Consider the following 49806-nt stretch of genomic DNA (forward strand, 5'->3'; position numbering starts at 1 on the left):
CCACCGCACCAGGCCCCCGCCGCACCACGCTCCCCCGTACCCGGCCCCCACCCTCTCCGCTTCGGACGCGCAAGCGGCACCGCCGTGCCTGCCTCCGAACAGACGCGGGCCCGGGACCTCGACGAAGAGGTGAAGAAGCATGTCCCAAGGAACGCCTTCCGGCCCGAGCCACAGCCGCAGACGCGGACGCGGGCGCGGACCAGGGCGCACTGCCGCCGTCCTGCTCCTGACCCTGCTGGCAGGTGTCGCCGCGCTCCTGATACCCGCCTCGGCCGCCCAGGCCGCCACCACCGTGACCTTCACGACCGGCGCGGCACGGACCGACACCAGCGGCAACGCCCTGCAGCTCCACGGCATGGGCATCATCAAGGTCGGTGACACCTGGTACGGCTTCGGCGAGAACAAGACGGGCGTGACCTCGTCCAACACGTCCTTCCAGGCCATCGCCTGCTACAGCTCGACCGACCTGGCGAACTGGACGTACCGGGGCGACGCGCTGTCCCTGCAGAGCAGCGGCGACCTCGGCCCGTCCCGGGTGGTCGAGCGGCCGAAGGTGATCTACAACGCCGCCACCCAGAAGTACGTGATGTACGTGCACATCGACAGCCTCACCTACTCCGAGGCCAAGGTCGGTGTCGCCACCAGCAGCACGCCCTGCGGCCCCTACGACTATCGGGGCAGCTCCCGCCCGCTGGGCCAACTGAGCCGTGACATCGGCCTGTTCCAGGACACCGACGGCACCGCCTACCTGATGTCGGAGGACCGCAACAACGGCCTGCGCATCGACCTGCTCTCCAGCGACTACCTCACCCCGGTGAGCACGGTCGCCATCCTGGGCAGCGGCGGCGGCGCCAACAGCTTCGAGTCACCCGCGATGATCAAGGCCAACGGGATCTACTACCTGCTGGCCTCGCACCTGACCGGCTGGAGCCTGAACGACAACGTCTACTCCACCGCCACCTCCATCAGCGGCACCTGGTCCGCGATGAGGAACTTCGCCGCCCCGGGCACCAAGACGTACGGCAGCCAGACCGCCAACATCATCACGGTGGCCGGCACCTCCGGTACGACGTACATCTACGCCGGTGACCGCTGGAACGCCTCCGACCTCGGCGCGTCCCAGCTCATCTGGCTGCCACTGACCATCAGCGGTACGACGGTGAACCTCGGCCAGTACCCGACCTGGTCACTGGATGTCCAGGCAGGCACCTGGACGCCGAACAGCGGCGTGCCGAGTGCGACGGCCCACACCCTGACGAACTCGGGCAGCTCCATGCTGCTCGACGTCACCGGCGCCTCCACCGCCACCAACGCAGGCGTCATCCAGGCGACCGGCACGGGCGGGGCGGACCAGCGGTGGACTCTCACCAAGGTCTCGGCCAACATCTACACGCTGAAGAACGTCAACAGCGGGCTGTGCCTGGACGTCCCCAGCAAGTCGACCGCAGAGAACCGCCAGCTCATCCAGTGGACCTGCAACGGCGGCACCAACCAGCAGTTCTTCTTCGACCTGGTCGGCAGTTACACCGGCAGCGTCTACATGCTGGTGGCCGTGCACAGCGGGCTGAACATCGGAGTGCTGAACAGCGCGACGACGACCGGAGCGGCCGTCGTCCAGCTGACGGGCACGGGTGCGACGAGCCAGAAGTGGACCGTCGGCTGACGGCCTCGCGGTGAGCCCGTGAGTGCCGGCCCGGGGCAGCGGGCCGGCACCATGGGCCCGGCCGTTTTCTCGCCGGCCCGGCCCGGGCACTGTGAGCGGCGCGGAGCCGGGTATTCCCGGAATGCCTGAACGACGGTCCGACCGGCCGACGGCCGTCAGGGGCATTCGTACGTGAGGTGGGTGGTGACCGTGCGGTGGCCAGGGGAGAGGATCCGTAGTTCGGCCCGTGCCGTGTAGTGGCCCTTGCCCTGGAAGGTCCACAGCAGGTGCAGACGTGCCTGTCTCTGGCCCCGGACCACCACTTCGCGCAGGACGCCCGAGGCGGTGCCGTCGCTTCGGGTCCAGCGGTAGGAGAGCGTGCCCGGTCGGCCGTTCGTGTCGACGAGGGCGACTATGTCCGCTGTGCCGTCGCATCCCAGAACCGTCGGCCGGGCCGTGACCGCCGCCGTACGCACCGCGACGGAAGGCCCGAGGCGCTGCCAGGCGAGGAAGGCGATGACGGCGATCAGCACGAGCGCGGGCAGAGCGTGTCTTCGCAGACGTCGGCGCGGGGGCACGCGAGGCGGCGGCACCGCGGGCAGCGTCCTGTGAGTACGGTCCGCGACGGCGGCTGTCACCCCCGGGCCGAAACGCAGCACGGTGCCTTCGGAACGGTCGGGCAGCGTCGGCGGCGTCGGCAGGATCTCCGTGGAGGGCTGCCCGACGAGGGTGGTGTCCTCCCGCTCGGGCCTCTGGATCCAGTGGCTGGCCAGCACCGTGGCGCTGTACTCGGCGTCGGCGGAGCGGGGTTCGTCGCTCGGGGCGTGTTCGTCGGTGGGGCCGAGGTGGAGGGTGGAGGTGTGGTCGTCGGCGGGGCCGAGCACCCGGGTTTCGTCGGCCGGGTCGAGCACCCGGGTTTCGTCGGCGGGGCCGAGCACCCGGGTGGGTTCCCAGTCCTCGGCAGACGCGGGAGTGCGGTCGTTGTGAGCGCTCATCCGATGACACACCGCCTGGTCAGAAGCTGCTGCGAGGCGCCGCCGTCGGCGGAGGCCGGAGTGGTCGTGGCCTGCACCGCCCAGTAGCAGCCGGTGCCCTGGAAGGTGTGGTCGACGGTGAGCGTGTACTGGGTCGCGCCGCTGCGCTCGAACGTCTGGGACGCACCGTCCGGGGTGCCGAGCTGTCCCCCGGTGTTACCCGTGAACCACGAGACGGTGATGGAGAGCGGCCCGGTGCCGTCCGTGGTGATGTCGATCGTTGCCGTGCCGGTTGTCGGACCCGTCTGCTGGAAGCCCGACACCGCGACGTCCTTGACGGCGGGAGCGGCCGGCGGGGTGGGGGAAGCGGTCGTCGGCGTCGCCTCGGTGGTCGCCCCGCCGGGCGTACTCGTCTCCGGGGCCGGAGCCGTGGTGGCGGACGCCGAGGGCTCGTCGGTGCCGGCGGTCGCCGGGTCCGATGGCGACAGGCTGGGTGACACGGTGGACGTCGGGGTCGGCGGGGACGAGCTCGCCGACGCGGTCGGACCGGTGGGCCCTCCCGGCTCCACACCGGGCTGGGCACTGGTGGTGGCCAGGGCCTGCGCCGCCTGTTGCGGATCCGCTCCCGGGGTGTGCTGGATGCCGTAGGACAGGACGACGGCCAGAAGCACGGCCGCACCGGCCACCAGCATCCCCGGCCGGCCGGGACGCCACGACTGCGCCCCGCCGAGGCCCGGTTCGCGGCTCAGGACCGTGCGTGCGGTGTCCGTGGTGGTTCGCGGGGCGCTGCGGGCCGAGGGCAGCAGCAGCGGCAGCAGGGCCACCAGCGCGGCGAGCCGGCCGCGGCCGCGTTCCTCCCAGTCGGGCCCGTAGGCGGCGCCGGCCACCGCCTCGAGTTCGGTGACGAACTCCTCGGCGTGTGTGGGCCGTTCCCGCGGGTCCTTGGCCAGACCGCGCCGGACCAGCTCCCGCACCGCCTCGGGGGCCTCCTCTGCGGGTACGGGCGCGTCGACGTGCTGCAGCGCGAGTTCGGCGAGATTGTCACCCGCGTACGGCTTGTGGCCCGTCAGGCACTCGAAGAAGGTGGCCGTGGCCGCGTACACGTCGGCGGCGGGAGAGGCGGGCGCGCCGGTCCACTGCTCCGGGGCCATGTAGGAGGGGGTTCCCGCCACTCCGACGCTGGTGCCGGCGTCCACCGCGATCCCGAAGTCGACGAGCTTGGACGATCCGTCCGGCAGGACCAGGACGTTCGCCGGCTTGTAGTCGCGGTGGACGACGCCGACGCGGTGGGCGTCGGCCAGGCCGAGCAACGACCCCTTGAGGACCACGAGTGCGGCCTCGGGATCGAGCGGGCCCTCCCTGGTCAGCAGGGCCCGCAACGAGACACCGTCCACCAGCTCCATCACGATGGCGGCGCCGTCCGGGCTCTCGACGTACTCGTACAACCCGGTGACGTACGGGCTCTCCAGGCCGCCGAGCAGCCGCGCCTCCGCCCTGAACTCGCGTACGAAGCCCGGCCGGGTGCGCAGTGATTCGCTGAGGTACTTCACCGCGACCGGAACGCCGGTCTCCTCGTGCACGGCCAGGACGACCCGCCCGCTTGCCCCCGATCCGAGCTCCAGTGACTCGGTGTATCCGGGCACTGCCCATGTGTTCATTCCAGCCCCCCAAGGCCGCGCGTGCTGCCGGAAACCCACCCGCCTCGGAGCTTCGGCCACGCGCCCAAAGACACATTTCCAGCCACTGCGGTTGCGGTGCGGCATCCGGTATCCCCGTTCCGGACGTCGGCAGCCGGCATATCGGAGGGAGCACCACTGGATAGTGCCTCAGAACCTGTACAGATCGGCCCGGAACGCCGGTAACAGTCCGGCGTACGGTCCGGGACCCACGCGGGTGCGCGACCGACCCGGCCCGTTTCCTTCCCCTTTCGCCGCCGCTGCGACGTGGATCAGGGGTGGCTGAAAGAGATCGGATGAATCAAGCGGGACGCGCCACCGGTGACCGGGACTTCGGGTGCAACGGTGGAGCGGGTGGGGGGGCTTCTAGCGCGGGGGGACCGGGCGGTCGTAGATGTTGCCGGGGGTGACGATCTCAGTGATCGCTCGGGCGACCAGCGAGGACGGTTCCTGGCCGTCATGTGTGTCGTCGGTGTTGAGCAGCAGCACCAAGGTCGCCTTCCGCGAGGGGAGGTAGACGGTCACGCTTTCGTAGCCCGGGATGGAGCCGTTGTGCCCGATCCAGCCGCCGCTCTCGAAGATGCCGAGGCCGTAGCTCGTGCCGGGGTAGCCGGTCGGCAGCATTTTGAGCCGCTGCCTCTGGGTCTCCGGGCTGAGCAGCGTCCCGGTGGCGAGGGTCTTGGCCCAGCGGCGCAGGTCGTGCAGGTTGGAGATCATCGCCCCGGCCGACCAGGCCCAACTGGGGTTCCAGTCGGTGGAGTCCTCGACCTCGCCGCTCAGCGTCTGATTGGTGTAACCCCGCGCATGCGGCTCGGGGAACTCGGGGCCGCAGGGGAACAGCGTGTGGTCGAGGTGGGCCGGGCGGAGCACCCGCTGGTGGATGAAGTCGGCGACGCTGTGACCGCTGATCTTCTCGATCACCAGGCCGAGGAGGACGAGGTTGCTGTTGGAGTACTGGAACTGCTTGCCCGGTGCGAAGGTGTTGCGGTGCTTGAAACCGTACGCGAGCACCTCCCGCGGGGTGAACGAGCGGCTCGGGTCGCTCAGCAGGTCGTGCACGAAGTCAGGGTCGGCCGTGTAGGGGAACAGGCCACTGCGCATCTCCGCGAGGTGGCGCAGCGTGATCCTGCGACCGTTCGGCACGCCGCGGACATAGCGGGAGATCGGGTCGTCCAGTCGGATCCGCCGGTCGTCGACGAGCTTGAGCAGCGCAGTGACCGTGAAGGTCTTGGTCTCGCTGCCGATCCGCATGTACAGGTCGGTGGTCATCGGCTCGCGGGTGGCGGTGTCGGCAACCCCGGTCGCGCGGACGTAGCATCCCTTGCCCGGCATCCACAGTCCGACGGCGACACCCGGGATGCCTGCCTCCCGGCGGACGTTCTCGACGGCCTTGTCCAGCCGAGCGGTCATGTCGCGACCGAGGCCGTCCGGCGGGCACTCGTCCCGGCCGTGCCGGTCGACGCCCACGAGGCGGACCGCAGTGGCGCCAGTGGCAGGAGTCGCTGCCATCGGGGTCAGTACGGACCCCACCAGCAGCGCAGCTGCGAACAGACGTCGGGAGGGACTACGTCGCATGTCGGGGCCGTTCTTCCGGATCGGAGCTGACGGTGCAACGCCACCATCCGGAGTCCGGTGGGAGGTCCTCCTGCGGTACGCGTCCCTGCGAGTCCACTCGATCGGACCGACGTTCGCTCTCGACACATGGCCGGCCCGCATGCCGGGACGGCCTCGCGTGAAGGCGGCGATGGGTCGCCTGCGCACGTGCCTGCGTGACGCAAGGCGGCGCGTCGACGAACTGCTGTGCACAGCCGATGTGTTGCTGTGTCACGGCTGTGCCACGGCGGCGTCCTGAAGGGAAGACGGGCGTGACCTGCGGGCTCTGGGGTCCCTCATAGTCGTCACGGAGCGGGAAACCGGCGGAGAACGCCGCCGGCTCCCCTCTGCCCCCACCCCGGAAGGAACCTCCCGTGATGAACCGCCACCTGCGCAAGGCCGTCGTCGCCACCGCCGCGATCACCGCCGGGCTGCTGATGACGGCGTGCCAGAACGGCACCGACGACAGCTCGTCGGGCAGGAGCGGAACGGGCAAGAGCGGAACGGGCGCGACGGCGGTCGCGGAGAAGGCGTCGGACTCCAAGAACTCCAAGAACTCCAAGAACTCCGAGGGCGTCAGCGGTTCGTTCGAAAACGGCGAGGTCACCTATCTCGCCCCGGGCAAGTACATCGTGTCCGTACCGGGCAAGGACGCCCAGCAGTTCCTGGTGGCCGACGACACCGAGGTCTACGGCGTCGGCACGATATGCGGCGAGGCGGGATCCAAGGTGGACGCGCCCTGCACGCTGGATCAGCTGGAGGCGGCGGCCAAGAAGGACGCCGTGAGCGCCGACGTGGAGATGAAGAACGGCATCGCCACCCTGGTGACCGAGCGGCGTGCCGCCCAGCAGGACGCCGGCTCCGACTCCGGCAAGACCGTCGTCGAGGGCATCGACGAGGGCAAGGGTGTCAACGGGACCTGGTTCGGCAACGTCTCCTACCTGGCGCCGGGCAAGTACACGGTCAGCGACATGAAGGGCACCGAGCAGCAGTTCCTCCTCGCCGAGGACACCAAGATCTGGGGCTACGGCGACATCTGCGGTGACACGAACACCGGTGAAGGCGGCCAGGGCGGCACCGAGTGCACCGAGGCCGAACTGGAGACGGCCGCCAAGAAGGGCTTCACCGCCGAGGTCGTGATCGGCAACGGCATCGCGACCACCATCCGCGACGACCACTGAGCCGCATCCCAAGCCGTGAGCGCGAGTTCGGTTCGCCTCAGCCGGTCCAGTGGCCCGAAGTGAAGGTCACCGCGAGCACCACCATCAGCGGAGCCACCGCGCCGACGTACGCCTCCTTCACCCACCCGCGCCGCAGGCTCCAGTGGGCTGGCATGCATCCCGCGCTGCACCTGCCGCCCGTGATCTGGATCACGTTGCCCTTTGAGCCCCGCCCCTCCGGTCTTGCCTCCTCGTACCGGGCCCCGTTACCTTGCGGCGGGGTCTCTGGCCAGGTACGCGGTGCGGTCCGGCGCATCAACGTTCGGCGTACGGAACGGACATCGGGTGACAGGTCGAGGCAAGGGCCGGCAGGAAGCGCAGTACGGCCTGCTCACGAGCATCGCCGCCGAGGCGGAGGTCTCGCTCAGCACCGTGTCCAAGGTGGTGCACCGACGCCGGGACGTGGGCGCGGTGACGCGGGACCGGGTCGAGGAGCTGCTGGCGCGACACGGGTACGTCCGCCCGTGGGAACGGGACCCCGCGACGCCCCGCCAGATCATCGTCGTCTTCCGCGACCTGTCCGGCCCGTACACGCTGGAGGTCGCCCGGGGGATCGTCGACGCGGCCGGTGAGCTCGGCATCGACGTGGTCACCGGGACGACGAGCCGGCGGTCGATCTCCGGGTGGCTGGAGGAGTGCGTGGCGCTCGGCGCGGCGGGGCTCGTGATCGTGATCTCGATGCTGGCCGAGGAGGACCAGCGACGGATCGTCGAGCAGCGGCTGCCGGTCGTCCTGATCGACCCCCTCAGCGCACCGTCGGAGGACATTCCCAGCATCGGGGTGACGAACTGGAGCGGAGCCCGGGAGGCGGTTCAGCACCTGCTGGGCCTTGGCCACACCCGGATCGGCATGGTCGCCGGCCGCTCCCACTCCCTGGCCGGGGCGGCGCGCGTGCACGGTTACCGGGCCGCGCTGGAGGAAGCCGGGGTCGCCTACGACCCGGCGATCGTCCGCTCGACCGACTTCGACTACGCCGAGGCGCTCGCCGCGAGCCTGCAGATGCTGCGGGCCGAGGATCCGCCCACGGCCGTCTTCGCGGCCAGCGACGCGCAGGCACTCGGCGTGCTGGAGGCAGCCCGGCAGCAGGGACTCTCCGTACCGGACGATCTGGCGGTCATGTCCTTCGACGACACGCTCGTGGCGGCCATGGCCTGTCCGCCGCTGAGCGCGGTGCGCCAGCCGTTCGAGGAGCTGGGGCGCGAGGCGACCCGGGTGCTGCTGGATCTCGCCCAGGGCCGGCCGCCCGCGTCCCCGCGTATCGAGCTGGCCACGGAACTGGTATTGCGGACTTCGACGTCCGCTCGCCGCCGCGTCAATACCGCGTAACCCGTGACCTCGCGAAACCCTTTCGCAATGTGCCGGTGACAGTGCGGTGTCCCCTGCGAATACTGGCCTCCTGCACCGCACCCCTCCCCCATTCCCTCCATGGAACGTGGTGCGCGCCTCCCTCGGTGAAAGGAACGCCGTTGACAAGATCCTGGGCGCGAAAGGCATTCGCTTCGGCGACGGCCCTCGCAATAGGTGGGGCATTCGCCGTTGCCTCCGCGACGACCGCGTCGGCGTATCAGCCGAGTCCGTCGAATTTGTATACGGCGGACAATGCCGCAGCCTGCAACAAGAATCCCTGCGTGCTCTACCCGAAGTCGGCTCAGCTGCCGAGCGGGCGGATCGTGGCGGCGTTCGAGAACAGTCAGAGCGCTCCGGTGGGGCAGACGATGCCCGTCTACAAGAGCGACGACGACGGTACGACGTGGGCGAAGCTGGCCGACGTCAAGGCGCCCGCCTACCTCTCCGGCGACTCCGCGTACGCGAAGTACACGAGCAACTGGACCAACCCGTATCTCTATGTGCTCCCGCAGGACGTCGGTTCACTGAGCGCCGGCACGCTGCTGCTCGCGAGCATCGTCTCGGGCGACGACTACTACTACGAGGAGCACAAGGCCGCCGACTCCAGTTGGTCGCCGTCCGGTGACGGCGACCGCAAGGACGTGGCGCTCGCCCTGTACGCCAGCACGGACGACGGCGCGAGCTGGAGCTTCAAGAACATCATCTCGGCCGGCGGCTGGCAGGGCGGCAGCGCGGGCAGCATCGGCCGCGTCTCCACGGCCAACACCGACGCCCAGGTCGATCCCGTCTGGGAACCGCACCTGCTCGCCCACAACGGCAAGCTCATCGCCTACTACTCCGACGAGAGCGACTTCACCGGCTACAGCACCAGCACCGGTGCCCCGACCCTCGCCACAGACAACGACACGGCGACCGACTCCGGCGGCCAGGTCCTCGTCCACCGGACCTGGGACGGCGGCAGCGGCACGTCCTGGAGCAACCCGGTCGTCGACGTCCCGGGCTCCACGGTGAGCGTGGGCGGCAGGACGGAGATCGGCGGCGGCCGTCCGGGCATGACCACCATCGCGCCGACGACCGACGGCAAGTGGCTCCTGACGTACGAGTACTGGGGCGGCGGCACCAACGTCCGCTACCGGATCTCCGACGACCCGACGAAGTTCTTCTCGGCCACGGACGCCGCGATCACCTCGCTGCCCGTGCCCTCGGGCGGGAACACGCTGTCCACCGGCGGCAGCCCGGTCCTCCTCCCGATGCCGGACGGACGGATCGTCTACAACGCGTCCGGCAGCGGCAGCGTCTGGGTGAACGAGTCCGGTCTGAGCACCGGCACGTGGAAGCAGTACCAGACGCCGATCGCCGCCGGGTACAGCCGCAACCTGCAGTACGTCGACGGCACGGGACGCGTGCTCATCCTCCAGGCGTCCTGGAGCGGTGGCAGCGTGGGCCCCGTGAAGTACGCCGAGGTCGACCTCGGCCGCTCCGACGGCGCCTACTACAGCCTCGTCAACCGGCTGACCGGCCAGGTGCTCGGCACCGCGTCCGGGAAGACGCAGGACGCCAACCTCACCGGGAACACCCCCGACCTCGTCCTGGGCGCGGCGGACTCCACCGCCGACACGCAGCGCTGGCACCTCACCGCCAAGGGCGGCGACGTGACGCTGCTCAACAAGGCCGGGGGCCGCGCGGCCGCCATCTGGACCGGCAGCGCGACGGCCGGGCAGAAGCTGGCCCAGTGGGTCGACGACGGAGCCACCGACAAGGTGTGGACCCTCGTGTCCACGACCAACGGGTACTACAAGCTCCGCTCGGTCCGTAACACCAGCCTGTACATGACCGGAGCGACCGCGGGCGGCTCCGTCACGTTGGCGGCGTCGACCGGCGACGGCTCGCAGGAGTGGCAGCTGGTCCAGGACCCGCTCCCCACGGACTCGACCTTCACCCTGAAGGGCGCCTACTCCGGCCGCTGCCTCGACGTCCCGAACGGCCAGACGGGCGTCCAGGTCCAGATCTACGACTGCTCGGGCAACGCCAACCAGACCATCACCCGGACCGCGGCCGGCGAACTCCGCGTCTCGGGCAAGTGTCTGGCCGCCGACGGCGACGGCACCACCGCGGGCACCAAGCTCATCCTGTGGGCCTGCAACGGAAAGACCAGCCAGCAGTGGTCCTTCCGGGTCGATCGCACCATCGTCAACCGCTCCAACGGCCTGGTCATCGACGTGACCAACTGGGGCAAGGCCAACGGTTCGAAGGTCCAGCTGTGGACCGGACTGGGCAACGCCACCCAGCAGTGGACCCGAAGCTAGGTCCTGACCGGTACGAACAGAAGGCGGCGCCACCGGTCGATCCGGTGGCGCCGCCTTCTCGTCTCGTCCCCCCGGCTCACTCCCGCTCGACGGTCACGGGCACGCCGTGATGCCGTACGACCGTCGCGTCCCGCTCCTCGCCGACGAGCCGGACGGCGTCCCGCACCGGTGTGTCCAGGCTGGAGGAGCCCGCCTGGAGCAGGATCTCGCCGGGCTCGACGATGCGGCGACCGTCCAGACCGGTGAAAGCGAGGCGGTCGGTGTGGACGTGGAAGCGGACCGTGGCCCGCTCGCCGGGGGAGAGGGCCACCTTGGCGAAGCCGAGCAGGAAGCGTACTGGCCGCGTGACCTGGGCGACCGTGTCGACGGCGTACAGCTGGACGGTCTCGGCGCCCGCGACCGTCCCCGTGTTCCGCACCCGCGCGCTGACCGTGAACTCCCCGTCCGTCGGCACCTGTTCGCGGTCGACGGACAGCAGGTCGATCGCGAACGTGGTGTACGACAGCCCGTGGCCGAACGGGAACGCGGGCGTGGGGTCGAGGTTGGACAGGAAGCTCTGCCGGTCGCCGAGCGGCGGGTGGAGGTAGGTGTACGGCTGGCCGCCCGGCGAGGTGGGGATCTGCACGGGGAGCTTGCCGCTGAAATTGGCGCGTCCGGACAGGAGCCCGGCCACCGCCCGGCCGCCCTCCTCCCCCGGCAGGAAGACCTGCACCATGGCCGCGGCGGCGGACGCGAACCGGCCCACGGCGTAGGGCCGGCCACTGCTGACGATCAGCACGACGGGCTTCCCGGTCGCCAACACCGCCTCGACCAGCTCCTCCTGGACGCCCGGCAGGCGCAGGTCCTCCACGTCGCAGCCCTCACCCGACGTGCCGATGCCGAACATGCCCGCCTTGTCGCCGACGACCAGGACCGCGAGGTCGGCAGCGGCGCAGGCCGCCACCGCGGCCGGGATCCCGGAGCGGTCCTCGTCCCGGATGGGGCAGCCCTCGGCGAACTCCCAGTGCACCGCCGGGAGTTCCTCGGCCAGCGCGGTACGCAGGGAGACCGCCTCGACACCGTTGCCGAGGTCGTCGCGCTCGGCGAGCACGTGGTTGGGGAAGCTGTAGCAGCCGAACATGGTGCGTACGTCGTCGGCGCACGGGCCGATCAGCGCGATCCGGCCGGCGGACGGGAGGGGCAGGGTCCCGTCGTTCGACAGCAGGACGGCACTCGACTGCGCCACGGCGTAGGCGAGTCCGCGGTTCTCCGGTTTGTCCAGGTCGAGTTCACCGGCGCGCAGGGCGTAAGGCCGCGGGTCCCAATCGGGGTCCAGGAGTCCGAGTTCGATCTTCTGCCGCAGCACCCGGCGTACGGCGCGGTCGACCAGCTCCTCCTCCACCATGCCCTCCTCCACCGCGTGGACGAGGGCGTCACCGAAGCCGCGCTGGTCGGGGAGCTCGACGTCCATCCCGGCGCGCAGGGCGAGCGCCCCGGCGCCGGGCAGGTCGGCGGCCACCCGGTGGGCACTCACCAGGAAGGGCAGCGACCAGTAGTCGGAGACGACGGTGCCTTCGAAACCCCATGCCTCGCGCAGGACTTCGGTCAGGAGCCACCGGCTGGCGGCGGGTGCCTCGCCGTCGATCTCGGCGTAGGAGTTCATGACCGACCGTACGCCGGCGGCGACCAGGCGTTCGAAGGGCGGCAGGATGACGTCCAGGAGTTCGCGGCGGCCGATCTGCACGGGGGCGTGGTTACGGCCGCCCATGGAGGCGGAGTATCCGGCGAAGTGCTTGAGGGTGGCGTACACGCCGGCGCTCTGCAGACCGGTGACGTACGCCTCCCCCATCTCTCCGACCAGGTACGGGTCCTCGCCGTAGGTCTCCTCGCAGCGCCCCCACCGGTAGTCGCGGATCACGTCGACGACCGGGGCGAGCCCTTGGTGGACGCCGGCCTCGGCCATGTCGGCGCCGATGGCCTCGCCGACCCGCCGGATCAGCTCCGGGTCGAAGGTGGCCGCCATGCCGAGCGAGGTGGGGTAGATCGTCGCCCCGTACGCGGTGAAACCGGTCAGGCACTCGTCGTGCGCCATGGCCGGGATGCCGAGCCTGCTCTGGCCGACGATCTGGCGCTGGCGCTCGGCCAGGGCCCGGGAGTGCTCCAGGGCGGGCCGGGGCAGGGTGCCGTACGGGCGGGTGAGCTGGCCCAGGCCGTGCCGGGCGGTCTCGTCGAGGTCGCCGACCCGGTCGAAGATGCTGGTGCCGGGCGCCACTTCCGGGCCGGCCGGTTCGACGTCCTCCCAGGCGCTGCCGAGTTGCGCGACCTTCTCCGGGAGGGTGAGCCGGGCGAGCAGGGCCTCGACCCGGTCGGAGGTCGGCAGGGCGGGGTCGGTCCAGGGCCGGTCGTCCTCTTCGGGGTCCGGCTGGGGGATGCCGCCGTGGTCGGGCATGGTGGTCGTCATTCACGACTCCTCGGGGGATCGCACATGTGCTCGCGAGGGGGCGTGCGGGGTGTGCGTGGGCACGCCGACGGGGCCGGGCGCGCTGCCCGGCCGCTGCTCGGAGCGAACTGTTCGCTGAAGGGAGCTGCTGTGGAGCTGCTGAAGGGAGCTACTGAAGTGGGCTGCTGAAGTGGGTCACTTGGAGAAACCGGCGGTGAGACCGGCGACGAGCTGGCGCCGGGCGAGGATGAACAGCGCGAGCATCGGCAGGGTGGACAGCACCACCGCGGCCATCGTGGCCGGTACGTCGATGCCGAACTGGCCCCGGTAGAGGGTCAGCGCCACCGGCAGCACGGCCTTGTCGCCGCTCTGGGTGAGGATGAGCGGGAAGAGGAAGCCGTTCCAGACCTGCAGTCCGTCATAGACGGCGACCGTCATCAGGGCCGGGCGGGCCAGGGGTGCCGCGAGCGAGAAGAGCATGCGCCAGTCGCCGGCGCCGTCGACGATCATCGCCTCGAACAGGGAGCGGGGCACGTCGCGCAGGAAGCTGACCAGGATCATCACCGTGATCGGCAGCGCGAACGCGGCCGAGGGAAGGACGATCGCGAGGAGGCTGTCGTACAACTGCATCCGGATGATCAGCAGGTAGACCGGGATGATCACCGCCTGCAGCGGGATGGCGAGCCCCAGCAGGAACAGCCGGAACGACAGCCGGGACAGGCGGGTTCCGGCGCCCCGGACGATCGCGAAGGCGGCCATGAGGGCGACGGCGACGGTCAGGGCGACGGTCGCCACGGTCACGATCACGCTGTTGAGCAGGTAGGTCGTGAAATCGCCGGCCAGGACGGTCCGGTAGTTGTCGAACGTCGGGTGGCCGGGCAGGGCGAGTGGGCTGTCGGAGGTGAAGTCGGCACGGGTGCGCAGGCTGGTCACCACCAGCCAGTACACGGGTACGACGGCGATCACCGCCCAGAGGAGCGTGGTACTGCCGGTGAGGGCGCGGCGCACCGCGCCGGCGGCCGTGAGGTGGCGGGCGCGACCGGGCCGCGAGGGCGCGGGGGGCCGTCCGACGCCCTGGTCACGGTCACCCGTGCCCGTACGGGAGTGGCGGGCCTTCGTCACGGTGGTGCTCACATGCCCTCCTGCCGGCTGTCCATCCGGGTGAAGCCGGACAGGCGGGTGGTCAGCAGCGACAGGCCGAGGCCGAAGACCACCAGGAGGGTGGCGACGGCGCTGGCGCGGCCCATGTCGTGGGCCTGGAATCCGGTGATGTACATGGCGAGGGGAAGGACGCGGGTGGCGGTGCCGGGGCCACCGGTTCCGCCGGACAGGACGAAGATCAGGTCGAAGTAGGTCAACGAGCCGACCAGCATGAGGGTGCTGGAGGTGACCATCGTGTACTTCAGCTGCGGCAGGGTGATGTGCAGGAAGCGGGTCGCCGGCCCGGCGCCGTCGAGGGCGGCGGCCTCGTACAGGGCCGTGGGGATCTGCCGTATCCCGGCCTGGTAGAGCAGGGCGTGGAACGGCACGAACTGCCAGGCGATCACGAAGATCACCGTGTACAGGGCCAGGTCCGGCGAGCCGAGCAGCGGCTTGGCCAGCCAGTGCAGGCCGGGCGTGGCGCCGATACCGAAGGACGGGTCGAGCAGCGCCTGCCAGGTCAGACCGATCGCCACCGCCGACAGCAGCAGCGGGAGGAAGAACAGCACGGCGAACAGCGCCCTCCCCCGCCCCCTCGGCGCCTGGAAGACACCGAGGGCCAGGGCGATCGGCGTCTGGACCAGCCAGCTCACCGCCATCACCTTGACGGTGAGCCCCAGCGCCTGCCAGGTGGCGCCGTCGGCCAGGACGGCACTCCAGTTGCCGACGCCCGCCCAGCCGACGGAGCCCAGGCCGTCCCAGTCGGCGAGGCTGAGCGCCACCACCCCGACGAGGGGGACCAGCCCGAACAGGCCGAAGAGCAGCAGGGCGGGGGCGACCATGAGGAGGCCACCGCCTCCTCTGCGGCGTGCGGGGGCGGTGAGCGTCACGACCCCGCCTTGCTCATGTTGGTACCGAACTCGGCGGGCGGGATCTGGCGCAGGAACGACTTGTCGGTGTTGGTCAGCAGCGGGTCGGCCTGGTCGGACGGCAGGGCCTGGTCCCAGGAGAGCTGGAAGCCCGGCGCGTTCTGCACCAGGTCGTAGACGAAGGTGAGCCAGTCCTTGTCGGACGACGACTTCACCGCCGCCAGCTTCGGCTCCAGGCCCTTGACCGGGGGCACACTGCCGGCGGCGAGGTAGGCGTCGGCCTGGGAGTCGTTCAGGACGTAGTCCTTGAGGTAGGTCAGCGCGGCGCTCTTGTTCTTGGTCGCCGAGTTGACCGACAGGAAGTTCGAGGGGTTGCCGACGATGCTGTTCGCGCTGCCGGTGCCGCCGGGCAGCGTCGGGAACGCGGTGTAGCCCAGGTCGCCGTTCTTCAGGAAGTCGGGCGCGGCCTTGGCGATGTTGGCGTACTCCCAGGTACCCATCACCTCCATCGCCGCCTTGCCCGTGTAGAGCAGGGCGGTGGAGGCGCCCTGGTCGTAGTTGACGGAGGAGGCGTTGTCCCCGAAGGCACCGGCCTTCGACAGGTCCTGGAGGTACTGGTTGGCCTTGGTGACCGACGCGTCCTTCCACACCGAGGCGTCACCGGAGGCGATCTTCGTGAACACCTGGGAGCCGCCCTGGCGGTCGAGCAGGTACTCCAGGTACATCAGCGTCGGCCACTTGGAGTTCGCGGCGAGGGAGAGCGGCACGACGTCCTTCGCCTTCAGCTTCTTCACGGCCGCCAGCAGGTCGTCGTACGTCTTCGGCGGCTCGACTCCCGCGTCGGCCAGCACCTTCTTGTTGTAGTAGAGGACGACGGGGGCGAGGCCGTTGGCGGGCACGCCGTAGACCTTGCCGTCGAAGGTGGCGCTCTGCATCACGCTCGGGGTGAACCGGTCCGTGTCCGCCCCGGTCTGCGTCAGCGCGTCGACCTTGCCGGCCTTGACGTAGTCGTTCAGCGCCCCGCCGCCCCAGCTGAAGAAGATGTCCGGGGCCTGGTTCGCGCCGAAGGCGACACGCAGCTTCTGCTTGTAGTCGTCGTTGGCGAACAGCCGCAGGGTGATCTTCTCGTCCGGGTGGTCCTTGTTGTAGGCGTCGACGGACTCCTTGAGGATCGTCTGGTCGTTGAGCGCCCACATCGTCAGGCCCTTCGCGGACGACGCGGTGGACGGCCCCGAAGTCCCGCACGCGGCAAGGCCCATGGCCGCCGTGAGGGTGACGGCGGACGCGACGACGAGTCGAATTCTCGGGCTTGTGAGATTGCCGCTGACCGGGATTCTCCGCATGGTGGTGCCTCTCTTCTTTCCACATGCCATCGGTGAGCCAGGCAGATCGGAAACCGATACGAAAGGCTTTCGGATGCCACGCTGCCGACGGCCTGCCTGCTGGCCGGGACACTGACACGGAATTCACAGCAGGGACAAGCACGGGAAATGCCTCGGTTACGAAATACTTTCGCGAACCGTATTCCTCCCCGGAAAGCAGCCAGGCTACGAGACCGCTCCCGATGGTCGCGTGGTCCTCGGTCCCGCCTTCTGCGGCGCGAGTAACAACTGCCCATCACCGCTGATCGGTGCCTGTGTCGCGGCTGCCGCACGCCTGAGACGACGGCCCGTTTCCCTGTGGGTGTCGGACGTCCCCTTCCCCCCGGGGGCGTCCGACGCCCGACAGGAAGTGAACGAGATGAGCGAAGCGGCGCACTGGATCCGGCTGTCGTCCGCGCCGGAGGCGGCCCGTTCCGCGGCGTACGAGATCCGCGGGAGCCTTTGCCTGACCACCCTCGGCGTGTTCGCGGAGTGGGCCGGAACGCTCGGTTTCCCGGGGTACTTCGGGTACAACTGGGACGCGTTCGAGGACTGCATGTTCACCGTGGCGCGGCCCGGGCCGCGCGGCCCGGACGGCGAACCGAGGGCTCCGCTGACGATCGTCGTACGGGACGCCGCCGGGCTCCTCGCGGACGAACCCCCGCGACAACTGGCCACCCTCCTGGACGTCCTGAGCGATGTGGCAGGCCGCTGCAGCGTGCGCCGTCCGTCCTCCCCCGTGCGCGACCCGAGGCTCCTGCTGCTCCTGCACGACTCGCCCGCCCACCTCGATGAGCTGGCACGGCGCATGGAACAGGCGGGGTTCACCGTTCCGGGCCCGGACTCATGGGATCTGCCGCGGTAGTTCGAGCACCACCTCCGCCCCGCCCTCCGGACGGTTGCCGAAGGTGAGGCGGGCGCCGAGGAGGCGGGCCTGGCCGACGGCGATGGTCAGACCGAGACCCGTGCCCGTGCGGGCGCCGGTGCGGAACCGCTGCGGGCCCGAGGTGCGCAGTACCGCGAGCAGGTCCTCAGGGAAGCCGGGCCCTCGGTCCCGGACCCGGACGACGACGCCCTCGACCTCGACCGTCACGGGCCCGGCGCCGTGTTTCACCGCGTTGGCGGCGAGGTTGGCGAGGATGCGCTCCACCCGGCGTGGGTCGGTCTCCACGACGTCGTCGCGGCCGATCCGGACGCTGACTCCGGCCAGCCCTTCGGCCGCCCGCCGCGCGAGCGCGCTCACCTGCCGGGCTTCCACGTCGACCCGCGTGACCCGAGCGTCCAGCCGGGCGACCTCCAGCACGTCCTCGACAAGGCGGTGCAGGGTGTGCGCGCCGTCCCGTACGAGGTCCGTCGCCTGCCCCGGCGGCAGCAGCGAGATCGCGGTGAGCATGCCCGCCACCGGCGAACGCAGCTCATGGGCGATGTCGGCGGTCACCCGGCGCTCGGCCTCCAGCCGGGCCCCGAGGGCGTCGGCCATGGCGTCCACCGAGGTGGCGAGGCGGGCGATCTCGTCCCGGCCGGCCGGCGCGACCCGGGCGCCGAGATCCCCGTCGGCGATGCGCTCCGCCATGACCGCGGCGGCCGTGGCCCGGCGGCCCATCCGGGCACCCAGCAGGAGCCCGCCGGCCGAGGCGGCCACGGTCGCCAGAGCACCGGCTGCCCACAGGGCCCGGTCCAGTGCGGCGAGCGCGCCGGCCTCGGGGCGGTACGAGCGGCTCACCGCCAGCACGTTCCTGTCGGAGACCCGCCCGGCGGCCCACAGCACCGGGTGGTCACCCTCCGGGTCCTGCAGATACGTCACCCGGTGTCCGGCCCGCACCGCGTCGGCCACCGGCCCGGGCAGATCCGGCGGATCGAGCCGTCCGCCGTGCTTGCCGCCGACCGCGTACTCGGCGGCGGCACTCAGCAGCCGGTCGTCCAACGCACGCCGGGCGGAGTCCAGTTGGTCCCCGGCGACGATGTGGTGCACCAGCACGCCCACGACGACGGACACACCGGCCGCGACGACGGCGATGGCGAGGCTGATCGTCGTACGGAGGGTGCGGAGGGGGCGAAGGGGACGGAGGGGGCGAAGGGGACGGAGGGGACGGAGGGGACCGGGCGCACCAGCGGCACCAGCGGCACGGCGAGAACGGCGCGCGGGTGGAGACCGGCGCGCACGGGCGGCGAAAGAGGTGCGAAGCGTCATGAGACCACTGCCCGGCAGGCGGCTACGGTCTCAGCTTGTAGCCGAAGCCGCGGACCGTCTCGATCCGCTCCCGGCCGACCTTGGCCCGCAGCCGCTGCACGCTCACGTCGACGACCCGCGTGTCGCCCGACCATGCGTAGTCCCACACCCGCTCCAGCAGCAGATCCCGGGTGAGGACCGTGCCCGGGGCTGCGGCGAACTCGCGCAGCAGCTTCAGCTCGATGGTGGTGAGGGAGAGGGGCACCCCGTTCCGCAGCACCTCCAGGGAGGCGGCGTCGAAGGTCACGTCCCCGAAGCACAGCGCCGGACCCGCGGCAGGCGGCGCGGGCACGGTCACCGGCACGCGGGTGGCCTCCCGCTCCGGGAGGGGTGTCGCCCGACGCAGCATCGCCCGCACCCTGGCGACCAGTACACCCAGGTCGAACGGCTTGGTGACGTAGTCGTCGGCCCCTGCCTCCAGCCCCAGCACCACATCGACGGGATCGGACCGCGCCGACATCAGCAGCACCGGCACCCCGCTCTCCGCCCGGATCCGCCCGGCCAGGGAGACTCCGTCGAGGCCGGGCAGCATCACGTCCAGCAATGCGATGTCGGGCGTCCGCTCACGGAAGAGCCGCAGACCTTCGAGACCGTCGGCGGCCGCCGCCACCCGGTAGCCGTGGTCCGTCAGCCCGAGCGTGGTCGCGGCGCGGATCACCTCGTCGTCCTCGACGAGCAGGACGTCGTGGGTGTGGGTGTGCTGCTCGGGCGCGTCGTGCATGGCTCCTCCTGCGGTTCACTTCTCCGGCACATGCAGTGTCAGATCGTCCAGGTCAGGCTCCGACCAGGCCGGCGCCGGCCTGCCGTCAGCCGGGGACAGGGACGCGTGTGCGTAATAGGCGGCGTGCGCCCGGCGGGTCAGGCCGGCGAGCACGAGCGTGACGGGATAACTGGGAATGCTGTCGTCCTTCTCGAGGCATCCGGGAGCGCAGTCCATGTCGAAGGAGATGCCTTTTCCGACCGCCCGGTTGCCACCCCATTGCCGCCATGTCAGATGGCTCACATAGGTGTGCTGCGTGAGCCCGAGGTTGTCGGGCCGGTCCCACGGCACCGACTGGAAGTCCGTGACGTACGTCGTGCCGTGCCACGCGATGGCGGTGGGCGCGGCACCCTCGACCCGCACGCCGTCAAAGACCCCGCATCCCGCGACCAGGGCGCAGGCGGCGAGGAGGGCCGAGCCGTTCAGAAACAGCCGAGCACCATGCATGTCCGCCCTCTCTCCTTATATCGGCGAGAACCGCACCAGTGCCACACATTTGCCTGACCAGTTGAACGATAAACGGATGGGCGGCAAACTCCGCGTGCCCGACCGCGTGGCGTTCACAACACGACAAGCGCCGCCCGGGCGACGGCTGACGACGACGGCCTCGTACATCTGCCGACGCCACTGCCGACGTCCCCCTGCCGACGGCAGGTCGCGCAGGAGATGTCACACCTGTGCATCAGCCCTGCCGACCCACTGCAACACGACTGCGGGACGCCTGCGACACCGCTGTTCGGCGCCTGACATGCCCGGTTGGTTCTCTTCCGGCATCCGAGGCAGCCGCCTCGGGAAGACCCAGCAGGGAGACGACATGACCGAGACACTCGCGCCGTCACGCCCGTCGAACGGGGAGCGCGACAAGAAGACGGCCGGGCGCCGGAGGAGGTTCGCCATGGGGGCGCTCCTCCTGGCACTGGCCGGAGGCATCGCCACCAACCCCGTCACCACCGACAGCGCGTCCGCCCAGCCGTGCACGCAGGTCTGCCAGGCAGCCCCGCAGCGCGGAGTCAGGCCCAACGGTGTCACCGCCGCGAACTGGAGCCTGGCCGTGCGAGCGGCCGACATGTGGAGCAGCCGCGCCGCCACCGGACGGAACACCATCACCTGGCAGGGCCAGAACAACCGGACCACCTACGCCTACGAAATGCGGTCGGGGCGCCGTGGCTGGGTGGGCGGGCGCAACTGGATGTACGTGCCGTGGCAGCGAGGGGACGAGTACTACTTCGCGGGCGGGCGGCACATGGACTACGGCGGCCATCTGCAGACGTTCGAGAGGACCTTCGGCGTTCCGGCGAGTTCGGCCACGGGCGGCAACAACAACACCCCGTACCGCGAGTACGACTTCTACGCCTCGAGCGCGGCGGTCCAGGGAGGCACCGGCCTCGCGTCGCCGTTCCGGCCGCGCGGTGCCTGGCGCCTCGTCCGGAACGTCAACACCGGCCATGTCTATGTGACGTTCAACCACTACACGACCTTCTACTACCTGGGCACGTGGTAGCAGACAGCTCGCGGGCCCGCCGGGGTGACACCCCGGCGGGCCCCGCTCTCCCCCGATTCCCGAACCGGAGTGACGACGTGAACGAGACACCGACGGCGCCCTGGATGCGCACGCCGACCAGCTGGACGCCGGGCGGGATCGCCGAGGCGAAGGTGATCGACGGGTCCCGCTGCCGCTCAGCCGCGGGCCTGTTGACGGAGTGGTCCTCCGTCCTCGGCTTCCCGGACCACTTCGGCCACAACTGGATGGCCCTCGCGGACTGCCTCCATGACATCCGGTACACAGCAGCCGACCCCGTGACCATCGTCCTGCGGAGTGCCGGTCAACTCCTCGTCGACGAATCCCCCGATGTCCTGGCGGCCTTCCTGTCGGTATTCGGCGACGTCGCGACCGCCGACACCGACGATCCCCCTCTCCTGCTCGTGATCGACGACACCCCCGACCAGCTCGCCGACCTGACCCGCCGCGCGAGCGAAGCCGGACACACGGTCACGCCGAGCTGAAAGGCGTGGGCGGCCGACCGCCGTACCGGCCCGGCCCCGGGAGCGCCGACGCCCCGTCAGGACGCAACGGGCCAGGGACGCTTGCGTCCAGGCGATCTCTCTTCCAACCCCCGTGACCTGCGGCGAGAGTAACTCCTGCCACCGGGCGTCACACCCAGGACAAACCTTCACAGCTGCACCTGCAGGGCAGCTGTCTGGGCCAGGGATGTGCCTTCGCCCGCTCGACTTCCATGCCGCAGGAGAAACTCATGAAGCTGAGCAACGCCATCCGCCGTACATCCGCCGCGCTCGCCGTCGGCGCGATGTCCCTCGGGCTGGTCACCGTGACCGGCGGAGCCGCGCAGGCCGTCGCCTCGTGCACCGGTGACGTGTCGATCTACGGCACGCTGTCGGACGGCCGGCTGACGTACACGCAGGTCGAGCCGAACACCGGGGACCGCGTCAAGACGCTCATCGGCCCGAACCTCGGCTTCACGCCCAAGGCGATGGCGACCCTCAACTTCAATACGGTCCTGGTCACTTCGACCACCGGTGACCTCTACCGCGTCGACGTCCAGACCAACAACACCTCCCTCGCGGTGTCCGGAGTCGTCAAGATCTGGGACGGCGGCTGGACCTTCGACAAGATGGTCTACGACGGCGCCGGTCACCTCTACGGCACGGTCGACGGGCAGCTCCACCAGTACCTGGTGTCGCAGGACAAGCCCTCGGGGTCGGCCCACATAGGCCAGCACGTCGTGATCGACACCGGCTTCGTCCTCAAGACGCTGGCCGCCGCGGGCGACGACCGCATCATCGCCTCGACCTCGGACGGCCGACTGCTCAGCTACAAGATCAACGGCGTGAACGACTGGGACCGCTCGGTCCTGAAGTCGAGCGGCTGGTCGGCGGTGGACTCGCTCTCCTCGCCGGGCGGCGGCCTCTACTACGGCCGTACCAACGGCGGCATGTACTGGTACCACGACGCGGACCCGACCGACGGCGACGGCAGCGACATCGCGTACCACCCCACCGACCCGGTGGACGCGTCCGGCTGGACCCAGAGCCTGCTGTCGGCCTACGCCGACAACTGCGCCTACGTGGCGCCGACCCCGCCGAAGTCCGTACAGGGCGGCACGATCTACCGCAACGAGGTCATCGCCCGGGCCAAGGACTGGTACAGCCGCAACGTCCAGTACAGCCAGAGCGCCTACGCCAGCGACGTCGACGGCGACCACTCCTACCGCACCGACTGCTCCGGCTTCGTCTCCATGACCTGGCACCTCACCACCTCGCTGACGACCCAGACCCTCCCCAGCGCCAGCACGCAGATCTCCAAGGCCGACCTCAGGCCCGGTGACGCGCTGAACTCCAGCAGCGAGGGGCACGTAGTCCTCTTCGCCGGCTGGAAGGACCAGGACGCGGGCTCCTTCTACTACTACTCCGAGGGCAGCCCGAGCTCCGACATGAACTACTCGGTCGCCAACGCCTACAGCGGCACCATCGACAGCCACGCGGCCTCGTCGTACGTCGCCCTGCGCTACGACAAGATCGCCTGACGCACCACCTGAAACGCGAGAGGGCCCCGCCGATTCCGGCGGGGCCCTCTCGCGTTCCGGCCGGCTGTCCCAAAACGGCCACCGCGGAACGCTGTCCTCCCCCCAACAAGATCATCTTGCGTCCGTGCGGTCCACCCGACCCGACCCCGTGACCAAGGGAGCCCCCAGCGTGCAGAAGACCGGCATCAGAATCCTCACCACTGCGGCCGCCGTCGCCGGCAGCGTGCTCCTGGCGGCCGCGCCGGCCGGAGCGGCACCGTACTGGCAGACGGTCTCCACCAACTCCAACTGGAGCTGCGCCGCCACCGTCGTCCACACCGCCAGGGCCGGCGTCGGCTTCCAGGCCTGCATCGTGCGCAACGCCAACGACGACGCCCAGGTCGTGCTGGTGGTCGTGAACAACTCCTCCTCGGCCGTCACCGTCTCGGGGACCGTCACCTCCGAGTTCGCCGCGGAGGCGAGCTGCTCGACGTACAGCCTCGCGGCCGGGGAACGCCGGGGCTGCTTCGGCACGACCGCGCACGTCCCGGACTGCGAGTACGGCGCCGGCGTGCCCGACGACGGCGCGCAGACGTACGGCGGAACCGTCCGGCTCACCGTGAACGGCGTGGCCAACTCCATGAACTCGCCGAAGACCGACTGCATCCAGGTCTTGGAGGGCTGAACTCCGTCGGCCCACGCCAAAAGGGCGGCGCCCCCTCGGTCCGAGGGGGCGCCGCCCTTTTCAAGTCCGTCGGCATCAGTACCAGTTGTTCGCCTGCCAGAAGTTCCACGCGTTGCACGGGGACCCGTAGCGGCCGTCGATGTAGCTCAGACCCCACTTGATCTGGGTGAGGGGGTTTTCCTTCCAGTCGTCGCCCGCGACGTCCATCTTGCTCGCGGGCAGCGCCTGCGGGATGCCGTAGGCGCCGGAGGAGGGGTTCGTCGCGTTCCAGCGCCAGTTGCTCTCGTGGTCCCAGAGCGTCTCCAGGCAGGCCCACTGCGCGGAGGTGGCCCAGGAGGCGTCCTTGTTGTTCATCATCTGCCGTCCGGCGGCCTTGACCTCGGTGATGTTGTCGCGGTCGACCGTGTCCGTGCTGGTGGTGCAGGTGTAGGTGCCCGGCTGGGCGGACAGCAGTTTCTGCGTCCAGCCGCTGGTGTTGACCGGGTCGTCGAGGTGGTACGAGATGTCGGCGCCGGAGCCGTCGGTCGGGTTGGCGTCCTTGTACCAGTACATGGCGCCGGTGGACAGGCGGCCGTAGTAGAGGCCGGCGCCGGGCGAGACGAGCTGGTTGAAGCCGGACCAGCCGGAGGACTTGAGGGCGTTGCTCTTCCAGGAGCCCGCGCCCGTGATCGTGTAGTCGAGCAGCCGTCCGTCCTCGGTGGTGGCGCCGAGCCGGTCGTCGCCGGTGGCGGTGAGGGTCTTCAGGACGAACCCGGTGTCGATCTCGGTGCGCACGCCGATGTGCTGGGAGCCGGCCGGCTTGTCCTCGGTCACGTTGTAGCGCAGCAGCAGACCCGCGGCGGTGGTGCCGTAGAGGTGACCGTGACCGTCGTAGGTGAGCTTGTCGTGGGTCCAGCCGCTTTCGGCGATCTTCACCGGCGCGTTCAGCAGGGCGAGGCTGGTGTTGTTGGTCTTGACGTCGACGCGGTAGAGGGCGCCGGAGGTCGACGTCACCAGGACGGTGTTGAAGTTGAGGGTCGCCATGGCCTTCGGCTCGAAGCCGAGGTCGGGCCCGACGAGCACCTTGGCGAGGTCCCCGGTGGCCGGGTTGATCTGACTGAACGTCAGCCTGCCGTCGTCGAGTACACCGTAGATGTTGACGCTGCCCGAACAGGTGGTGGCCGCTTCGGCCATGGGAGCGGTCACCGTGAGGAGCCCGGCGCTGAGGGCGCCGGCGGCCAGCAGGCCCGCGACTCTACGGCCGGTCTTGCGGATGTTCTTCACTTTTGGGTCCCCCTGGGGCGGTTGCGGTCAGGCAGGCAAGCAGCAGGCAGCAGGCAGCAGGCAGGCATCGGAAGGTGGTCGGCGGGGTGGCCCGAGAGCGGCGGGCCGGGCACAACCGATCACCCACGGCCGGACGTTGGTGGGCGGCGGGGCGTCGAGTTGGCGGCAGGTCGTCGAGTGGACGGCAGGTCGTCGAGTGGGCTGCGGCAGCGAACGGACTACTGCCAGCCGGCGTCCGCCGGGGCGACCTGCCAGCCGGCGTCGGCGAGAACGGAGGAGGCCGCGGCCGCGTCGGCCTCGGAATGGAACGCGACGGCCGGGGCGGCGAGAGACGCCACGATGACAAGGGAGGCGACCGCGGCGGCCTTGGCGAAGCGCGTGCGAAGCATGGCTGTGTCCGTTCCTTCCGAGGGTGAACTGCGGTGTCCGGTCTGGCCCTCGCGTCCCGCGGTGACGCTTCGGCCTGGCCGGTGATCAATAGCTTCGTCGCAGCTCAGGCCCGTGAGAAGGGTTCAGGGATGGACGGAAAGGGCCTTGGACTCATGCGTCCACACCGGCCCCTTCAGTCCACCGGCTGCGGCGCGAAGGCCAGCGGCATCAGCGGCGCCCCGGCCCCGGTCAGCCGTGCCGTGGTCAACTGCGGTACGTCACGCAGCAGTCGGGCACAGACCCGAACCGCCCGCTCCTCCGCCTCCTCCAGCACGCCGGCCAGCACATAGAAGCCGAGCGTGAGTCCGGACGAGGAGCGGGGGTGCACGGCGACGTGCTCGACGCGGTCGCCCGCAGTGATCGCGGAGCGCACCACGGCCCTTATGTCCGGGGGCAGTTGTTCACCTGAAGGCAGCTCCAGATGCGCGTGGACGAGGTACATGCGCTCCAGAGTCTCAACTGATCCTGTCGGCCCGGCAGCTTCACGACTGGACGGTTGCGGCCGGGGCCCGTTCCGTCCTTCCCTGGTGACGATCTCTCACCCCTCTGCGAAGATCTCGCTCGAACAGGGGATGTTCCGTGCAGGAATACTGGGGGATCACATGCTTACCGCACTCGGACTCGACTCCGTCGCGGAGACGGTGTACCGCGCCATGCTCAGACACCCGGCCGCCGGTGTCGCGGCCCTGGCCGATTCCGTGGGGCGGTCCGAGGAAGAGGTGCGGGACTCCCTCGACACACTCAGCGAGCTGGCTCTGGTGCGCCCCGCCGCCGGAGACGCGGGCCGGCTCCGGGCCGTCTCCCCGGACATCGGGATGGAGATCCTGATGGCCCGGCAGCAGGCCCAGCTGGCAGCCCACCAGCAGCGCCTGGAAGCCTCGCGGGCGGCCGCGGCCCAGCTCATCTCCGAGTACGCCGAGCTCCGTCCGGCCATCAGCCATCCCGGCGTGGAGCAACTGGTCGGCCTCGACCAGATACGCGACCGGCTGGCCGTGCTCACCCGTGAGGTGAGCGAGGAGTTCCTGGCCTTCGCCCCGGGCGGGCCCCAGACCGCGGAGAACATGGCCGCGTCACGGCCGCTCAACCAGGATCTGCTCGGCCGCGGGGTGCGCATGCGCACGATCTACCTGGACAGCGTCCGCACCAACCGGCCCACCGTCGAACACGCCGACTGGCTGGCCGGGCTGGGCGGCCAGGTCCGCACGGTGCCCTCGCTGCCGACACGGATGATCCTCATGGACCGGCGGGTCGCCATGATCTCGGTCAGCAGCGACGACACCGCCGCGGGCGCGGTCCTCCTGACCGGCCAGGGCACACTCACCGCGCTGTGCGCGCTCTTCGAGGCCACCTGGGAGGCCGCCCAGCCGCTCGGCCAGGTCGTCCCCACCGACCCGAACGGGCTCACCGGCCAGCAGGTGACCGCCCTGCGCCTACTGGCCGAGGGGCACACCGACGAGGCGATCGCCAAGCGGCTCGGGGTGTCGCATCGCACGGCCCGGCGGATCGCCTGCGAACTGATGGACCGCCTCGGCGCACGCAGCCGCTTCGAGGCCGGTGTACGCGCCGTTCAGCAGGGCTGGCTCCCGACCCGCCCTTGACACACCTCCGGCCCGGAAACCACGAGGGCCGGCCCAGGGCCGGGTAGCCCCGTCAAGGCCGCAGTGCTCCCCGGGGTCCCCTCGCGGAGCCACCGACACCCGCGGGTTCGGCACACACCGGCGTTCATCCCCGGCGGCTGCGCCTGATCCGGCTCCGGGGGCCTGGAGTCAGGAACGTCCATCTGCCCGCGGCTCAGGACCAGTTCGACCGGCGGCCCGTCTCACGGGCCGCCATCGCGGCGACGACCGTGTGCGGCCGGCAGCGCAGCCCGCTGCCGAAACCGCCGCCGACGAAGAGGGAGACGACGCGCACGGAGTCCATGGGCAGGTCGAACACCGTGGCGAGTTCGGTCTGCCCGCCACCCGCGTGCGCCCGTGATTTTCGGGGGACGCGGGATCTTGACCCGGGTTTCCTCAGCACGTACGTTCCCCACGTCGGTAAACGGTTACTACCAAAATTCTGTTGCCCACGCCGCGCCTACCGACGTGACTCTCGAGCGTCTGCCGACGCCATCCTCAAAGGAGAGGTCCCTTCACGATGAGAGCTGCAGGAGACCAGGAAGAGCCCGCCGCGGACAGAGACGGCCGCTCGGGGGCGCTGTCCCGCCGGGGGATGCTCAAGGGCGCGGCCGTCACCGCCGGGATGGCGGCGATGGGGCTGGGTGCCACGCGGCCGGCCCACGCGGCGGACGCCCCGGTCCGCGCGACCGCACGGATGGCCGGCACGTCCATCACCATGTCGGTGGTGAACGGGGCACTTCAGTGGTCCGCCGAGCGCAACGGCAAGACGGTGATCGACGCCTCGGCGCTGGGGCTCAGGCTGAGCGACGGGACCGTACTCGGCAGCGACGTGGGCGTGACGCTCAACCAGCACTGGACCGTTCACGACACCTGGTCCCCGGTGTACGGGCGCAACGCGAGCGTCACCGACCTCTACCAGGAGCAGCGCTGGAACCTTCAGGACACCGCTTCGGGCATCCGTTTCAGTGTCCAGATCCGCGCGTACAAGACCGGCGTGGCCCTCCGCTACGTCCTGCTCGACAAGGGCACCGCCACCATCGCCGACGAACTGACGACGTTCGTCTTCCCCGACGACACCACGGTGTACAGCGCCCGCGACGAGGACGCCTACAACCCGGTGGCCCCCGACGCGATCCCCTCCACCGGAACGTCGAGCACCGACCAGGGCCCCCTGACCGACCTGCCGCTGACCGCCGCCCTCCCGGATGGGCGCATCGCCTGCATCTGCGAGTCCGCCCGGCTGAACTTCCCGCGTCTGATGCTCAGTTCGGTTCCCGGGCAGCCGGGCACCCTCTCGGCGTTCCTGATGGAACACACCGCCCGCGGATCCGGGCCGGTGGAGACGACGTCCACGGTCACCACTCCGTTCGCGACGCCGTGGCGCGCGGTGGTCATCGGGTCCACGCATGCCGAACTGGTCGACAACGCCGAGCTGGTGCTCAATCTGGCCCCGGCCACCGCCCTGGCCGACACCTCGTGGATCAAGCCGGGCAAGGTCTTCCGCTGTGAGCTGTCCACCGCCGCCGGCCTCGCGGGCGTCGACTTCGCCGTGGCCCGCGGCATCGACTACATCGAGTACGACGCCGGCTGGTACGGGCCCGAGTTCACCACCACCGACGCCACGACCCCGATCGCCGCCATCGACATGCCGGCCGTCATCTCGTACGCCGCGAGCAAGGGCATCGGCGTCTTCCTCTACGTCAACCGGCTCGCCCTGACCGACGCGGACGCGCTGTTCGGCCTCTACAAGAGCTGGGGCGTCGAGGGCATCAAGCTCGGCTTCATCAACGACGGCACCCAGACGATGACCAACCAGATCACCGGCTGGGCCGAAACCGCCGCCAAGTACCGGCTGCTGATCGACATGCACGACGACGTCCGGCCGTTCGGCTACGAGCGCACGTACCCGAACTACATCAGCCTGGAAGGGGTGCGGGGCAACGAGCAGTTCCCGACCGCCACCCACAATGTGACGCTGCCCTTCGCCAGGAACATCGGCGGTCCGCTCGACTACACCATCTGCTACGGGCAGTCCCGCAACAAGACGACCAACGCCCATCAGATGGCGATGGCCGCCGTGTACTACCAGCCGCTCAACTTCCTGTTCTGGTACGACAAGCCGTCCAAGTACGCCAACACCGCGGGCTGGCCCGGACTGCCCTGGTTCAACGCCGTCCCCACGACCTGGGACGAGAGCAGGACCCTGGCCGGATCGATCGGCGAGTACGTCGCGGTCGCCCGCCGCAACGGCTCCACCTGGTACCTCGGGGCGATGACCAACGAGACGGCCCGGACGCTGTCACTGCCGCTGTCGTTCCTGGCCGACGGAACGTACACGGCGACCATCTACGCCGACGGGACGCCGAACGCCAGCCCGTTCCGGACTCCCGTCGTGGTCAGCACCGAGACCGTGACCTCGGCGACCACGCTGAACGCGGTCATGGCCAATGCGGGTGGCGTGGCGGTCATCCTGAAGCCGAACTGACCTCGGGCACAAACACACCCGGGCGGACGCCGCCTGCGGCCGGACGCCGGCCGCAGGCGGCGTCCGCCTCTCGACGGTCCCGAAGCCGACCGACGACGGGCTTGCCGCCCCCCGCATCCCGCCCGGCCCGCCGCGCAGCTCCTGCGATCCGTGGCGTCCCGTGCCGCAGGAGCCGGTGCCACGCCGCGCCGGTCCGGTGCCGCGCGACGCAGGTCACGCCGCACCGCCGCGGGTCACACCGCGCCGCCGCGGGTCACGCCGCACCGCCTCGGGCCGGCGGGGCGGTCGAGTTGCGGACCACGAGCTCCGTGCCCACCTCCATGTGCTCCATGAGCAGCCGCTGTCCCTCGATCACGGACAGCAGCGCACGGGCCGCTTTCTGACCCATGTCGTGCAGCGGCTGACGCACGGTGGTCAGGCCGGGGAAGCTCTGCGCCGCCTGCGGAAGGTCGTCGAAGCCGACGACGGAGAAGTCGCTGGGCACGTTGAGGCCTCGCGCCCGGGCGGCGTCGACGGCGCCGAGCGCCATCAGATCGGCACCGGCGACGATCGCCGTCGGACGGTGGTCGTCGATCAGGCGTGCGGCGGTGCGGAAGCCGCAGGCATAGGAGAAGTCGCACGAGGCGACCAGCTGTTCCTCGACCTTCAGCCCGGCGAGCCGCATCGCGTCCTCGAAGCCCTGAAAGCGGAGGGACGTGCTTTCGAGGTCCTCCTCGCCGCGGAGGTAGGCGATCCGGGTGTGCCCCAGGTCGATCAGGTGCTGGGTGCCCTGGCGCATCCCGTGGTAGTTGTCGACGGTCAGACGGGGCAGCGGTACGTCCAGGCGCCGAGGATCGATGATGACGCAGGGCAGTTTCTGCCGGCGCAGCAGTTTGACCGTCTCGTCCTCCAGGACGGGCGCGATCATGAGGACACCGTCGACGAGGCCGTGTGCCAGGAACTCGATCCGGTCCTTCTCCCGCACCGCGTCGTGGTACGTGGCGTTGACGAGCAGTTCCTGCTCGGCACTGGCCAGCTCGTCGGCGACACCGCGCAGGATCTCCAGTCCGTACTGACTGGTCAGATCCAGCGCTATGAGGCCGATGAGCCCGCTACGGCCGGCCTTGAGGTTGCGGGCCGCGACGTTCGGCCGGTAACCGAGCCGCCCGGCCACCTCCATGACACGGCGTCGGGTCTCCTCGGAGGCCCCCGGCTTGCCGTTCATGACGTTGGACACGGTCATCGCGGAGACGCCGGCCTCCTCGGCCACCTGCGCGATGGTCACCCGCCCTGCCACCCGAACTCCTTCTGCCTCACGCATGGAAACACTCAGGAAACTGTAACGATAAGGCAGTGAGCGCGTCAACGAAACCTGCAAGGACGCAGCACCGAAAGCCCACTCAATAGTGCATATACATGAACATTCAGCCTGCGATCCCGAAGAACACGCCCACCCAAGCCGCACCTCCCGGCCACGGAAAGTTACGTATAGATGTCCGCTAAGTTTTGCGTTACAGTCCCCGCCATCGGTACGTAACGTGCCGCAAACTCGGGTCGACCGGTCCCTTTCCGCATGTATCAAGACTTCCCCCACACGGAAACCGACCAGCCCGTGCAAACCCCTTCAGAGATGGCAAGTCGGTCCGTACCGACGATGGGTGAGGTGTGCAATGAAGCGTTCTGGGAGACGTCTCGCGGTCGCCACCGCGGTCGCCGCCATGGCGATACCGCTGGCCGCGTGCGGAGGCGGGTCGTCCGGCGCCTCCGACGGCGGCAAGGTGACCATCCATGTGCAGGCGTGGAAGGGTGGCGGCGCGGAGCCGGCGAACGTCGCGGAGATCAACAAGGCGTTCGAGAAGGCCCACCCCGACATCAAGGTCGACTTCGAGTACATCACCGCGAACGACACCTACGTCCAGAAGCTCCAGCCCGAGCTGCTCGGCGGCAAGGCCGGCGACGTGATCATGGTCGACACGGACAAGATGAAGAAGTGGGGTGCCTCCGGCTACCTCGCCGACCTGTCCGGTGAGTCGTGGGCGAGCAAGATAGCCCCTGACGCCAAGCCGTTCGCGCAGGCCGACGGCAAGACCCTCGCGATGCCGATGGAATTGATCGGCATCGGCCTGTACGCCAACATGGACCTGCTGAAGAAGGCGGGCGTCACCGAAGTCCCCGCCGACTGGCCGACGTTCCTCGCGGACCTCGCCAAGGTCAAGAAGGCCGGCATCAACCCCATCGCGCTGCCCGACAAGAGCGGCTGGACCGGCAGCTCCGTGTTCCAGGCGAGCGGTTCGACCCTCGTCTACGACAAGAACAAGCAGTGGGACGCCGATTTCCTGGACGGCAAGGCCTCGTTCAACCCCGACTGGAAGGCACCGCTCGAGCAGTTGAAGACCCTGGAGGACAAGGGGTACGTCAACTGGAAGAACGAGATCGGTGTCGACGAGTGGTCGCAGGGACCGCAGGACTTCAGCGCGGGCAAGAGCGCCTTCTGGTACCAGGGCGCGTGGCAGGTATCCAACGTCAAGAAGGCCGGTTTCCCGGTCTCCTTCGCGCCCTGGCCGGGCGGTGCCACGGGCACCCAGCCCAACAGCATGCTGTTCTCCGGCACGATGTGGGGCGTCAACTCCCAGTCGCAGCAGGGTGACGCGGCGCGCGAGTACGTCAAGTTCTGGTCGCAGAGCGCGAACCTCGCCAAGTACCTCGAGGCCGAGCACGCGGAATCGCCCTTCACGGGCGGCACGACCCCGGAGAGCACCGAGACGACGGCCTTCACCACGGCCTTCAAGGAAGGCCGTTACCGGATCCTCCCGTCCAACTCCTGGTACGCCGCGGCAGCCGAGACCGAGACCGGCTCCAAGATCCAGGCGTACCTGCTGGGCCAGGCGTCCGCCGCGCAGACGCTGAAGGACATCGAGACCGCGGCGTCCGCGAAGTAACCCGGCCACCCCTGGTCAGCCGTGGTGGGGGGCGCGGTCGGCGGCTCCTGACCGCCCCGCCCCCGCCCCCGCCACGGCCGTCCGGGCAAGAGGAGGATCCCCGTGTTCCACCGACGGCGTGCCACCATGGCCGCCTTCCTGCTTCCGGCGATCGTCGTGTACGGCGTGTTCATGCTGTATCCGCTGGCCCGCGGCATCTATCTGAGCATGACCGACAGCCTCGGCGGCCCCATCGCCAACTTCGTCGGCACGGACCAGTACCGCGCCATGGCCGACGACCCGAAGGTCACCGCGGCCCTGTGGCACACCGTGCTGTACGCGGCGGTCGTCGTGGTCGCGCAGAACGGCCTCGGGCTGCTCTTCGCGAGCCTGCTGTTCCGCCGCCCCAAGGTCCGCAAGACGCTCAGCGTCGTGCTGCTCACGCCCACCCTGATCTCCCCGGTGATGGCCGCCTTCATCTGGTCGTACCTGTTCGCCCCGACCGGCGGCATCAACGCCCTGCTGGACATGATCGGCCTGCACGGCCTGGGCCACGTCTGGCTCGGCGACACCTCCACCGCCCTCTACTCGGTGGCCGCCGTCAACATCTGGATGTTCACCGGCTACTCCTGTGCGATCTTCCTCGCCAGCTACATGAGCATGCCGGCCGAACTGCTGGAGGCGGCCGCGCTGGACGGCGCGCGCGGCTGGCGCCGCTTCGTCAGCATCGAGTGGCCGCTGCTCGCCCCCGCGCTCACCGTCAACGTGACGCTCAGCCTCATCGGCTCACTGAAGGTCTTCGAGTTCCCCCTCGTGCTGACCAACGGCGGCCCGGCCGGCTCCACGGACACGCTGACCCTCCTCGTGTACCGCAATGTCTTCGGCGGCGGGAAGTTCGCCTACGGAGTCGCGCTGTCGGTCGTCCTCCTCGTGACCGTGGTCGTCCTGTCCAGCGCCACCTCCTCCCTGCTCCGGCTCCGCGAACGACGCATCTGACGGCACGAACAGGAAACTGACGGATCGCCACCATGACTTCAGACATCTCTTCGCCGCCCACCGGAACGCGGCCCGCTCCCACCGGCACGACCTCGCCCCACCCGCTGCGCCGACTCGGCGGCGGTCTCGGCACCGTCCTGCTCTGCCTGGGCACCCTGTTGTTCGTCCTGCCGTTCCTCTTCACGGTCGTCACCTCGCTGCGCACGGCGGCGGACGTGGCCCGCTCCCCCCTGGGCATCCCGCACTCGCTGACCTTCAAGAACTTCACCGACGCGTTCAGCCAGATCCACTACGGGCGGAGCACCCTCAACACCCTGCTGATCACCGGGCTTTCGTGTGTGGCCATCACCGTGTTCGGCTCACTCGCCAGCTATCCGCTGGCCCGGATCACCCAGCACTGGTCCACCGCGATGTACCGGCTGTTCATCCTGGGGACGTCGATCCCCGTGTTCGTCGTGGTGGCGCCTCTGTACCTGCTGATGCGCGACCTCAACCTGCTGGACAGCTACGCGGGCGTGGTCTTCATCTACACGGCCCTGTACCTCCCGGTCGCCGTGTTCTTCTACACCAGCTTCATCCGCTCCATCCCGGTCGATCTGGAGGAGGCCGCCTCGCTCGACGGCTGTGGAGCCTTCCGTACGTTCTTCACGATCATCCTGCCGCTGCTGCGGCCGGTGACCAGCACGATGCTGACCTTCGTCGCCCTGCAGGTCTGGAACGACCTCGTGGTGCCCCTGGTGTTCCTCCAGGACCCGGACAAGCGGACCGTCATGGTGAACGCCTACTCCTTCATCGACCCGCACACCGTGCAGCCGACCACGCTGTTCCCCGCCGCCCTGCTCGGTGTCCTCCCGCTGCTGCTGATCTTCGTCTTCTTCCAGCGCCAGGTGGTCGCCGGCATGTCCGCGGGAGCGGTCAAGTCCTGAACCCGGGCACCTCCGTGCCCATCGAGAACCACGCGCGGGCGACCCGACGGACCAGCCGCTGAGCACAGCGGCCGCGCTCCGCGTCCGGCGTCCCCGACACCCGGGCGCTCAACCGCCCGCCACATCACCCCCGTTCCCTCGGTCGTCCATGCCCTCACCCGCCGATCCGCGGCTTCCAAGTCACCCGACGACCCCACCGTCCAGGGGCACCCGCGCCCCGACGTCCCGGAAGGACCATCCCGCCGATGTACGTGGTCTCATACTTCACCGACGCCGACGAGGCCCTGCATCTCGCCTACAGCCATGACGGCGAGGAATTCGCCGCGGTGAACGACGGTCTGCCCGTTCTACGGGGCACGGTCGGCACCGGCAGACTGCGCGACCCGTTCATCGGGGTGGGCCCGGACGGCCTGTTCCATCTGCTGGCCACCGACGGCTGGACGAGCCCCTGCATCGTCCACGCCACGTCGGCCGACCTGCTCACCTGGTCGGCTCAGGAACTCATCCCGGTCATGTCCGGTGTCGAGGGAGCCCACAACGCCTGGGCCCCGGAGTTCTTCCTGGACCGCGGGACCGGGCTGTACCACCTCATCTGGTCGTCGGTCGTCGAGTCCGGGAGCACGGCCGAGGGCCGCGACTTCGAGCACATCGGGCAGGACCACCGCATCTGGCACTGCACCACCGAGGACTTCAGAACGTTCTCGGCCCCCGGTCTCTTCTTCGACCCCGGTCACTCGGTCATCGACGCCACCGTGCGGGAGGTGGACGGCGGCGGGTTCCTCATGGCCTTCAAGGACGAACGCGGCACCAACGACCTCGCCACCGCCCACAAGGACATCCACCTGATCGCCTTCGACACCCCCGGAGGTCCGTACAGATCCTCCGTGGGACCGGTCACTCCCTCGGTGGTGGAAGGGCCGTCGATCTTCCGCCGCGAAGACGAGCTGGTCATGATCTACGACCACTTCCTCGAAGGGAGGTACGGAGCGGCCCGCAGCAAGGACGGCGTGGACTGGGAGCCCGTCTCCCTGGCTCTGCCGCCGGGCATGCGGCACGCCTCCGTCCTCGAAACGCCCCTCCTGGCGTCACTCCCCACACGCTGAAGCGCCCGGCCACAGATTCCGGGCGTATCCGCTTCGGCCGACCCGCCCGGTGCAGGAAGACCCGCGTCGCGTCCCGCGACCCGGAGGACACATTCACCCAGCAAGGAGCGTCGCAATGAAGCGTCGCAGATCGGACCGCCCCGGCCTCAGGGCGTCCCGCGTCCTCACCCTGCTCGCCACGCTGGCGGGCGCCCTCCTCCTCCCGGCCCCGGCCGCCATGGCAGCCGGCACCACCTACTACGTCAACTGCTCGGCCGCGACCAACGGCAGCGGCACCCAGTCCAGCCCCTGGAACTCCGTCGCCGGCGTCAACAACACCACCTTCGGCGCCGGCGACAACATCCTCTTCGCCGCCGGCACCACCTGCACCGGCCAGCTCACCCCCGGCGGCTCGGGCGCCTCCGGCAGCCCCGTCACCATGGGCGCGTACGGCACCGGCGCCAAGCCGGTCATCAACGCGAACGGCGCGACCGGCCCGGTCATCCACCTGCTCAACCAGCAGTACTGGGAGATCGGCGGCCTGGAGCTGACCAACGCGGCCTCCTCGCCCGCGTACCGCTCCGGTGTCCTCGCCGAGAACAGCTCCGGCGGCGTCCTGCACCACATCCGGGTGCACGACATGAACATCCACCACATCAGCGGCTGGTCGGGCGGCTGGTACTCCACCAACGCGGGCGTCGGCGTCCAGACCGACCACACCACACCCGTCTCCACCTTTGACGACGTGGTGGTCGAGAACAACACGTTCGACCACGTGGACCGGATCGCCGTAGCCGTCACCCCGGACGGGGACGGCCAGGGCACCGGCCAGACCACGGGCACGGTCATCCGCGGCAACACCATGACCTACGACGGTGCCGACGACATCCTCGTCGTCAAGAACGACGGCGCCCTCATCGACGGCAACAAGGCCGGCTACGGCGGCGCGAAGGCCAACTGCCCGCCCTCCGGCCAGTACTGCAACGGCGCCTCGGCCGGCATCTGGATGTCCGGCAGCAACGACACCGTCGTCCAGAACAACGAGGTCTACTGCCACGTCAACGGCGCCGACGGCACCGGCTACGACGTCGACTGGGGCAACCACAACACCACGTTCCAGTACAACTACAGCCACCAGAACCTCGGCGGCTTCATGCTGATCATGCCGCCGTTCTCGATCGCCAACGAGCCCACCTCGACCGTCCCCAGTGACGGCACGGTGATCCGCTACAACATCAGCGAGAACGACGGCACCAACGCCGGCTGCCCCGCCGCGGGCACCCCGACCCACGGCACGGGCGTCTTCCACCTCGTCGGCAACATCCCCAACAAGAGCGGCAGTTCGGTCGCCGTCCCGCTGATCTACAACAACAGCATCTACGTCAACAAGAGCGGCCTGAACACCCCGATCCTGTACTCGCGCCGGGGCGGCAGCGTCACCGGAACGCTGTCCTTCCGCAACAACGCGGTGTTCAACTACGGCACCGGCGGCTACTTCACCACCAGCGCCGGTTCCGTCTACTCCAACAACCTCTTCTACGGCACCCACCCGTCCTCCGAGCCCGCCGACTCGGCGAAGGTCGTCACCGACCCGCAGTTCCGCAACCCCGGCAACGCGGACGCCTCCTCCTCGTTCACCGGCGCAGGCGCCTACCAGGTCCACCCGTCCTCTCCGGTGATCCGGGCCGGTACGGTCATCAGCGGCAACGGCGGCAAGGACGCCTTCGGCAACACCGTCTCCGCGACGGCCGCGCCCAACATCGGCGCCTACAACGGCACCGGCGGCAACCTCGTCTCCAACGCGGGCTTCGAGTCGGGTGCGATGAGCCCCTGGACCAACAGCGGCGCCGCCCCCTCCGTCACCTCCTCGGGCGCCCGCACCGGCACCTACGCACTGACGACCCAGGCAAGCGGCAGCGGCGCCAACCAGAACCTGACCGGCCTCAGCCCGAACACCACCTACCTCCTCACCGGCTGGGCCAAGGTGGCGAACGCCGGGGAGACCCTCGCGATCGGCGTCAAGAACTACGGCGGCACGGAGACGTTCACCAACGTCGCCACGACGTCGTACTCCCAGGCCGCGGTGCTGTTCACCACCGGCAGCACCAACACCTCGGCGCTGGTCTACTGCTGGAAGAACACCGGCGGTACGGGCACCGGCAACTGCGACGACCTCGCGGTGGAGCGGATCTCCACCCCGGCCAACATCCTGACCAACGCGGGCTTCGAGACCGGCTCCCTGAGCCCGTGGACCCGCAGCGGCAGCGGTGCCCAGTCCAACGTGGTCGCCTCCAACGCCCGCACCGGCACCTACGCCCTGCAGACCGGTGCCGCCACCAGCGGTGTCGAGCAGTCCGCCACGGGCCTGACCTCCAGCGGTACCTACCTGCTGGCCGGCTGGGCCAAGGTCGCCAGCGGAAGTGAGCAGGTCGCCGTCGGTGTGAAGAGCTTCGGCGGCACCGAGACCTACCTGCGCACCTCCAGCACCGCCTACGCCCAGCAGCCCGTCTTCTTCACCACCGGGAGCACCAACACCTCGGCCGCGGTCTACTGCTACAAGGACGCCGGTTCCTCGGCCGGTTACTGCGACGACTACACCCTGATCAAGATCTCCTGACGGCACCCACCCTTCAGAAGAAAGCTTTCTCCACAGCGGGCGGGCCGGGGTCACCCCGGCCCGCCCGCCTCACTCACGCCACGAGCACCGGTCACGGACGGCCGCGCGGGACCTAGAGGATCCGGTTCAGGCGATGAGAGACGGTGGGGCGGGGTCGATGCCCTGTTCCGCCCAGATCGTCTTGCCCATGGGGGTGGGGCGGGTGCCCCAGCGCCGGGTCAACTGGGCGACCAGGAGCAGGCCGCGGCCGCCCTCGTCGTAGGAGCGGGCGCGGCGCATGTGAGGTGCCGTGCTGCTGGCGTCCGAGACCTCGCAGATGAGGCTCGCGTCGTGGATGAGACGCAGTTGGATGGGCGGCTCGGCGTGCCGGATGGCGTTGGTGACCAGCTCACTGACGACCAGCTCCGTGACGAAGGCCGCCTCGGACAGACCCCAGGAGGCCAGTTGGCCGACCGCCCTCTTGCGGGTCTCGGCGACGGCGGACGGATCGGGGGTCACGTCCCAGGTGGCGACCCGGTCGGCGTCGAGCGCGCGGGTGCGGGCGACGAGCAGGGCGACGTCGTCGGTGGGCCGCTCGGGGAGTACGGCTCCCAGCACCGTGTCGCACAGAACGTCCAGGGACGCGGCGGGACCGGCGAGGGCCCGGCGCAGCCGGAGGACACCGACGTCGACGTCGGTGTCCCGGGATGCGACCAGGCCGTCGGTGTAGAGAGCGAGCAGGCTGCCCTCCCGCAGTTCGGTCTCGACCGACTCGAAGGGAAGTCCGCCCAGGCCCAGTGGGGGCCCCGCCGGAAGGTCGAGCAGTTCCACGGTGCCGTCCGGGCTCACCACGATCGGCAGCGGATGCCCGGCCCGGGCGACCGCGCAACGGCGGGACACCGGGTCGTAGACGGCGTACAGACACGTCGCTCCGACATCTCCCGTGGTTTCCCCGTCCCCGACGGTCCGCTCCCCGCCTTCCGCCTCGATGGCCAGATGGCCCACCATGTCGTCGAGGTGGGTGAGCAGTTCGTCGGGAGGCAGATCGATGTCGGCCAGGGTGCGTACGGCGGTACGCAGCCGGCCCATGGTCGCGGAGGCGTGGATGCCGTGACCCACGACGTCGCCCACGACCAACGCCACCCTGGCGCCGGACAGCGGGATCACGTCGAACCAGTCGCCGCCCACCCCGGCGCGGGCGCCGGCCGGGAGATAGCGGGAGGCGACCTCCACCGCGGCCTGCTCGGGCAGGCTCTGCGGCAGCAGGCTGCGCTGCAGGGTGACGGCCGTGCCGCGTTCGCGGGTGTAGCGCAGGGCGTTGTCGATGCAGACCGCCGCCCGGGCCGCCAGTTCCTCGGCCAGAACCAGGTCGTCCCGCTGGAACGGGTCGGGGTGCCGGTGACGGGCGAAGACGGCGACACCCAGGGTGGTTCCGCGCGCCGAGAGGGGCACGCTCATCGCCGAGTGGAAGCCGAAATCGCGGATCCGCGAGGTCCGGAGCGGATCCTGGGCCACCCAGTCGGCGATCGCGGGTTCGGTCACCTGGTGCAGCACGGCGCGTCCCGACCGCAGACTCTCCACCGGCGGGGATCCGTCCGGGTACTCGTCCACCTCGCCCGGCGCGACGACCGCCTCGGGGCTCCCCGGATACACGGACTGGTGGGCGACGCGCCGCAGGGCGAGGGAGCCGCCCGCCGCCGGAATCGCCGGGGGTTCGTCGTGCAGGTCGTCGAGGGACGCCAACAGGTCGACGCTGATGAAGTCGGCGAGGTCCGGGACCGCCACGTCGGCCAGTTCCTGCGCCGTCCGCGTCACGTCGAGGGTGCTGCCGATGCGCCGGCCGGCCTCGGCGATCAGCTGGAGGCGCGTGCGGGCCCAGTACTGCTCCGTCATGTCGTGCCCGGTGGAGGCCACGCCCAGGACGCGGCCGTCCGGTTCCTCCAGGCGGTAGAAGTGGACCGACCAGGCGTGTTCACGGGTCTCGCCGGGGGCACGCGCATGGTTTTCCATGTACTGCGGCTCGCCGGTCTCCAGGGCCCGCAGCATCAGCCGCTCGACCTCCCCGACCATGGGGTCGTCCAGCACGTCCGACATCCGCAGCCCGCGCATGTCGTCGTCGCTCAGGCCCAGTGCGCCCTGCGAGGAGCGGTTGGAACGGCGGAAGCGCAGGTTCGTGTCGTGCACCGAGGTCGCGCAGAACGGGGACAGAAGCAGACCCTGCCGCACGAGCGCGTCGTCGTCGGGGTGGGGCTGCGACCCGGTCACGGCTGACACCAGGAGCCAGTCGCGGGCCCCGGCGTCCGGCGTCCTGTGATGCGCCAGGACCCTGGCCTCGATGCGGCGGCCGTCACGGTGCCGGAGGGCCAGCGTGCCGTGCCACCTCGGCAGCTCCGCAAAGGGCGGGAGATCGCTCGCCGCGGGCTCCTCCGCGAGAAGTGAGGCGGCCGGTCGGCCGAGGATCTGCGCCGACGCGTACCCGAGCAGGCCTTCGGCGCCGTCACTCCAGCCGGTCACGGTGCCGTGTTCGTCGACGGTGGCGCGCGCGGTGAGCGCCTCACCGACGAGATCCGGGCCGGGACTCGCTCCCGGGCCGCCGACGATACGCCGCTCCATGGCCGCTCATCTCGCTCTCGCCGAACTCTCCCACCCCACCGATGCTGTCACCGTTCGGGACTGGTGTCGCCGCGACGCTTTGAGGCAGGGAAAGAACTTGCTTGACTCAAGTAAGCGAGATGTGGTTGCCTAACTCAAGCAACAAAACCCCTACTGCTCCCCGAAAGGTCACTCCCATGAAGGCGCTCCTCTCCTCCCGTCCCGTCCTGTGGTTCCTCTTCCTGTTCAACCTCACCGTCGCCGCAGTCGCCCCCTTCGCCATCGACGGCACACAGGGCCTGATGACCAGCGCCGGCATGGGCATCGTCTCCCTCGGCGCGGGCACCAGCCTCATCCGCAGTCGCGGACAGCGAGCCTGACCGCCTCCCTCCCCGACGACGACACGTACGCCATCCACCTCTTCGATCACCCCCGACCGCAGGAGCGTCCGTCATGCCGCACACCACCACCGCAGCGACCAAGGAATCCCGCACCCGTCGACCGGCACACACCACCCCCGGCCCCGCCCGGCGCACGCCGACCACCAGCACGAACGTCACGCCCCTGTGGCAGGGCCTGGTCACCCTCTTCGCCCCGGCGAAGGGCAGTGAACAACTCTGAGCGCGCGCGTTCGCCTCCCGTCACCCGCTCCGGAGCACACCTCAGGTCAGTGACCTGGGGTGTGCTCCGTCTCTACAGGTCCTCGTCACCGAACGGGAGAGCGTCCAGGTCTCCGTCGAATGCATCCGCGTTCGGGAACATCAGGGACAGGGCTTCGGACGGCCCGTCGTGCCGGCTGCCCGGGCCGAACAGTGACCGCCTGCGCCCCGTCCCTGACGCGCCGTGGGCTCACAGGTGGAGTCGACCGGTGAGCATCGCCATGGCGAGTTCGACCCGTGAGCCCTGCCCCGTCCGTGAGAACAGTCTCGACAGCCGTCCCTCGACGCTCTTCTCGCTGGTCCTGAGGACCTTGGCGATCTGCCTGTTGGTCAGGCCCTCGGAGACGAGTACGGCGAGCAGCCGCTCGTTCTCCGCCGCGGTGGCCTGCCGCCCGGGCACCGCCACTCCGTGCGTGCGCATGACGGTACGCAGCCAGAACCGGGGCATCAGCGCGTCGAGTTCGCCGAGCATGGTGTAGGTGTCGCGCAGCATGGCCGGGTCGCCCATGCCGTAGCGGATCAGATGCGACAGTACGGAGCTCTCCTCCAGAGGCTGCCGCCGCTGCTGGGCCAGTCGCCGCGCGGCCCGCGCGGCGCCGTGGTCGGTGTGCACGGCCGCGTGCAGGACGAGCCGGGTCATCTCGGCCCGCTCGGTGCCGAGCCGGCGGGCGACTCCCTCGACCTTGGCCAGGCACTCCTCCAGGACCTCGGGCCGGCCGACGTGCATCGCGACGTCGGCCACCCGCAGCCACAGCGTGTCGGTCCCCGCCACCACGCCGTCCGACTCGGCGCGGCACACGGCCGCCCGCAGCAGCGACCGCGCCTGTTCCACCTCTCCGCACACCAGTTCACGCAAAGCCTGGGCGGAAGCGAGCAGGTGAGGCAGCATCGGCTGCCTGGCGCCGGCCAGTGCGAGAAGTTCGCCCGCGCGGGTGAGCCTGCCGCTGCACACCAGCAGGACCGCCGCGTGGTGGTACATCGCGCTCTGCACGGCGTCGCAGGTGTGCACGCCGGTGACCGCACTCCGGCGCGCCAGGTCCATCGCTTCCCGCGGCCGCCCCCGGTGGAGGGCGATGAGCATCCGGCTGGGCAGGCCCAGCTGCCTCGGGCTCCTCCCCGTGTCGGCGAGCAGTTGTTCGGCTCGGCGGATCTCGCCCAGCGTCAGCAGCTCGGCGACCCGGGAGTGCACCTCGGCGGCCGTCGCCCCTCCCGCACGGTGACGGGTGGGCAGGGTGGCCCTGCTGCGCTCCGTCCCGTCCCTGATGCCCAGCCACAGCTCCGCCGTCGAGGCCAGGAACTCGGCCTTCCACTCGGTCAACCCGCTCTGGTCGTGCCGCCGGACCGCCCCCAGGAGGTCACAGACCTCACGCCAGCGGCCGAGCAGCAGCAGGGCACATCCGCGGGCGACGGCACGCTCCAGCGGCCCGCCCGCGCCGGGCTCCTGGAGCGTGCCGTCGGCCGCGATCTTTTCGAGCGTGGTGAGTTCGCCCGCCCGGTACAGGGCGGCCAGGTACGCGAAGCAGACGTCGAGCAGCTGGTCCGGGCGCAGTTGGTCGCGGTGGGCCCGCAGGAGGAGCTGCAAGGAGCTCAGGCCCTCCTCGGACCTGCCCTGCGCCAGGCAGATCTTGGCGTGTTCCAGCAGCAGGCGGGGCCGCTCCACCTGGTCCGTGGTCAGATCGGCGGCGGCCCGCAGCCACCGCACGGCACGGTGGTCGTCGTACGCCTGGTCGCCGTTGTGGTGCGCCAACCGCTCGGCGGCGGCCAGCAGGTCGGTCCTCGCGCGCTCGGGTTCCACCAGTCTTCCCGCGGCCGCGATCTGCTCGGGAAGGTAGGAGGGATCGGCGCAGCTCGCGGTGCCCTGCCACAGCGCGGACACGGCGATCCGGGCCAGGCTCCGCCGCTCGTAGGGGCCGAGCGACGCCCCGACGGCGGCCCGGGCCAGCGGCAGCCGGTACTCCCAGGCGGAGTCCGACCGGCGGTAGCGCAGCACGCCGGCCTCTGCCAGCCGCGTGAGCAGGTCACGGGCTTCCTGCTCGGAGACGTCGAGAGCCTCGGCCGTCAGCCGTGGCACGGCCTCGCCGAGCGGGCCCAGCACGGCCACCGCCTTGGCGGCTTCCCAGACCGGGCCGTCCGCCTCACGGACGGGCAGCACCAGTTCGTCGATGGCGGACGGGCGAGGGTGGGAGTCGCCTCCCACGAGATGGGCGTGCCGGTCGACGACCCGGATGAGGCCCTGGTCCCGGGCGGTCCGAAGCACCGCGCGCGCCGCGGCGGGCCAGCCCCGGGTGAGGTGCCACACCCAGGCGACCAGGGCCGGTTCGGCCCTGGCCTCGATCTCGGCGGTGATCATGGCGCCGAGCCGGCGCGGCGACAGTGGGCGCAGGTTCACATGGTGGACCAGCCCGTCCCGCCGCAGCCGGCCGAACACCGCGGCGAACGCGGCGCGGGACGCCCGGGGCACGGGCAGCGTGACGCTGCACACGCAGCGCGTGTTCGTCCCATCCAGCTGCCGGGCCAGGCCTTCCAGCGAGAACAGCTCGTCCGGGGAGAGGCACTGGAGATGCCTGAGCACCAGTACCGTTCCGCGGTTCCCGCCCGCGACCGCGCGCCGGAGCAGCCGGTCGGACAGTTGAAATTTCGGTGAAGAATCAGCGAAGGAAATGCGCACCATTTCCGAGCCCGCCCCCAGGGCATCCGCGCTGAACTTCCTGTCGTGCAAGGACAGTTCATCGAAAACGGATCCGAGTTCCATGACGGAGGGACCGCTCACCACGACGAGTTTCGGGGATCCGGGCGCGCGGATGGCTGCGAGCGTTTCGACGGCAACGCGTTCGTAAGGCGGGACGCTATGCGCTGTGTGCATGAATCCTCGCTGGGTCACGGGGGTCAACCAGATGCTAGCGGGACGCGTCTGTCCGGCGAGGAGAGCCGATGGACGGCAGGGGAGGGCGGAAGTGGTGGTGCCGAGAGGGGGCCGAGCCATGTGCGGCAGGGACGCGGAACTGTCGGCCGTCGACGAGGTGTCCGGGCGCCCGGCGCTGCTCCTCGTCCGTGGCCAGCCCGGCATGGGGAAAACGACCCTGCTGAGGGAAGTCCACCGCACCTGGCGCACCCGCGGCCCCGGCATCGTACGGATTCGCTGCTCTGCCGCCATTCCACGGTGGGACCTGTTCGGCGCGCGTGCGGTACTGAAAGCGTTCCGGAATGCCTTTCCCGACATCAGGGATTCCCCGCCGACCGACACGATGGCCGCGGTGAACCGGTTGTGCCGACCGGAAAGCTACGGCTCGGCCCGGGCACGGTCCGCCCTCTTCGCCGAACTGGTACGGCTTTTCGCGCACCTCGCCGGGAGCGCTCCCGGCGCCGTACTGATCGACGACGTGCACGCCGCTCCCGACCCCGCGCTCATCGTGGCCGCCGCCCACCGCGTCGGCTGCACGGTCGTGGCGACGTACCGCGAGGACGGGTGGGCCGGCGGGCCGACCCGTTCGGCCTCGCTGGGCACCTTCGCGGACCGCGTAGTCGACCTGGGCCCCCTGCCGGACCACCGGATCGACGACCTGCTGGCCCACGCCGCCCCCGAACCGCTGGACGAGGCCGTGGCACCCGCGCTGCGCGCCGCGCTGGGCCCGCTGGCCGGAAACCCGGGCACCGTTGTGGACACCTTCGAGGCACTACGCCGCGAAGGCCGCCTCGTCCGGTTCCAGGGCCACCTGTGCCTGAGCGACCCCGCGACCGAGCCGGCGCTGCCCCCCGGCCACGCCCTGGTGCGGCGGGTCGCGGAGTGCGGTGGCACCGGCAGGCAGCTGCTCGCGCTGACCGCCTCGGCCGGCCGCTTCTCCATGGACGACCTCCCGGACTTCGCCGCGGCCACCGGCCACGATCTCGCCGCCTGCGGCCATACCGTGGACCGTCTCGTCACCGCCGGCGCTCTGGTGTGCGACGACAGCGGGGTACTGCGCGTCTCCTGCCCCGCGCTGGTCCCCGCCGTACTGCCCGGCACGGCCCGCGAGGAGGCGGCCGAGGTGCACCGCGCGCTCGCCGTACACCTGCTGCGGGGCGACCGCACACCGGCGCCGGACCCGATGGTGGAGCACGTCGCGCTCGCCGGCTCCGCGCTGCCGGCCACCCCCTCCGTCGTACCGCTCCTGGAGCGCGAGGCCGCCCGGGCCCTCGCGACGTGCCCCGTCCGGGCCGCCCGCTGGTACCGGGCCGCCCTGCGCCACTGCGAGCCCGGTGACCCGGCCGGCTCCCGCATCCTCGCCACCCTGTTGCCGCTGCTGGTGCGGTCGGGCGACTACGCGGGACTCGCCGAGGCCGTGGCCGAAGGGGTGCGCGCCGACGGTGGCGGTCCCGAGCCCGGGAAGTCGGCGGCGTACGCGGCGCTGGCCGCCGTCCACACCGGGCGTCCGGTGCCGGCTCCGGTGCACGAGGCCCTGGCCGGCGACCCGGCGGCCGACGGCGCGCTGGAGTTCGCCGCCCGCTGGTTCACCGGCCGGGAACCGCTCCGGGCGAGCGAGGCCGAGTCCGTCTTCGCCTGCCTGCGCCCGGACGTTCCCGCCGCGGACGAGCCCTTCGAGGACGACCCGCCCGGCACCGACGCGACCGGCACGGACACGACCGACGGCGACACGCACGCCACCGACACGCACGGCACCGACACGACCGACGGTGACACGACCGAGGGCGACCGCTTCGATCCGGTGGCACTCTTCCGGCGGGTGCTCGGGCCCGCGGTCTACGGCGACCCGGTCACCGGCCCGCTGGCGGCCTACGCCCGCATCATGCGGGACTACCGGCACGGGAGCTGGGCCGGCATCCCGGCCGAGGCCCGCGCACTCGAACTGGCGGGCCCGCTCCACACCCCCGTCGACCACGCCGTCCGCCTGATCGCAGCGGAGGTGTACTCGGCCCTGGGCGACTTCGAGCGGAGCGCCGCGTGGTGGGAACTGACGGGGGACGACTGCCCGTTGCCCGCGCTGCGCACCTGGGCCGCCATGGGCCTCGCCTACCGGAGCGGGGACTGGGAGCGGGCCCGGAAACTGGGCTGGGCGTACTGCGAAGGGTCGACGGAACAGGCCGACGAGGGACGCATGGCGGGCATCGGCTGGCTGCTGTGCCGGCTCGCGTTCGTCGAGCGGAACGGCGGCGGTCGTCAGAAGCTGCTGCCCCGCCTGCGGGCCGAAACGGAACGGTGGCACGCCCGACTGGGCGGAACGGCGCTACAAGCGACCGCGCTCATCGTCCGCGCGCTCGACGAGCGCGACGTCGCCATCGCGCACAAGGCGGTGGAGTTCACACGCGCGCGCGGGGACCGGAGCGAGCTGATGCGGGCGTGCATGACCGCCGCGTGCCTGGCCGACGATCCGCGGCCCTGGTTCCAGGAGGCCCACGAGATCGCCCGGAGCCTCGGCGACGACCTCCAGCGGACGACGATCACGGAGTCGATGCGGGCATCCGGCGTGGCCCCGCCTGACGACCACACCGGCCGCACCGGCCCCGCCGCCCTGTCCGGCCTCGAAGGGCCCATCTCCGCCCTGGTCGGGCGGGGCCTGACCAACCGGCAGGTCGCGAGGGAACTCGGGGTGAGCGAGAAGACCGTAGAGAACAACCTCACCCAGGTGTTCGCGAAGACGGGCTGCCGCTCACGGCTGGACCTGGCGCTGGCCGTGATGGAGGGCCGCCTCGCCGCGTTCCTCCCGCGTTCGTGAGGGATTCCCCCCGGGAAGAGGCCGTGCTCTCTGACCAGGAGGTCCAGTCCACCAGGATGTCCCCAGAGGCGCCCCTTCCGCCTCACGGCACGTCCAGCACACCAGCACGGAGGTACGGCATGACCCCCCACACAACGCCGCGCAGCACGACGACGAAGCGGGCGCCCCTGAAGTAGTACGGGCCGCAGCCCGCGCCATGTTCGCCGGCCTGACGGCCACCCTCGTACAGGCCGCCGGCTCAGTGCTCGGACGACCCGCGTAGCGGCTCGCTTTCGACCACGCCGGCCCCGCCGCCCCCGTCCAGGACCAGACGGTGAAGACCAGCGGCCGGGCGAAGCCTGCGACAGCCCCATCGGCGTCATCGACCCGATGGCCTTCCGTTCCCTTGCATCCCCAGGCCGGTCGGCCGGTCCGCGCTCGGTCGAGCCCGCGGACCCGACCCGGCGATCAACTTCTGTACCCCGACGGGGAGTTCCCCGCCGGAGCGGAGCTCTGCCCCGTTCCGGCGACGTGCGGCTCTTCGCGCAACCGGTTCCCCCACTCTCACACCTTCGGGCTTCCCGCCCCCAGAAAGGAAGACCATGAAAGACAGGGCCAAGGTCGAGGACCTGCTCGTCGCGTCGGATCTGCAGGTGCAGACCTCGGAGACCGCGTGGAAGCACGTCAGGGCCGAGTACGTCGACATCATCGACGACATCCTCGCGACGCTGGCACCCAGCGGACCCTACGCGTACACCGTCAGCCCCTCGGTCGAGGAGGGCAAGGAACTCCCGACCCAGCGCATCGTCACGACGTTCGACGAGATCGCCGCTTCCTACCGTGGCATGCACCGGTTCGCCGCCGTGGTGGCGATCCGTCCCGTGGCGGAGATCAACGCCTCCTGGTACACCTTCGTCAGCGGCCGCGGCCGCGGGCGCCTCAAGCAGACCGGCGAGGAGAGCGAGCGGCCGGTCGTCGTGATCTTCCCGACGATGGGCTCCGAGGGCATCACCGGCGAGCTGTTCTGGGGCCGGACCCAGCAGGGCAGCATGCCGGGAGACCCTGCCGACGGGGTGCTGGCCAGCCGGTACGCCGTGGCAGAGCTGCACGAGACCCTGCTCGACGCGTATCGCAAGGGCGATGTCGACGCGATCGTCGAGAAGGCTCACCCCGAGATCCAGGGGGGCGTGCGTGACTACGTGTCGCATTCCGGGACCCTGCCCGAGATGCACACCAAGGACGACCTGCGGGCCCACCTCGAGGCCTTCTACGCGGAGTACTCCGTCCGCTCGATCGAGGTCGTCAACCAGCACTTCGACGACTGGTTCTTCTTCCACGAGCTGCGGTGGACGGTCGAGGCACGGCGCGGCCCGAACGCCGGAGCCTGCTTCCGCTACCACACCGCCGAGTACGCCGAGGTGTCGGCCGCCGGACTCGTCGTCGCGCACATCGGTCACGGCACGGACCAGATCAAGCTCGGCTGATCCGGCTTCCGGACCGCAGTCACCACCCCGCAGACCGGGGGCGCCCTGAGCGGAGGCCGTCCCCGCCGCGCCGGAACCCGTGGGGACGGGGCACGGCGCTCCCTTCGGGTCCGGCGGCCGGGACAACTCCCCTGTCCCGCCGCCGGACCCGAGGCAGACACAGCCGGCCGAGAAGGAGCACCCACCATGAGCACCGGTCTTCACGAGCGCAGCGTCGTCGTCACCGGCGCCGGGTCGGACGTCGGCCGGGCCGCGGCCGTGCGGTTCGCGCGAGAGGGCGCCCACGTGCTGGTCGCCGACCCGAGACGGGCGGGCGCCGAAGAGACCGTCAAGGCCGTCGCGGACGTGGGAGGCACCGCCCTCGCGGTCATCGGCGACCTCAGCGACCAGCAGGTCGTGGACCAGGTCGTCGACACCGCCGTCGATGCCTTCGGCGGCGTGGACGTCCTCGTGCACCACTCCGGGCTCATGGGGTGGATGTCGGCCCTCGGCGAGACCGACGACGCCGAGTGGTACCGCGTCGTCGAGGTCAACCTGACAGCGCCGTTCCTGCTGACCCGCGCCGTACTGCCGCACATGCTGGCCGCGGAGCGCGGCTCGATCGTCTTCACCGTCTCCGGGACCGGCCTGCGCGGCGCCGCCGGAGCGGCCTGCGCCGCCTCCAAGCACGGCGTCATCGGGCTGGTCGGATCTCTCGCCACGGCCTACCTCGGCGCCGGCATCCGCGCCAACGCCGTCGCCTCCGGCGACACCACCACCGCCGAGAGCCAGGCCGCCACCATCGTCTTCCTCGCCTCCGCCGCCGCCGACGGCATCAACGGCGCCGTCCTGCCCGTCGACGACGGCTGGTCCGGCGTCGGCGACTTCCTTCCCACCTGTATCCAGCAGCCTCTGAAAGCGAGTTCCTCATGGCCACGATGAAGTGTGTGCAGACCGGTGCCGTCGGCAAGGTCGACGTGGTGGACGTCGAGCGCCCGGTGCCCGGACCGAAGGACGCCCTGGTACGGATCCGGGCGTGCGGCATCTGCGGCACCGACGTGACCTTCCTGCACATGGGCGGCATGCCGGCCCGCGCACACGCGGGCGGCGAACTGGTCCCCGTGGCCCTGGGTCACGAGCCGGCGGGCGAGATCGTCGAGGTGGGCGCCGAGGTCACCGACCTCAAGGTGGGCGACCGCGTGGTCGTCAACCCGCAGGACGCCCCGAGCGGCATCATCGGCTGCGGCGGCAAGTACGGCGGCATGAGCGAGTACCTGCTCATCGAGAACGCCGAGGTCGGCAAGAGCGTCGCGGTCTTCCCCGACCACGTGCCCTTCGCCGTCGCCGCCCTCAACGAGCCGATGGC

Annotated in this window: 38 protein-coding genes and 1 pseudogene; 22 read left to right on the forward strand and 17 right to left on the reverse strand. The window is 70.4% G+C overall.

The features are described from left to right. The first annotated feature begins 139 nt into the window (after positions 1-139). On the forward strand, positions 140-1663 hold the full coding sequence (locus ADK57_RS40035) for an RICIN domain-containing protein (protein ID WP_107091766.1): 1524 nt from the start codon (positions 140-142) through the stop codon (positions 1661-1663). Between the two features lie 155 nt (positions 1664-1818). Here ADK57_RS40035 and ADK57_RS40040 read toward each other — a convergent pair whose 3' ends face one another. From ADK57_RS40040 to ADK57_RS40050, 3 genes are all read right to left on the reverse strand, one after another. Continuing rightward, positions 1819-2637, reverse strand: coding sequence for a hypothetical protein (locus tag ADK57_RS40040; RefSeq protein ID WP_234390554.1), 819 nt, complete (start codon positions 2635-2637; stop codon positions 1819-1821). Further along, on the reverse strand, positions 2634-4274 hold the full coding sequence (locus ADK57_RS40045) for a serine/threonine-protein kinase (RefSeq protein ID WP_053754650.1): 1641 nt from the start codon (positions 4272-4274) through the stop codon (positions 2634-2636). The genes ADK57_RS40040 and ADK57_RS40045 overlap by 4 nt, the downstream gene beginning before the upstream one ends. A 384-nt stretch (positions 4275-4658) precedes the next feature. Beyond that, positions 4659-5867 carry a serine hydrolase domain-containing protein gene (locus ADK57_RS40050; RefSeq protein ID WP_053754651.1) on the reverse strand — a complete coding sequence of 403 codons (1209 nt, stop codon included), beginning with the start codon at positions 5865-5867 and terminating at the stop codon, positions 4659-4661. A 395-nt stretch (positions 5868-6262) separates the two neighbouring features. Here ADK57_RS40050 and ADK57_RS40055 point away from each other — a divergent pair, with 395 nt between their 5' ends. The 3 genes from ADK57_RS40055 to ADK57_RS40065 all read left to right on the forward strand — a co-directional run bounded on the left by ADK57_RS40055 (position 6263) and on the right by ADK57_RS40065 (position 10758). Further along, positions 6263-7066, forward strand: a complete 804-nt coding sequence (locus ADK57_RS40055) for a hypothetical protein (RefSeq protein WP_053754652.1) — start codon at positions 6263-6265, stop codon at positions 7064-7066. Positions 7067-7390: 324 nt separating this feature from the next. Next, positions 7391-8431, forward strand: coding sequence for a LacI family DNA-binding transcriptional regulator (locus tag ADK57_RS40060; protein WP_053754653.1), 1041 nt, complete (start codon positions 7391-7393; stop codon positions 8429-8431). A 302-nt stretch (positions 8432-8733) separates the two neighbouring features. Beyond that, positions 8734-10758, forward strand: a complete 2025-nt coding sequence (locus ADK57_RS40065; protein ID WP_063786086.1) for an RICIN domain-containing protein — start codon at positions 8734-8736, stop codon at positions 10756-10758. Between the two features lie 76 nt (positions 10759-10834). Here the strand turns inward: ADK57_RS40065 and ADK57_RS40070 are convergent, their stop codons facing one another. The 4 genes from ADK57_RS40070 to ADK57_RS40085 all read right to left on the reverse strand — a co-directional run bounded on the left by ADK57_RS40070 (position 10835) and on the right by ADK57_RS40085 (position 16529). Next, positions 10835-13198 carry a glycoside hydrolase family 3 N-terminal domain-containing protein gene (locus ADK57_RS40070; protein WP_078973594.1) on the reverse strand — a complete coding sequence of 788 codons (2364 nt, stop codon included), beginning with the start codon at positions 13196-13198 and terminating at the stop codon, positions 10835-10837. Positions 13199-13372: 174 nt separating this feature from the next. Next, on the reverse strand, positions 13373-14311 hold the full coding sequence (locus ADK57_RS40075; RefSeq protein WP_078973595.1) for a carbohydrate ABC transporter permease: 939 nt from the start codon (positions 14309-14311) through the stop codon (positions 13373-13375). After that, positions 14308-15159 (reverse strand): carbohydrate ABC transporter permease, encoded by an 852-nt coding sequence (locus ADK57_RS40080; RefSeq protein WP_107091767.1) that lies wholly within the window; start codon positions 15157-15159, stop codon positions 14308-14310. Before ADK57_RS40080 ends, ADK57_RS40075 begins: the two co-directional genes overlap by 4 nt. Before the next feature lie 44 nt (positions 15160-15203). Further along, entirely contained in the window at positions 15204-16529 is a 1326-nt protein-coding gene (locus ADK57_RS40085; protein WP_078973596.1) for an ABC transporter substrate-binding protein, read from the reverse strand. Between the two features lie 397 nt (positions 16530-16926). Between ADK57_RS40085 and ADK57_RS40090 the strand changes: the two genes are divergently transcribed. Continuing rightward, on the forward strand, positions 16927-17412 hold the full coding sequence (locus ADK57_RS40090) for a barstar family protein (RefSeq protein WP_053754657.1): 486 nt from the start codon (positions 16927-16929) through the stop codon (positions 17410-17412). On the opposite strand, the gene ADK57_RS40095 is transcribed toward ADK57_RS40090, so the two are convergent. From ADK57_RS40095 to ADK57_RS40105, 3 genes are all read right to left on the reverse strand, one after another. After that, positions 17392-18543: a sensor histidine kinase gene (locus tag ADK57_RS40095; RefSeq protein WP_234390555.1), complete on the reverse strand. Its 1152-nt coding sequence runs from the start codon at positions 18541-18543 to the stop codon at positions 17392-17394. The two genes, ADK57_RS40090 and ADK57_RS40095, sit on opposite strands and share 21 nt — an antisense overlap. A 217-nt stretch (positions 18544-18760) precedes the next feature. Further along, on the reverse strand, positions 18761-19498 hold the full coding sequence (locus tag ADK57_RS40100; RefSeq protein WP_053754658.1) for a response regulator transcription factor: 738 nt from the start codon (positions 19496-19498) through the stop codon (positions 18761-18763). A gap of 15 nt (positions 19499-19513) precedes the next feature. Next, positions 19514-19984 (reverse strand): hypothetical protein, encoded by a 471-nt coding sequence (locus tag ADK57_RS40105; RefSeq protein ID WP_053754659.1) that lies wholly within the window; start codon positions 19982-19984, stop codon positions 19514-19516. A 367-nt stretch (positions 19985-20351) separates the two neighbouring features. On the opposite strand from ADK57_RS40105, the gene ADK57_RS40110 reads away from it, so the two are divergent. From ADK57_RS40110 to ADK57_RS40125, 4 genes are all read left to right on the forward strand, one after another. Next, positions 20352-21038, forward strand: a complete 687-nt coding sequence (locus ADK57_RS40110; protein ID WP_053754660.1) for a hypothetical protein — start codon at positions 20352-20354, stop codon at positions 21036-21038. A gap of 77 nt (positions 21039-21115) precedes the next feature. Beyond that, the gene (locus ADK57_RS40115) at positions 21116-21541 is read left to right on the forward strand and encodes a barstar family protein (RefSeq protein WP_053754661.1); all 426 of its coding nucleotides are present in this window, start codon (positions 21116-21118) and stop codon (positions 21539-21541) included. Between the two features lie 248 nt (positions 21542-21789). Beyond that, positions 21790-23079 carry a tachylectin-related carbohydrate-binding protein gene (locus ADK57_RS40120; RefSeq protein ID WP_053754662.1) on the forward strand — a complete coding sequence of 430 codons (1290 nt, stop codon included), beginning with the start codon at positions 21790-21792 and terminating at the stop codon, positions 23077-23079. A gap of 124 nt (positions 23080-23203) precedes the next feature. Further along, positions 23204-23743: a hypothetical protein gene (locus ADK57_RS40125; protein WP_234390556.1), complete on the forward strand. Its 540-nt coding sequence runs from the start codon at positions 23204-23206 to the stop codon at positions 23741-23743. 75 nt (positions 23744-23818) lie between these two features. Here the strand turns inward: ADK57_RS40125 and ADK57_RS40130 are convergent, their stop codons facing one another. The 3 genes from ADK57_RS40130 to ADK57_RS40135 all read right to left on the reverse strand — a co-directional run bounded on the left by ADK57_RS40130 (position 23819) and on the right by ADK57_RS40135 (position 25877). Next, positions 23819-25006: a tachylectin-related carbohydrate-binding protein gene (locus ADK57_RS40130; protein ID WP_053754664.1), complete on the reverse strand. Its 1188-nt coding sequence runs from the start codon at positions 25004-25006 to the stop codon at positions 23819-23821. 218 nt (positions 25007-25224) lie between these two features. Next, the gene (locus ADK57_RS50710; protein ID WP_199830786.1) at positions 25225-25395 is read right to left on the reverse strand and encodes a hypothetical protein; all 171 of its coding nucleotides are present in this window, start codon (positions 25393-25395) and stop codon (positions 25225-25227) included. A gap of 173 nt (positions 25396-25568) precedes the next feature. Beyond that, positions 25569-25877, reverse strand: a complete 309-nt coding sequence (locus ADK57_RS40135) for a hypothetical protein (protein WP_053754665.1) — start codon at positions 25875-25877, stop codon at positions 25569-25571. 160 nt (positions 25878-26037) lie between these two features. On the opposite strand from ADK57_RS40135, the gene ADK57_RS40140 reads away from it, so the two are divergent. Next, positions 26038-27033, forward strand: a complete 996-nt coding sequence (locus tag ADK57_RS40140) for a helix-turn-helix domain-containing protein (RefSeq protein ID WP_053754666.1) — start codon at positions 26038-26040, stop codon at positions 27031-27033. Positions 27034-27212: 179 nt separating this feature from the next. Here the strand turns inward: ADK57_RS40140 and ADK57_RS51760 are convergent. Further along, positions 27213-27382: pseudogene (locus ADK57_RS51760) on the reverse strand (molybdopterin cofactor-binding domain-containing protein); the annotation flags it as partial. Between the two features lie 189 nt (positions 27383-27571). Between ADK57_RS51760 and ADK57_RS40145 the strand changes: the two are divergent. Beyond that, entirely contained in the window at positions 27572-29539 is a 1968-nt protein-coding gene (locus ADK57_RS40145; RefSeq protein ID WP_053754667.1) for a glycoside hydrolase family 97 protein, read from the forward strand. A gap of 253 nt (positions 29540-29792) precedes the next feature. Here the strand turns inward: ADK57_RS40145 and ADK57_RS40150 are convergent, their stop codons facing one another. Further along, positions 29793-30815, reverse strand: a complete 1023-nt coding sequence (locus ADK57_RS40150) for a LacI family DNA-binding transcriptional regulator (RefSeq protein ID WP_078973599.1) — start codon at positions 30813-30815, stop codon at positions 29793-29795. A gap of 373 nt (positions 30816-31188) precedes the next feature. Between ADK57_RS40150 and ADK57_RS40155 the strand changes: the two genes are divergently transcribed. From ADK57_RS40155 to ADK57_RS40175, 5 genes are all read left to right on the forward strand, one after another. Then, complete coding sequence (locus ADK57_RS40155; protein WP_053754668.1) at positions 31189-32457, forward strand: ABC transporter substrate-binding protein; 1269 nt, start codon at positions 31189-31191, stop codon at positions 32455-32457. A gap of 102 nt (positions 32458-32559) precedes the next feature. Continuing rightward, entirely contained in the window at positions 32560-33432 is an 873-nt protein-coding gene (locus ADK57_RS40160) for a carbohydrate ABC transporter permease (protein ID WP_053754669.1), read from the forward strand. A gap of 32 nt (positions 33433-33464) precedes the next feature. Continuing rightward, positions 33465-34358, forward strand: a complete 894-nt coding sequence (locus ADK57_RS40165; RefSeq protein ID WP_053754670.1) for a carbohydrate ABC transporter permease — start codon at positions 33465-33467, stop codon at positions 34356-34358. A gap of 245 nt (positions 34359-34603) precedes the next feature. Further along, positions 34604-35461 carry a glycoside hydrolase family 43 protein gene (locus ADK57_RS40170; protein WP_053754671.1) on the forward strand — a complete coding sequence of 286 codons (858 nt, stop codon included), beginning with the start codon at positions 34604-34606 and terminating at the stop codon, positions 35459-35461. A gap of 115 nt (positions 35462-35576) precedes the next feature. Beyond that, a complete protein-coding gene (locus ADK57_RS40175; protein ID WP_053754672.1) occupies positions 35577-38057 on the forward strand; it encodes a carbohydrate binding domain-containing protein in 2481 nt (826 codons plus the stop codon). A 126-nt stretch (positions 38058-38183) separates the two neighbouring features. On the opposite strand, the gene ADK57_RS40180 is transcribed toward ADK57_RS40175, so the two are convergent. Then, the gene (locus ADK57_RS40180; RefSeq protein WP_053754673.1) at positions 38184-40649 is read right to left on the reverse strand and encodes a SpoIIE family protein phosphatase; all 2466 of its coding nucleotides are present in this window, start codon (positions 40647-40649) and stop codon (positions 38184-38186) included. A 176-nt stretch (positions 40650-40825) separates the two neighbouring features. Between ADK57_RS40180 and ADK57_RS40185 the strand changes: the two genes are divergently transcribed. Together ADK57_RS40185 and ADK57_RS50270 are read left to right on the forward strand one after the other, a co-directional pair. Continuing rightward, positions 40826-41008 (forward strand): hypothetical protein, encoded by a 183-nt coding sequence (locus ADK57_RS40185; protein WP_053754674.1) that lies wholly within the window; start codon positions 40826-40828, stop codon positions 41006-41008. 73 nt (positions 41009-41081) lie between these two features. Further along, the gene (locus tag ADK57_RS50270) at positions 41082-41249 is read left to right on the forward strand and encodes a hypothetical protein (protein ID WP_159050227.1); all 168 of its coding nucleotides are present in this window, start codon (positions 41082-41084) and stop codon (positions 41247-41249) included. Between the two features lie 228 nt (positions 41250-41477). Here the strand turns inward: ADK57_RS50270 and ADK57_RS40190 are convergent, their stop codons facing one another. After that, positions 41478-43859, reverse strand: a complete 2382-nt coding sequence (locus ADK57_RS40190) for a LuxR C-terminal-related transcriptional regulator (RefSeq protein WP_159050228.1) — start codon at positions 43857-43859, stop codon at positions 41478-41480. Positions 43860-44268: 409 nt separating this feature from the next. On the opposite strand from ADK57_RS40190, the gene ADK57_RS40195 reads away from it, so the two are divergent. From ADK57_RS40195 to ADK57_RS40210, 4 genes are all read left to right on the forward strand, one after another. Next, positions 44269-46998 carry an AAA family ATPase gene (locus ADK57_RS40195; RefSeq protein ID WP_053754676.1) on the forward strand — a complete coding sequence of 910 codons (2730 nt, stop codon included), beginning with the start codon at positions 44269-44271 and terminating at the stop codon, positions 46996-46998. A 581-nt stretch (positions 46999-47579) separates the two neighbouring features. Beyond that, the gene (locus ADK57_RS40200) at positions 47580-48461 is read left to right on the forward strand and encodes a hypothetical protein (RefSeq protein WP_053754677.1); all 882 of its coding nucleotides are present in this window, start codon (positions 47580-47582) and stop codon (positions 48459-48461) included. A gap of 186 nt (positions 48462-48647) precedes the next feature. Beyond that, positions 48648-49382 (forward strand): SDR family NAD(P)-dependent oxidoreductase, encoded by a 735-nt coding sequence (locus tag ADK57_RS40205; RefSeq protein ID WP_063786088.1) that lies wholly within the window; start codon positions 48648-48650, stop codon positions 49380-49382. Further along, on the forward strand, positions 49370-49806 hold a 437-nt coding region (locus ADK57_RS40210; protein WP_159050229.1), incomplete at its 3' end, for an alcohol dehydrogenase catalytic domain-containing protein. The genes ADK57_RS40205 and ADK57_RS40210, both read left to right, overlap by 13 nt.

This window comes from Streptomyces sp. MMG1533 (assembly GCF_001279775.1).
Taxonomy (GTDB): Bacteria; Actinomycetota; Actinomycetes; order Streptomycetales; family Streptomycetaceae; genus Streptomyces.

Bases quoted from the DNA above. Each gene is read 5' to 3' on its own strand.
- ADK57_RS40035 (WP_107091766.1), top strand. From the start codon at position 140: ATGTCCCAAGGAACGCCTTCCGGCCCGAGCCACAGCCGCAGACGCGGA.
- ADK57_RS40040 (WP_234390554.1), bottom strand. From the start codon at position 2,637: ATGAGCGCTCACAACGACCGCACTCCCGCGTCTGCCGAGGACTGGGAA.
- ADK57_RS40045 (WP_053754650.1), bottom strand. From the start codon at position 4,274: ATGAACACATGGGCAGTGCCCGGATACACCGAGTCACTGGAGCTCGGA.
- ADK57_RS40050 (WP_053754651.1), bottom strand. From the start codon at position 5,867: ATGCGACGTAGTCCCTCCCGACGTCTGTTCGCAGCTGCGCTGCTGGTG.
- ADK57_RS40055 (WP_053754652.1), top strand. From the start codon at position 6,263: ATGAACCGCCACCTGCGCAAGGCCGTCGTCGCCACCGCCGCGATCACC.
- ADK57_RS40070 (WP_078973594.1), bottom strand. From the start codon at position 13,198: ATGACGACCACCATGCCCGACCACGGCGGCATCCCCCAGCCGGACCCC.
- ADK57_RS40080 (WP_107091767.1), bottom strand. From the start codon at position 15,159: ATGGTCGCCCCCGCCCTGCTGCTCTTCGGCCTGTTCGGGCTGGTCCCC.
- ADK57_RS40085 (WP_078973596.1), bottom strand. From the start codon at position 16,529: ATGCGGAGAATCCCGGTCAGCGGCAATCTCACAAGCCCGAGAATTCGA.
- ADK57_RS40090 (WP_053754657.1), top strand. From the start codon at position 16,927: ATGAGCGAAGCGGCGCACTGGATCCGGCTGTCGTCCGCGCCGGAGGCG.
- ADK57_RS40100 (WP_053754658.1), bottom strand. From the start codon at position 19,498: ATGCACGACGCGCCCGAGCAGCACACCCACACCCACGACGTCCTGCTC.
- ADK57_RS40105 (WP_053754659.1), bottom strand. From the start codon at position 19,984: ATGCATGGTGCTCGGCTGTTTCTGAACGGCTCGGCCCTCCTCGCCGCC.
- ADK57_RS40110 (WP_053754660.1), top strand. From the start codon at position 20,352: ATGACCGAGACACTCGCGCCGTCACGCCCGTCGAACGGGGAGCGCGAC.
- ADK57_RS40120 (WP_053754662.1), top strand. From the start codon at position 21,790: ATGAAGCTGAGCAACGCCATCCGCCGTACATCCGCCGCGCTCGCCGTC.
- ADK57_RS50710 (WP_199830786.1), bottom strand. From the start codon at position 25,395: ATGCTTCGCACGCGCTTCGCCAAGGCCGCCGCGGTCGCCTCCCTTGTC.
- ADK57_RS40135 (WP_053754665.1), bottom strand. From the start codon at position 25,877: ATGTACCTCGTCCACGCGCATCTGGAGCTGCCTTCAGGTGAACAACTG.
- ADK57_RS40140 (WP_053754666.1), top strand. From the start codon at position 26,038: ATGCTTACCGCACTCGGACTCGACTCCGTCGCGGAGACGGTGTACCGC.
- ADK57_RS40145 (WP_053754667.1), top strand. From the start codon at position 27,572: ATGAGAGCTGCAGGAGACCAGGAAGAGCCCGCCGCGGACAGAGACGGC.
- ADK57_RS40155 (WP_053754668.1), top strand. From the start codon at position 31,189: ATGAAGCGTTCTGGGAGACGTCTCGCGGTCGCCACCGCGGTCGCCGCC.
- ADK57_RS40165 (WP_053754670.1), top strand. From the start codon at position 33,465: ATGACTTCAGACATCTCTTCGCCGCCCACCGGAACGCGGCCCGCTCCC.
- ADK57_RS40170 (WP_053754671.1), top strand. From the start codon at position 34,604: ATGTACGTGGTCTCATACTTCACCGACGCCGACGAGGCCCTGCATCTC.
- ADK57_RS40175 (WP_053754672.1), top strand. From the start codon at position 35,577: ATGAAGCGTCGCAGATCGGACCGCCCCGGCCTCAGGGCGTCCCGCGTC.
- ADK57_RS40180 (WP_053754673.1), bottom strand. From the start codon at position 40,649: ATGGAGCGGCGTATCGTCGGCGGCCCGGGAGCGAGTCCCGGCCCGGAT.
- ADK57_RS40185 (WP_053754674.1), top strand. From the start codon at position 40,826: ATGAAGGCGCTCCTCTCCTCCCGTCCCGTCCTGTGGTTCCTCTTCCTG.
- ADK57_RS50270 (WP_159050227.1), top strand. From the start codon at position 41,082: ATGCCGCACACCACCACCGCAGCGACCAAGGAATCCCGCACCCGTCGA.
- ADK57_RS40195 (WP_053754676.1), top strand. From the start codon at position 44,269: ATGTGCGGCAGGGACGCGGAACTGTCGGCCGTCGACGAGGTGTCCGGG.
- ADK57_RS40200 (WP_053754677.1), top strand. From the start codon at position 47,580: ATGAAAGACAGGGCCAAGGTCGAGGACCTGCTCGTCGCGTCGGATCTG.
- ADK57_RS40205 (WP_063786088.1), top strand. From the start codon at position 48,648: ATGAGCACCGGTCTTCACGAGCGCAGCGTCGTCGTCACCGGCGCCGGG.